At 47.3% G+C, this 57,603-nt stretch carries 53 protein-coding genes and 2 pseudogenes (1 of these 55 running past the window's edge); 27 read left to right on the forward strand and 28 right to left on the reverse strand.

Translation table 11 applies throughout. The annotated features are described in order from the left end of the window. On the forward strand, nt 1-1,104 hold the 3' portion of the coding sequence (locus N5P32_RS13845) for a carbohydrate-binding domain-containing protein (RefSeq protein WP_265729619.1). It extends 510 nt beyond the left edge of the window; only the last 1,104 of its 1,614 coding nucleotides appear in the window; the start codon falls outside the window, past its left edge; it ends in the stop codon at nt 1,102-1,104. A 180-nt stretch (nt 1,105-1,284) separates the two neighbouring features. Here the strand turns inward: N5P32_RS13845 and hmpA are convergent, their stop codons facing one another. Next, nucleotides 1,285-2,475 (reverse strand): NO-inducible flavohemoprotein, encoded by a 1,191-nt coding sequence (gene hmpA / locus N5P32_RS13850; protein ID WP_265729620.1) that lies wholly within the window; start codon nt 2,473-2,475, stop codon nt 1,285-1,287. Nucleotides 2,476-2,689: 214 nt separating this feature from the next. Between hmpA and norR the strand changes: the two genes are divergently transcribed. Continuing rightward, entirely contained in the window at nt 2,690-4,255 is a 1,566-nt protein-coding gene (gene norR, locus N5P32_RS13855; protein ID WP_265729621.1) for a nitric oxide reductase transcriptional regulator NorR, read from the forward strand. Between the two features lie 105 nt (nt 4,256-4,360). Here norR and N5P32_RS13860 read toward each other — a convergent pair whose 3' ends face one another. Continuing rightward, nucleotides 4,361-4,786, reverse strand: coding sequence for a group II truncated hemoglobin (locus N5P32_RS13860; RefSeq protein WP_265729622.1), 426 nt, complete (start codon nt 4,784-4,786; stop codon nt 4,361-4,363). 1 nt (nt 4,787) lies between these two features. After that, nucleotides 4,788-4,991, reverse strand: a complete 204-nt coding sequence (locus tag N5P32_RS13865) for a hypothetical protein (RefSeq protein ID WP_265729623.1) — start codon at nt 4,989-4,991, stop codon at nt 4,788-4,790. Nucleotides 4,992-5,428: 437 nt separating this feature from the next. On the opposite strand from N5P32_RS13865, the gene N5P32_RS13870 reads away from it, so the two are divergent. Both N5P32_RS13870 and aroE read left to right on the forward strand, forming a co-directional pair. Beyond that, entirely contained in the window at nt 5,429-6,718 is a 1,290-nt protein-coding gene (locus tag N5P32_RS13870; RefSeq protein WP_265729670.1) for an MATE family efflux transporter, read from the forward strand. A gap of 115 nt (nt 6,719-6,833) precedes the next feature. Next, the gene (gene aroE, locus N5P32_RS13875) at nt 6,834-7,724 is read left to right on the forward strand and encodes a shikimate dehydrogenase (protein ID WP_265729624.1); all 891 of its coding nucleotides are present in this window, start codon (nt 6,834-6,836) and stop codon (nt 7,722-7,724) included. Nucleotides 7,725-7,750: 26 nt separating this feature from the next. Here aroE and N5P32_RS13880 read toward each other — a convergent pair whose 3' ends face one another. Continuing rightward, on the reverse strand, nt 7,751-8,527 hold the full coding sequence (locus tag N5P32_RS13880; RefSeq protein WP_265729625.1) for an FCD domain-containing protein: 777 nt from the start codon (nt 8,525-8,527) through the stop codon (nt 7,751-7,753). A 247-nt stretch (nt 8,528-8,774) separates the two neighbouring features. On the opposite strand from N5P32_RS13880, the gene N5P32_RS13885 reads away from it, so the two are divergent. Then, on the forward strand, nt 8,775-11,666 hold the full coding sequence (locus N5P32_RS13885; RefSeq protein ID WP_265729626.1) for an FAD-binding and (Fe-S)-binding domain-containing protein: 2,892 nt from the start codon (nt 8,775-8,777) through the stop codon (nt 11,664-11,666). A 225-nt stretch (nt 11,667-11,891) separates the two neighbouring features. On the opposite strand, the gene N5P32_RS13890 is transcribed toward N5P32_RS13885, so the two are convergent. After that, nucleotides 11,892-12,698, reverse strand: coding sequence for a TSUP family transporter (locus N5P32_RS13890; RefSeq protein WP_265729627.1), 807 nt, complete (start codon nt 12,696-12,698; stop codon nt 11,892-11,894). Between the two features lie 236 nt (nt 12,699-12,934). Between N5P32_RS13890 and N5P32_RS13895 the strand changes: the two genes are divergently transcribed. Then, on the forward strand, nt 12,935-13,150 hold the full coding sequence (locus tag N5P32_RS13895; protein ID WP_265729628.1) for a DUF2798 domain-containing protein: 216 nt from the start codon (nt 12,935-12,937) through the stop codon (nt 13,148-13,150). A gap of 75 nt (nt 13,151-13,225) precedes the next feature. Here N5P32_RS13895 and N5P32_RS13900 read toward each other — a convergent pair whose 3' ends face one another. Next, nucleotides 13,226-14,632 (reverse strand): alanine/glycine:cation symporter family protein, encoded by a 1,407-nt coding sequence (locus N5P32_RS13900; RefSeq protein ID WP_265729629.1) that lies wholly within the window; start codon nt 14,630-14,632, stop codon nt 13,226-13,228. Nucleotides 14,633-14,902: 270 nt separating this feature from the next. Next, complete coding sequence (locus N5P32_RS13905) at nt 14,903-15,580, reverse strand: pyridoxamine 5'-phosphate oxidase family protein (RefSeq protein WP_265729630.1); 678 nt, start codon at nt 15,578-15,580, stop codon at nt 14,903-14,905. A gap of 105 nt (nt 15,581-15,685) precedes the next feature. On the opposite strand from N5P32_RS13905, the gene pdxR reads away from it, so the two are divergent. The 7 genes and pseudogenes from pdxR to N5P32_RS13940 all read left to right on the forward strand — a co-directional run bounded on the left by pdxR (nt 15,686) and on the right by N5P32_RS13940 (nt 24,689). Further along, complete coding sequence (pdxR, locus tag N5P32_RS13910) at nt 15,686-17,176, forward strand: MocR-like pyridoxine biosynthesis transcription factor PdxR (RefSeq protein ID WP_265729631.1); 1,491 nt, start codon at nt 15,686-15,688, stop codon at nt 17,174-17,176. An 807-nt stretch (nt 17,177-17,983) separates the two neighbouring features. Continuing rightward, a pseudogene (gene cyoA / locus N5P32_RS13915) lies at nt 17,984-18,634 on the forward strand (ubiquinol oxidase subunit II); the annotation flags it as partial. Nucleotides 18,635-18,964: 330 nt separating this feature from the next. Beyond that, a complete protein-coding gene (cyoB, locus tag N5P32_RS13920; RefSeq protein ID WP_265729671.1) occupies nt 18,965-20,944 on the forward strand; it encodes a cytochrome o ubiquinol oxidase subunit I in 1,980 nt (659 codons plus the stop codon). 2 nt (nt 20,945-20,946) lie between these two features. Then, complete coding sequence (gene cyoC, locus N5P32_RS13925) at nt 20,947-21,570, forward strand: cytochrome o ubiquinol oxidase subunit III (protein ID WP_265729632.1); 624 nt, start codon at nt 20,947-20,949, stop codon at nt 21,568-21,570. Next, nucleotides 21,570-21,890, forward strand: coding sequence for a cytochrome o ubiquinol oxidase subunit IV (cyoD, locus tag N5P32_RS13930; RefSeq protein ID WP_265729633.1), 321 nt, complete (start codon nt 21,570-21,572; stop codon nt 21,888-21,890). Before cyoC ends, cyoD begins: the two co-directional genes overlap by 1 nt. 71 nt (nt 21,891-21,961) lie before the next feature. Continuing rightward, nucleotides 21,962-22,852, forward strand: a complete 891-nt coding sequence (cyoE, locus tag N5P32_RS13935) for a heme o synthase (RefSeq protein ID WP_265729634.1) — start codon at nt 21,962-21,964, stop codon at nt 22,850-22,852. A 178-nt stretch (nt 22,853-23,030) separates the two neighbouring features. Continuing rightward, the gene (locus N5P32_RS13940) at nt 23,031-24,689 is read left to right on the forward strand and encodes a tannase/feruloyl esterase family alpha/beta hydrolase (protein WP_265729635.1); all 1,659 of its coding nucleotides are present in this window, start codon (nt 23,031-23,033) and stop codon (nt 24,687-24,689) included. A gap of 12 nt (nt 24,690-24,701) precedes the next feature. Here N5P32_RS13940 and N5P32_RS13945 read toward each other — a convergent pair whose 3' ends face one another. Next, on the reverse strand, nt 24,702-25,451 hold the full coding sequence (locus N5P32_RS13945; RefSeq protein WP_265729636.1) for an SDR family oxidoreductase: 750 nt from the start codon (nt 25,449-25,451) through the stop codon (nt 24,702-24,704). A 197-nt stretch (nt 25,452-25,648) separates the two neighbouring features. Here N5P32_RS13945 and N5P32_RS13950 point away from each other — a divergent pair, with 197 nt between their 5' ends. The 7 genes from N5P32_RS13950 (at nt 25,649) to N5P32_RS13980 (ending at nt 32,289) form a co-directional block, all read left to right on the forward strand. Then, nucleotides 25,649-26,074, forward strand: coding sequence for a MarR family winged helix-turn-helix transcriptional regulator (locus N5P32_RS13950; RefSeq protein ID WP_265729637.1), 426 nt, complete (start codon nt 25,649-25,651; stop codon nt 26,072-26,074). A 24-nt stretch (nt 26,075-26,098) separates the two neighbouring features. Then, nucleotides 26,099-27,163: an HlyD family secretion protein gene (locus tag N5P32_RS13955; protein ID WP_265729638.1), complete on the forward strand. Its 1,065-nt coding sequence runs from the start codon at nt 26,099-26,101 to the stop codon at nt 27,161-27,163. A 10-nt stretch (nt 27,164-27,173) separates the two neighbouring features. Then, a complete protein-coding gene (locus N5P32_RS13960; protein ID WP_265729639.1) occupies nt 27,174-28,697 on the forward strand; it encodes a DHA2 family efflux MFS transporter permease subunit in 1,524 nt (507 codons plus the stop codon). Between the two features lie 146 nt (nt 28,698-28,843). Then, nucleotides 28,844-29,452, forward strand: a complete 609-nt coding sequence (locus N5P32_RS13965; RefSeq protein WP_265729640.1) for a gamma-glutamylcyclotransferase family protein — start codon at nt 28,844-28,846, stop codon at nt 29,450-29,452. Continuing rightward, complete coding sequence (locus N5P32_RS13970) at nt 29,442-30,503, forward strand: class I SAM-dependent methyltransferase (RefSeq protein WP_265729641.1); 1,062 nt, start codon at nt 29,442-29,444, stop codon at nt 30,501-30,503. The genes N5P32_RS13965 and N5P32_RS13970 overlap by 11 nt, the downstream gene beginning before the upstream one ends. A gap of 31 nt (nt 30,504-30,534) precedes the next feature. Then, nucleotides 30,535-30,993 (forward strand): YehS family protein, encoded by a 459-nt coding sequence (locus N5P32_RS13975; RefSeq protein ID WP_265729642.1) that lies wholly within the window; start codon nt 30,535-30,537, stop codon nt 30,991-30,993. Between the two features lie 231 nt (nt 30,994-31,224). Then, on the forward strand, nt 31,225-32,289 hold the full coding sequence (locus N5P32_RS13980) for a hypothetical protein (RefSeq protein WP_265729643.1): 1,065 nt from the start codon (nt 31,225-31,227) through the stop codon (nt 32,287-32,289). Between the two features lie 64 nt (nt 32,290-32,353). Here the strand turns inward: N5P32_RS13980 and N5P32_RS13985 are convergent, their stop codons facing one another. The 10 genes from N5P32_RS13985 to N5P32_RS14030 form a co-directional block, all read right to left on the reverse strand. Beyond that, the gene (locus N5P32_RS13985; RefSeq protein ID WP_265729644.1) at nt 32,354-33,145 is read right to left on the reverse strand and encodes an AraC family transcriptional regulator; all 792 of its coding nucleotides are present in this window, start codon (nt 33,143-33,145) and stop codon (nt 32,354-32,356) included. Nucleotides 33,146-33,597: 452 nt separating this feature from the next. After that, on the reverse strand, nt 33,598-34,614 hold the full coding sequence (locus N5P32_RS13990) for a peptide ABC transporter ATP-binding protein (protein WP_265729672.1): 1,017 nt from the start codon (nt 34,612-34,614) through the stop codon (nt 33,598-33,600). Nucleotides 34,615-34,666: 52 nt separating this feature from the next. Continuing rightward, entirely contained in the window at nt 34,667-34,834 is a 168-nt protein-coding gene (locus N5P32_RS13995) for an ABC transporter ATP-binding protein (RefSeq protein WP_322783874.1), read from the reverse strand. Further along, entirely contained in the window at nt 34,792-35,580 is a 789-nt protein-coding gene (locus tag N5P32_RS14000) for an ATP-binding cassette domain-containing protein (RefSeq protein ID WP_265729646.1), read from the reverse strand. Before N5P32_RS14000 ends, N5P32_RS13995 begins: the two co-directional genes overlap by 43 nt. 10 nt (nt 35,581-35,590) lie before the next feature. Then, complete coding sequence (gene dppC / locus N5P32_RS14005; protein ID WP_265729647.1) at nt 35,591-36,505, reverse strand: dipeptide ABC transporter permease DppC; 915 nt, start codon at nt 36,503-36,505, stop codon at nt 35,591-35,593. A 9-nt stretch (nt 36,506-36,514) separates the two neighbouring features. After that, nucleotides 36,515-37,183, reverse strand: coding sequence for an ABC transporter permease subunit (locus N5P32_RS14010; protein ID WP_265729648.1), 669 nt, complete (start codon nt 37,181-37,183; stop codon nt 36,515-36,517). Further along, entirely contained in the window at nt 37,137-37,526 is a 390-nt protein-coding gene (locus N5P32_RS18365) for an ABC transporter permease (protein WP_265729649.1), read from the reverse strand. The genes N5P32_RS14010 and N5P32_RS18365 overlap by 47 nt, the downstream gene beginning before the upstream one ends. Nucleotides 37,527-37,659: 133 nt before the next feature. Continuing rightward, a complete protein-coding gene (locus N5P32_RS14020; RefSeq protein ID WP_265729650.1) occupies nt 37,660-39,252 on the reverse strand; it encodes an ABC transporter substrate-binding protein in 1,593 nt (530 codons plus the stop codon). A gap of 539 nt (nt 39,253-39,791) precedes the next feature. Continuing rightward, nucleotides 39,792-40,658: an NAD(P)-dependent oxidoreductase gene (locus tag N5P32_RS14025; RefSeq protein ID WP_265729651.1), complete on the reverse strand. Its 867-nt coding sequence runs from the start codon at nt 40,656-40,658 to the stop codon at nt 39,792-39,794. Between the two features lie 430 nt (nt 40,659-41,088). After that, complete coding sequence (locus N5P32_RS14030) at nt 41,089-41,709, reverse strand: SGNH/GDSL hydrolase family protein (protein WP_265729652.1); 621 nt, start codon at nt 41,707-41,709, stop codon at nt 41,089-41,091. A gap of 128 nt (nt 41,710-41,837) precedes the next feature. Between N5P32_RS14030 and N5P32_RS14035 the strand changes: the two genes are divergently transcribed. Beyond that, nucleotides 41,838-43,268, forward strand: a complete 1,431-nt coding sequence (locus N5P32_RS14035; RefSeq protein ID WP_265729653.1) for a coniferyl aldehyde dehydrogenase — start codon at nt 41,838-41,840, stop codon at nt 43,266-43,268. A gap of 88 nt (nt 43,269-43,356) precedes the next feature. Here N5P32_RS14035 and N5P32_RS14040 read toward each other — a convergent pair whose 3' ends face one another. After that, nucleotides 43,357-45,342, reverse strand: coding sequence for a methyl-accepting chemotaxis protein (locus tag N5P32_RS14040; RefSeq protein WP_265729654.1), 1,986 nt, complete (start codon nt 45,340-45,342; stop codon nt 43,357-43,359). 172 nt (nt 45,343-45,514) lie between these two features. On the opposite strand from N5P32_RS14040, the gene N5P32_RS14045 reads away from it, so the two are divergent. Continuing rightward, nucleotides 45,515-45,712 carry a hypothetical protein gene (locus N5P32_RS14045; RefSeq protein WP_265729655.1) on the forward strand — a complete coding sequence of 66 codons (198 nt, stop codon included), beginning with the start codon at nt 45,515-45,517 and terminating at the stop codon, nt 45,710-45,712. A gap of 74 nt (nt 45,713-45,786) precedes the next feature. Beyond that, nucleotides 45,787-46,962 (forward strand): aldose 1-epimerase family protein, encoded by a 1,176-nt coding sequence (locus tag N5P32_RS14050; RefSeq protein ID WP_265729656.1) that lies wholly within the window; start codon nt 45,787-45,789, stop codon nt 46,960-46,962. Here the strand turns inward: N5P32_RS14050 and N5P32_RS14055 are convergent. From N5P32_RS14055 to N5P32_RS14070, 3 genes are all read right to left on the reverse strand, one after another. Then, nucleotides 46,931-47,341 (reverse strand): gamma-glutamylcyclotransferase family protein, encoded by a 411-nt coding sequence (locus N5P32_RS14055; RefSeq protein WP_265729657.1) that lies wholly within the window; start codon nt 47,339-47,341, stop codon nt 46,931-46,933. The two genes, N5P32_RS14050 and N5P32_RS14055, sit on opposite strands and share 32 nt — an antisense overlap. Nucleotides 47,342-47,490: 149 nt before the next feature. Beyond that, on the reverse strand, nt 47,491-48,288 hold the full coding sequence (locus N5P32_RS18070; RefSeq protein ID WP_322783875.1) for a bifunctional transcriptional activator/DNA repair enzyme AdaA: 798 nt from the start codon (nt 48,286-48,288) through the stop codon (nt 47,491-47,493). After that, nucleotides 48,279-48,551 (reverse strand): Ada metal-binding domain-containing protein, encoded by a 273-nt coding sequence (locus tag N5P32_RS14070; protein ID WP_265729658.1) that lies wholly within the window; start codon nt 48,549-48,551, stop codon nt 48,279-48,281. The genes N5P32_RS18070 and N5P32_RS14070 overlap by 10 nt, the downstream gene beginning before the upstream one ends. 235 nt (nt 48,552-48,786) lie before the next feature. Here N5P32_RS14070 and ypfH point away from each other — a divergent pair, with 235 nt between their 5' ends. The 3 genes from ypfH to N5P32_RS14085 all read left to right on the forward strand — a co-directional run bounded on the left by ypfH (nt 48,787) and on the right by N5P32_RS14085 (nt 51,465). Continuing rightward, nucleotides 48,787-49,413, forward strand: coding sequence for an esterase (gene ypfH, locus N5P32_RS14075; RefSeq protein WP_265729659.1), 627 nt, complete (start codon nt 48,787-48,789; stop codon nt 49,411-49,413). 95 nt (nt 49,414-49,508) lie between these two features. Then, entirely contained in the window at nt 49,509-50,270 is a 762-nt protein-coding gene (locus tag N5P32_RS14080) for a sulfite exporter TauE/SafE family protein (RefSeq protein WP_265729660.1), read from the forward strand. 151 nt (nt 50,271-50,421) lie between these two features. Next, nucleotides 50,422-51,465, forward strand: coding sequence for a GGDEF domain-containing protein (locus N5P32_RS14085; RefSeq protein ID WP_265729661.1), 1,044 nt, complete (start codon nt 50,422-50,424; stop codon nt 51,463-51,465). Nucleotides 51,466-51,599: 134 nt separating this feature from the next. On the opposite strand, the gene N5P32_RS14090 is transcribed toward N5P32_RS14085, so the two are convergent. Beyond that, nucleotides 51,600-52,775: an MFS transporter gene (locus N5P32_RS14090; RefSeq protein WP_265729662.1), complete on the reverse strand. Its 1,176-nt coding sequence runs from the start codon at nt 52,773-52,775 to the stop codon at nt 51,600-51,602. A 100-nt stretch (nt 52,776-52,875) separates the two neighbouring features. On the opposite strand from N5P32_RS14090, the gene N5P32_RS14095 reads away from it, so the two are divergent. Further along, a complete protein-coding gene (locus N5P32_RS14095; RefSeq protein ID WP_265729663.1) occupies nt 52,876-53,781 on the forward strand; it encodes a LysR family transcriptional regulator in 906 nt (301 codons plus the stop codon). A 14-nt stretch (nt 53,782-53,795) separates the two neighbouring features. On the opposite strand, the gene N5P32_RS14100 is transcribed toward N5P32_RS14095, so the two are convergent. The 5 genes and pseudogenes from N5P32_RS14100 to N5P32_RS14120 all read right to left on the reverse strand — a co-directional run. Continuing rightward, nucleotides 53,796-54,914 (reverse strand): ABC transporter ATP-binding protein, encoded by a 1,119-nt coding sequence (locus N5P32_RS14100; protein WP_265729664.1) that lies wholly within the window; start codon nt 54,912-54,914, stop codon nt 53,796-53,798. A gap of 185 nt (nt 54,915-55,099) precedes the next feature. Beyond that, a complete protein-coding gene (locus N5P32_RS14105) occupies nt 55,100-56,062 on the reverse strand; it encodes a carbohydrate ABC transporter permease (RefSeq protein ID WP_265729665.1) in 963 nt (320 codons plus the stop codon). 9 nt (nt 56,063-56,071) lie between these two features. Next, nucleotides 56,072-56,455, reverse strand: coding sequence for a carbohydrate ABC transporter permease (locus N5P32_RS14110; RefSeq protein ID WP_265729666.1), 384 nt, complete (start codon nt 56,453-56,455; stop codon nt 56,072-56,074). Further along, entirely contained in the window at nt 56,449-56,940 is a 492-nt protein-coding gene (locus tag N5P32_RS14115; protein ID WP_265729667.1) for a carbohydrate ABC transporter permease, read from the reverse strand. The genes N5P32_RS14110 and N5P32_RS14115 overlap by 7 nt, the downstream gene beginning before the upstream one ends. Nucleotides 56,941-57,054: 114 nt before the next feature. Further along, nucleotides 57,055-57,603 (reverse strand): annotated as a pseudogene (locus N5P32_RS14120) (sugar ABC transporter substrate-binding protein); the annotation flags it as partial.

Raw genomic sequence — 57,603 nt, forward strand, 5'->3', positions numbered from 1 at the left:
ATTCGTCGCGCCAACATCAGCATCGAAACCGTAGACGATGGTTTATACGGACAGGACAGTGTCGATATCCGTGACTCTAAGATCCTAATCAAGGCGGGTGACGACGGCATTAAAGCCGACAATGAGGAGCGCGAAGACAAAGGTTTTGTTCACATCGAAGGCAGCGATATTCAGATTTTCGCAAAAGACGATGGCATCAAGGGCGTCCGCAAAGTCGACATTTACAGCGGCAATATTCGTGTCGAGGAATCCTATGAGGGCATTGAGAGTCGTAACATCACGATTCATGGTGGCAATATTTTTGTTAAGTCGGAAGACGATGCTCTGAATATTTCAGATGGCAGTGGCGCCAATGAACCAAGCTTTGGCGAACGCGTGAAAGGCTTTTTCAAAGGCGGTGAGCGTGGTGAACACCCTGAAGGCGAAATGGGCGAACGCCCTCCTCGCGGCGAGCGACCAGAAGGCCAACCTAGTGAACGCCCTCCTCGCGGCGAGCGACCAGAAGGCCAACCTAGTGAACGCCCTCCTCGCGGCGAGCGACCAGAAGGCCAACCTAGTGAACGCCCACCACATGGCGGCGGTAAAGCCAAAGTAGATGGCATCATGACCATCTTAGGCGGCCGCACGCACATTCAATCCAGTGGTGACGGCTTTGACTCGAATGGTGACGCTATGATGAGTGGCGGTGAACTGTTTATCGAAGGCCCAACCAGTGGTCGTGATGGCTATATTGATGTGGATGGTTTCTTCAAACTGACTGGTGGCCGTTTATTTGCCATGGGCAGTGCTGGCATGGCACAAGCCCCTTCTGACGACTCTACTCAGCCAGTTATTCAGATCAACTTAGAAAGCACTTATGCAAAAGGGGCCACCGTCACCATCACCCATGTCGAGAGCAATCAGGTGTTTGAACAAGTGATGCCAATGGACTTCCAATCGTTCACTGTTTCTGAGCCTGAATTCACGCTGGGGCAAACTTACCAAGTGCAAATTAATGGCGAAGACATTACCACTGTCACACTGGAGACCGTCATTACCCGCTTTGGTAATGCTGGACGCGGCGGCCCTAGAGGTGAGCGGGGTGAAAAGAAAGGTTGGTGGTAAGTAGATTGTAGATCTTCACTGTGTCAATCCAGTCTCGTCAAAGATAGGAGACACTATATTCCTATCTTTGACGCGTTTAAATGGAGCTGAAAAATATTCCGAGCCTCCTACTCACTATTGTTTGCCTCTTCTTGTAGAGGTTCAAGCGTAGTGGCACATATTGATGACTTTGATTGACTGCTAAACCTCTTGATGTGGGCCGAAGAGTTCGTAATGAATGCGGTCGGCTTCTACACCAAGGCTGAGTAGTTGCTGTTTCACAAACATCATGAAGCCCACTGGGCCACATAAGTAAAACTCACCATCCGTCAGCGGTAGGCTGTCTTTTACTGCGTCAATTTGCATCATACCGTTCAATACGCCTTGCGCTTCGTTGCCTGCTTGTTCGTACCAAGTGTAAACAGACAGGTTGAGCTGCTCTTTTAGGCTGTTTACGTGGGCGTCAAATGAATGCTGACCTTGATGCGTACAGGCGTGCAAGTAGCTGATGGGTTGGGCGTATTGTTGTTTTGCTAATGTGTCTAACATGGCTTGCATCGGGGTTAAGCCAACACCACCAGAAATCAGCACCACCGGTCTTTGTTTGTCTTGGAAAAAGAAGTCGCCTGCGGGTGGCATGGCTTCTATTTCATCGCCTACGGTGATGTGATCATGCAGGTAATTCGACATGACGCCGGCGATCTCTCCTGTGCCTTCGCGTTTCACGCTGATGCGATAGCTGCTGCCATTTGGCGCTGTAGACAGTGAATATTGACGAATTTCGTCGAACTCGTTGCCTTCTGGGTGCAATTTGATGCCAAGATATTGACCTGGTTGATAGTCGATCACCGCGCCGCCATCAACAGGTTCGAACACAAAGCTGGTAACCAGATCCGACTCAGGTGTTTTTGACGCCACTCGAAAACGACGGAAGTCTTTCCAGCCGCCTTGTTGCGCCGCGCGCTCCGCATATAGGTCGCCTTCTACCTTAATAAAAATACCCGCAAGTTGTGTGTAAGCCGCAACCCACGCCTCTTCTACTTCTTTGGTGAAGGCGTCTGGCGCCAGTTCACGTAGGGTTTCAATCAAGTGATGACCCACAATATCGTATTGGTTTGGTTGGATATTGAAACTGGTGTGCTTATGGGCGATACGCATCACGGCGCTGGTTAGCACTTCTAAGTTATCGATGTGCGTTGCGTAGGCTGCGATAGCATTAAACAGTGCAGCAGGTTGGCCACCCGTTCTTTGGTGTGTCATGTTAAACACATCTTTTAACTCTGGGTTGTGTGAAAACATACGCTTGTAAAAATGCTCAGTAATGGCCGTACCCGCAGACGCAAGAAGTGGGATGGTCGCTTTCACTGTATCTATGTGTTGTTGAGATAACATATTGTGTCCTTTGCTTTAGTAAGTCATAAAACGGGAATGAAATTGTTGAATTGTCTTTACTATTGCGAAGGACGTGCCAAATAAAAAAATTAAAATAAAATCAACATCTTGGGTTTTTATGTCGTGATTTAGAGTCATAATGACACAAAAATAGTAAAGTCTTTATGATCTGATTGAGTCATAATGACCTAACAATAATGAATTGCGAGCGTCCATGAATCAGGTATCCAATAATGCTCTACTGAGCTTTGCACTGGATTTGGCCAGTGCTGTGAATCACCCCAACCGATTTGAACAATTGGTTTATGCCGTGCGAGCCACCATAAACTGCGATGCCGTTGTCTTATTGGCGCATCATCATGGCGTGCTAACCCCGCTTGCACAGCGCGGTTTGTCGGACGATGTGATGGGACGACGTTTCGTGATTGAAGAACACCCACGACTACGCGAAATCTGCGCGGGGCATTATCCAGTACGTTTTCCCGCACATTCGACCTTGCCAGATCCCTATGACGGCATGGTACTAGGCCACGACGAACAGTTGCCCGTGCATTCTTGCATGGGGGTTCCGCTTTACTTAGAAGGAAAATTGATTGGCGTGGTGACGCTGGACAGTATTTTGCCTGGTGTATTTGATGACATTGATGCGCGCGCTTTAGAAATTATTGGCGCCATGGCGGCCATGACATTGAACACGGCGATGTTAATGGAACAACTGGAAAATCAATCTCAACATGCTCAAAACGTATTGAAAGTAATGGGCGAACAAAGCCGTGAGATGATAGGTCAAAGCAAGGCGATGCAAGACCTCAAGCAGTCAATTAATTTGGTTGCCTCATCGGATTTTTCTATCTTAATCGAAGGCGAAACGGGCGTCGGCAAAGAGCTTGTTGCACGTGCGCTTCATGAGCGCTCTAACCGATCTGACGCGCCCATGGTGTATGTGAACTGCGCCGCCATTCCGCATCATCTTATTGAAAGTGAGCTGTTTGGCCATGTCAAAGGCGCGTTTACTGGTGCGGATCGAGACCGAGACGGTAAGTTCTTGTTAGCTGACGGTGGCACCTTATTATTGGATGAGATTGGCGAACTGCCGTTAGAAGTACAAGGTACCTTGCTCAGAGCGATTCAAAATCAAGAAATCCAAGCCGTCGGTAAAGATCAGATTCGCAAGGTAAACGTGCGCATCATTGCCGCAACCAACCGACACTTGGAAACCGAAGTGGTCGAGCATCGTTTTCGTGCCGATTTATTCCATCGCCTTAGCGTCTTTCCTATTCAAGTTCCTGCCTTGCGCGATAGACAAGGCGACATTGCTTTATTGGCTGGCTTCTTCGCCGAACGCTTTCGCCGAAAACTGGGATTGCAGCAACTGACGCTATCGCCCGCCGCGATTCAGTTATTAGAAGCGTATCACTGGCCAGGTAATGTTCGAGAACTAGAGCACGTCATCTCTCGCGCCGCGCTTTTCGCCAAAGCGGACAATGCAACAGGTATTACAGTTATTTCATCAGCGCATTTAACTGGGTTACAAATCGATGATAGTTTCCAAGAAAAGATACAGAAAAATGAACTGGAGCCGCTGCGCTTAGAAAAACACAAACCAATCGATTTGCGTTTAGAAACAGAAACTTATCAACGAAATCTAATCCGTAAAGCGCTAGAAGAAAATCAAGGAAATTGGACCAAAGCCGCTCAGCAGCTGTCTATGGACCGCGCCAACCTAGCGCGCTTAGCGAAACGCTTGGGGATCGTCGTTGCCAAAGAAGTGCGTATTTAGACCCCCTCCTAGCCTCCCCCTTCAAGACACAAGGGGGGAGGAGCTAAGATTTTTTGTTCCCTCCCCTTATCTTCAAGGGGAGGGTTAGGGAGGGGTTGCAAGTTCTTAGTTATGCCTCGCCGCACTCACTTGACGAATGCGCTCGGCCGGAAAAGCGAGCTGAGGCAGCAAATATGCCTTCAAATCTTCTGGATAATCCAATTCATCGAGCGCAGCGGCCATGCAGTTTAACCACATGGCTTTTTCTTTTTCGGTGACGATTAAGTGTGCGTGTGCTTGAGGTAAGCTAATTGGCCCATATTTTTTCGAGAATAACTTTTCGCCGCCCATCCAACCGGACAAAAAAGACACCAGCTTGTCGATGGTCAGTTCGATATTGCTAGGATGCATATCAAACAGTGGCCGAAACTCAGGTGTGTTTTCCATAATGCGATAGAAGGTTTCAACCAAGGTTTGTAGCCCCGTCAGCCCTCCAACGGCTTGTAACGTGGCGTCGCCTTCTCCGTAAACGGGTGTACTGGAAGGCGTCATCTTATTCGCTGTCTTTGGGTTGGTTTTGTTCTTTCTTGGCGGTTTTTTCTTTGTCCATCTTGATCGAGTTACGATAGCCGCCTAACGCGGCCAATGCGCCAATAATGAAGCTCATATACAGAGGAATTTGGAATAACATTGTGATGCTGATGAAAACGCACCCGACGGCTAAGCCTTCAATAAAGGGCTTTAATTGTTTTGGCATAAGGTTGCTCCAGCGGCAAAAAATAAACGCGAGTTTAGCAAATTTCTGCGATGATGTGAGCCAGATTGTGGAAAAAAGCACCACTTATCCAACATTAGCCGTGTTGAATATTTCCAACGATTATGGGCGATCGCTTTGTGGGTAAGTTGATCAATAGTGCAAAAAACAGTCAAGAGTTGACTTTTATCGGTGGAAAACCCTGAAATCTTGGAAAAAATGCCGCTCAATGTGAATAACTGCTATGATTTTCCACAAAAATTTTGTGTCGATAATTTGTGTTTGATTGAACTTTACCCACAGAAAATAAAGTATCCACAAAATAGAGCCAATAACTAAAAAGCATAACGACAAGCGAGACATGAATGTCGAAATTATCCTTACAGGCCATTTCCGGCTCATATCGTGCGAATATCGTACTGAATCGTAAAATTTGGCGTATGGCGTGGCCTCCTATGGTGTCGAATATCACAACGCCGCTCTTGGGCTTAGTCGATACGGCGGTGGTTGGGCATTTAGGCACGGCAACGCATCTTGCGGCGGTGGCGATTGGCGCGAGCATTTTTAGTTTCTTGTTTTGGGCGTTTGGCTTTTTGCGCATGGGCTCGACGGGGTTGACTGCACAAGCTCTCGGTCAGGGCGATGAACGACGCGTGCGAGAGCTGCTTCTGCAATCGATTTTGATGGGCGTTTTTATCGGGCTCATGCTGATTCTATTCCGAGCGCCCTTGATTGATTTGGCGATTACCTTGATGGAGCCCAGCGAGGAAGTCGAACCTTGGGCACGTTTGTATTGTGAAGCGCGGATTTTCAGTGCGCCAGCGGTGCTCGCCGGCTATGCCTTAATGGGTTGGTTCTTTGGCGTGCAGTATTCCAAAGGGCCGCTGTGGATGCTGCTGGTGATCAATGTCGCTAACATGATTCTCGATTACGTCGCCGTTTATGGATTGGGCATGGCGAGTGACGGCGTGGCGTGGGCAACGGTGTTTGCGCATTATATTGGCGTCACGGTCGCTGGCGTATTGGCGTGGCATAAGTTAAAAGGCTTTTCCGGTCATGTGCCATTACGCGTTTTAGTTAAATGGCGTGAATACATGGCGTTGGTGAAAGTGAATCGCTATTTGTTTGTACGCACGATTCTCTTGTTATTAGTGATGTTATTTTTTACCGCACAAGGTGCTCGACAAGGGGATTCTATTCTTGCCGCCAACGCGGTTTTACTGACATTTTTGATGATTATTTCTAACGCCTTGGATGGCTTTGCTTTCTCGGTGGAAGCTTTGTGTGGTGAATATTATGGTCGCAAAGACAAAGCCAATTTTAAGAAGGTTATTCAGCTTTCTACCTATTGGGCGCTGTTTGCCGCAGTTATTTTAATGCTGATATTTTGGCTTTTTGGTAATCAAATCATTGCCTTACTAACCAATGTACAAACCGTGCGAGACGATGCGGCTCTGTACCTACCTTGGTTGATCTTCTTTCCTCTGTTGGGTATTTGGTCCTTTATGTTGGATGGCATTTTCATTGGCACAACCAGCGTAAAGCAAATGCAAAACACCATGATCATTTGTGTCGTCGGCGTGTTTTTCCCTGTGTGGTTTATTAGTCAAGATCTTGGTAATCATGGCTTATGGCTTAGCCAAGCCATGTTGTTTTTCGCCAGAGCCATCACCTTGTATTGGTGTTATCTGCAGAATATGAAGAAAAACGTTTGGTTCGCGGATGCTTAAAGTTTCTTACTGGCTATAAAAGGCGCTGTTAACAATTGAAATTTTTCTGGCGACTGGGTTTGTTACCATGCGGTGATGTGTTTTTTACAGCCACCAAACATGGAGGAAATTCAGTATGTCGAAGCATTTCTTAAGCGAGTTAACGGGGTCTTTTGCCACGCCAGCCTTAGAAAACCCCACGGGCGTGATGATGGAAGCCGCGTATCGAAATTTGGGTTTGGATTGGCGTTATATTAATTGTGACATTCAGCCTGAGGACCTTAAAAACGCCGTATTAGGTGCGAAAGCCATGAATTGGCGCGGTTTTAATTGTTCAATTCCTCATAAAGTGTCGGTTATTGATCACCTTGATGAGTTAGGCGAGTCAGCTCGTATCATTGGTGCGGTTAATACTGTGGTGAACCGTGATGGCAAGCTAGTTGGTGAAAATACGGACGGTCGTGGTTTTGTTGAATCCGTTAAATCTAGCTTAGAGTTGACCAATATACGTGTGGTTTTGTTCGGCGCTGGTGGTGCGGCACGAGCGGTTGCGGTTGAACTGGCCTTGGCTGGCGTGGCACACATAACCATTGTGAATCGCAACCAAGAGCGCGGCGAAGAGCTTGCCAAACTGGTTGCCGATAACACGTCGGCTGGCGCGGAATATCATGCTTGGATAAAGCAATATCTGATTCCTGCCGAGACGGATTTGGTGATCAATGTGACGTCGATTGGCTTATATCCCAATGTGGATGCAGAACTAGATATAGACACAGATTCAATTAAATCTAGCATGGTAGTTGCAGATGGAATTTTCAATCCACCTGAAACGCGATTGATTCAAACCGCGAAAACTAAAGGCTGCACGACGGTCAATGGCTTGGGGATGCTTGTCCAACAAGGCGCAATTGCTTTTGAATATTGGACGGGAAAAGTCCCTTCAATTGACGTTATGAAAGCCGCATTGAGTGATGCTTTGGACATTACAGATCTGGACAGCAATGATCTGGAAAGGACAGAAACATAATAGTCACTGGAATCCCCAAAGATTGTTTACAACGGGTTCTGGTGCTCGTTTCTGCGTAACGAGCGCTGGATCCGCGTTTCTTCTTGGCGCATTTTCAATAAGTTATCTTCCACGAAAACCAAATGCGTATGCGCCGCCGTGCGAGCGGCTTCGGCGTCGCCATCCATGATGGCTTGATAAAGGTTGGTGTGTTGTTCCATTACGCGCTGTCGAGCGGCTTGCTTCTCAAATAGATTCCTTAAGTTACTCGAAATGCTTTTCGCCAACATGGCGTGCAAGCTGCGAAGTGTGTGAAGCAACACCACATTGTGCGCCGCTTCCGCGATGGTCATGTGAAACTCCACATCGAGCTTGGCTTCCAAAGCGAAAGCTTTGTTTTGGTTGGCTTCTATCAGCTGATTAAAACAATGCGTCAGCTTAGTTTTGTCTGCATCGGTACTGCGCAGCGCCGCGTAGTAAGCGGCGAGACTTTCTAGCGCATCGCGAAATTCCAATTGGTCGTATAAAAACTCATCGTGGGAACTGATCAAATCTTGCAGCGGATCGGCAAAGGAAGTTCCTAGCTGCTCGGAAACGTACGTTCCGCCGCCATGACGACTGAATAATACACCGCGAGCGATCAGTTTTTGAATGGCTTCCCGCAACGAAGGACGAGACACCTCAAAGCGCGCTGCCAATTCTCTTTCCGGTGGCAGTTTTTGCCCCGCCGTAAAACTGCCTTCTAAAATCATGCTTTCGAGCTCTTTCATGATGATGTCGGAAATTTTAGGCTGCTTAACGCGACCAAAGTGATTGGATTCCATGACTTTTCCTAAAAATGTATTCTATAAAGTTGGCTTTAGCACTTGCTGTGCATAAGTTTAAAAGTGGTAAAACCAATTGATCTTGCTGCTAAAATTCACGAAATATCGACTAAACTATCAGTTGACAAAGTTTATCTGACTTCTTACTGTGCCTTATATTTAAAAGGTAAATTGGTATTACCAATTTGTCTAGCGTTAATTTTTAGTATGAAGAATAAAAAACAGGCGACTCGCCGTGGGACTTCTGATGAACACAGCCACCACTGATAAAGACTCAATTGCTCATAAAACGGCTCAATATCGCGATGTGTATTTTGCTTTGAAAGACGCAAAAAGCGGCGCGATTGAGGAATCTCGATTGATTCGTGATCCACTGCGTACCTTGGCGTATGGCACGGATGCGAGTTTTTATCGGTTGATTCCGCAGCTGGTAGTGCGAGTCGATAACGAAGCGGAAGTGCAGTTGGTGCTGAAAGAAGCCAGAAAGCGCAATTTGCCAGTGACATTTCGAGCGGCAGGAACGAGTTTGTCTGGGCAAGCGGTCACCGACTCCATTTTGATGCAATTGTCTGATAACTGGAAAGGCCATCGGATCCACGAACACGGCCATCATATTTCACTTCAACCAGGTATTATCGGTGCGCGCGCGAATCAACTATTGTCGCCCTTTCAGCGTAAAATCGGCCCAGACCCCGCCTCTATCAATGCTTGTATGATTGGTGGTATCGCTGCCAACAACGCCAGCGGCATGTGTTGTGGCACAGCGCAGAACAGCTATCACACTATCCAAAGTGCGCGTCTGATTTTTGCCGATGGCTCTTTGTTAGATACCGCGGACGAGGCCAGCCGTTTGGCGTTTGGCAATCGCAACGCTGACTTGCTCGATACGCTCAATCGTTTGTCTAAAAGCGTGCGGGCTAATAGCGAATTAACTGAAAGAATTAGACACAAATACCGTTTAAAAAACACCACAGGATACAGCTTAAACAGCCTAACCGATTACCATGATCCGTTTGATATCTTGCTGCATCTGATGATCGGTTCCGAAGGGACTTTGGGCTTTATCAGCGAAGTTACCTATGAAACCGTGGTCGATCACCCTATTAAAGCCGCGGCGATGATCTTCTTTGAGGATATGGAAGTCACCTGCCGAGCGGTGACGGCGTTAAAAAGCTCACCGGTTTCTGCGGTAGAATTGATTGACCGTGCTGGTTTACGTGCCGTGGAAGGCAAACCTGGGATGCCCGAACTGTTGTCGTCTCTTGGCTCACAAGCGGCGGGTTTATTGGTCGACGTACGCGCTGCAAATGCCGAAGAATTAGAAGCCAATTTGGCCTTGGTGAAACAAGCGTTAAGCGGCCAAGCAACACTGAACCCGATTGAATTTACCCAAGACAAAGTCATCTACGATTCCTATTGGAAGATTCGCAAAGGCTTGTTCCCTGCCGTTGGTGCGGTGCGTCCTGTTGGCACCACGGTGATCATCGAAGACGTGGCCTTCCCTGTCGAAAAACTTGCCGAAGGCGTTTTGGAGCTACAAGGCGTGTTTCAAAAACACGGTTATCGTGAAGCGATTTTGTTTGGTCATGCGTTAGAAGGCAATTTGCACTTTGTCTTTACCCAAGGTTTTGATGATCCGAAGGAAGTAAAGCGCTATGAACAACTGATGGACGAAGTCGCGCAATTGGTCGCGGTGAAATACAAGGGCTCGTTGAAAGCGGAACACGGCACAGGCCGTAACATGGCGCCTTATGTGGAACTGGAATGGGGCAAAGCAGCCTACGACATCATGTGGGAAATCAAGCGTGCGTTTGATCCGCAAGGCTTGCTGAACCCCGATGTAATTTTGTCGCACAATGCCAACTTGCATGTCCAGAATCTCAAACCCTTGCCAAAGGCCAGTGACAAAGTCGATACCTGCATCGAATGTGGCTTTTGTGAATCCTCTTGTCCATCCAAATCCATTACCTTAACGCCTCGTCAGCGCATTGTGATGTGGCGCGAGATTCAGCGATTGACCGCAATGGGTACAGATCCGAAGCGTCTTACTGAACTGAAAAAAGACTATGATTATCAAGGCGTTGATACCTGCGCTGGCTGTGGCTTATGCTCGATGCAGTGTCCCGTTGGCATCAATACCGGCGATTTAACCCGTGAACTTCGCCATGATCGCCATCCTGAAAGCAAAGTCGGTTACTGGATTGCCGATCATTTTGAAGGCGTCACCAAAACAGCAAAAGTTGGCCTCAACCTTGCCAGCGGCACGCGTCGCATTATTGGCGATTCAGGCATGACAACCATTAGTTCAGCGATGAATAAAATTTCCAATGGTGCTGTGCCGAAGTGGCATAAACAGATGCCCAACGCCGCGTCATCTTTGAAGTCTATTCCTGTCTTGCAATGTGATGATATGCAAAGCAATGACCTACAAAAAGAAGTCATTTACTTCCCTAGCTGTGCGACTCGTGTCATGGGCGCGGGGCCGAATGCCGACGATAAACGCTCCGTCATGGAGGTGATGTTCTCTGTATTTCAAAAAGCAGGCTATAAAGTCACTGTACCTAATAATATCGACAGTCAATGCTGCGGTATGGCGTTTCAGTCCAAAGGGCAATTCGACGCAGCCAATCAAAAAGCCAACGATCTCAACACGTTACTGCTAGCGGCGAGCGATAATGGCCGAATCCCAATCGTCTGCGATGTCAGCCCTTGCTTGCTACGAATGCAGGAAAGCCTTGATCCTTGTTTAGAACTTCATGAGCAAGTTGGCTTTGTATCGGCTCATGTCATGCAAAATCTCACGGTGAAGGAAAAGCTCGGTAAAATTGCGCTGCATGTAACGTGCAGCACAACCCGTATGGGACTCGCCGACAGCTTCGTGCAACTGGCTCACCAACTTGCCGATGACGTGGTGATTCCGCCAGACATTACCTGTTGTGGATTTGCTGGCGACAAAGGCTTTTCCACACCCGAACTCAACGCCAGCGCCTTGAAAACCCTAGCCAAAGCCGTAGAAGGCTGTGAAGCAGGCTACTCCAACAGCCGTACTTGCGAGATCGGCTTATCGGAACACAGCGGCATCGAATATCAATCCATCGTCTATCTGGTGGATCAATTGTCTGAGTCCTCACCCGCCTAGTTAGCCGCTCAGTCACGCTTATCAAGAGGACGTTTTGCTTGCGTCACTGACGTCGTCAGCGCAAAACGTCCTCTTGAAACGCTTGAGCAGTTCGAAACTATCACTTATTTAGCGAATGTCACCAGATCAACATCTCGCGGATGTTTGCGCTTTAGCGCCGGAGCGAGAGTTGATCTGGTGACCGAGCTAACTACAAGCGGCTCCATTAAAGGCGAGTGAAAAACCTTAAAGCATAAACGTCGAGTACAAGCCAAATCCGCAGACGATGAGTAGCGCCCAGCCGACGAATTGGAAGAAGACGGGTGTTTCGGCTTTTTGAATGCGGTTATGGAGTTTTTGCCCAAAGACGTGGCCAAGCAAGGCGCAAGGCAGTAACCAAAGTTGATGGATCAGTTGTAGGTCGATGTCTGCGATGAGGAATGACACCATTTTGATCATCACGAGGATAAACCAAAGTACAAATAAGGTATCGCGCAGTTGGTGGCGTGGGACTTTGGTGGCGAAGACGGAGACGATGAGCGGTGCGCCGATTAAGGAGGTGCCGCTGACGTAACCGCCAAGCATAAGGAAAATGGTGTCGAGGAATTTGTTGTTGGTATAAAACGGTTTATTCAATATGTAAGACACAGCAAAAACGGCGACGATGACAAAAATCACGCCGGTGACTATGTTGCCAGGTAAGGTTAATAAGCCAAATACGCCGATCAGTTTCGGCACTATCATGATGCCGAGGGCTTTTTTTAAATAACCCCATGCAATGTTGCCCTGTGCTTCTTGTGGTGCTTCGCCCCGCTCTGCTGCGAGCTTGGCTTGTTGTTTTGTCACTCTTGATCCTTGCCACGCAATCCAGCTAGAAAACACCAGAAGGTGGATGGAAATAATCGGTAAAAATAACAGAGGATCGTTTTTTACCAACAATAGGAAAGGCAAAGCGAGTACGGCGCCGCCAAATCCTAAGCCACTGCGGACAAAGCCGCTCCATATAAAAATGGCGCCGATTAAGGCGTATTGCCACCAGAGTAAGTGTTCCATGAGCACCCTTTGTCGTTAGAAGAATAAATGATAAGGGTTAGTGTAACCAAAGTTGCTGTTGAAGAAATTGCTGTGTGAGGTTTCGTGCGAAGTTTATTTTGAGAAATCAGTATATTTACGCATATTGTTGTTTTCTAATATTGAGGTGACCTTGAGTCGGTTAACTGCTTTTTGTCGGGGCACTTTATTGATCGGTACGAACGATAGAGAGATGAAAAGCGCATTAGGAGAGAAAAATGAAGCACAGAATTATATTTGCGATGTTAATGTCGTTTACGTTATCGCTGGTGATGTCGGCATGGATTACCTATGTGAACATTGGAGTAAGATCCGACTTTGTGTCTATTTGGATGCATGCATGGGTCTTGGCGTGGCCGGCTGCAGGGATAATTTCGTTTATTGCGGGACCGTTTCTGCACGGTTTGGCGCATAAAATAGCGGCCAAGCTGTAAGCACAAAAAAACGCGACGAGCTTTGGGTTGCCTGTCGCGTTTTTTGCATCAGAAACAAATGACTATCTAACCGCCCTATTTGCTTGGTTTTTCGTCCCAAACACTTAGGTCAATATCGTCACGAATTTCTGGGTAATCGTCTGAATTAAACACCGGTGTATGGGTCTTTAATTGAGCGAAATAGTCTTTGGTCAGTTTTACGACCAAGCCAGATAGCATCATGATGGCGATTAAGTTGATGGTTGCCATTAGACCCATTGCCGCATCCGCGGCGTTAAATACCATTGCCACGCTTTCATAAGCGCCCCATGGGATCATGGCAAGCGCCAATACACGCAAAACAAAGATACCTGGTTTATTGGCCCATTTTAGGTAAGTCAGTGCATTTTCTGCGTAGCTGTAGTTACCAATGATGGACGTGAAGGCAAAGAAGAAGATCGCGATCGCTACGAAGTAATGACCTGCGCTGCCGATGTGAGTTGTCAATGCCGTTTGCGTTAAGGCAATGCCCGTTTGACCATTACCCAAAGCGCCAGATAAAAGAATCATCAAAGCCGTTGCGGTACAAATCAGCAAGGTATCAATGAACACACCAAGAGACTGAACCATGCCCTGAGAGGCAGGGTGATGCGGGTTCGGAGTTGCCACCGCGGCAATGTTTGGCGCAGAACCCATGCCCGCTTCGTTCGAGAATAAACCGCGTTTAACACCGTTTAGCATGGCGCCTAAAACGCCACCTGCGGCTTGTTCGATACCGAAAGCGCTTTTAAAGATTAACGCGAACGCCGCTGGCACGTCAGAGATATTAGTAAAGATGACATACAGAGCGAGCAGCAAGTACAACACCGCCATGAATGGCACAACGATTTCAGCAAAACGCGCGATTTTCTTGATGCCACCAAAGATAACAACCGCCGCCAACAGCATGATCACAATGCCAGTGACATTGGTGTCGATGCCAAATGCGCCTTCCATTGCGCCTGCAATAGAGTTGGCTTGAACCGCGTTGAAAACCAGACCAAACGCTAAGATAAGCGCAAGTGAAAACACCGCACCCGCCCAAGGGGCTTTTAAACCTTTGCTGATGTAAAACGCTGGACCGCCGCGCAATTGACCATTTTGATCACGCATTTTGTAGAGCTGAGCCAAGGTGCTTTCTGCGTAGGCGGTTGCCATGCCGATGATAGCCACTACCCACATCCAAAAAATGGCCCCTGGGCCACCTAAATAGAGAGCAACCGCGACGCCGGTCATGTTGCCTGTGCCAACGCGAGACGCGAGGCTGGTGCATAAGGCTTGGAAAGGAGAGATACCGCCACGATCCGATTGTGGGGCTTTCATTACGGTGCGAATGAATTCTGGAAAACGTCGAATCTGAATGAATCCTAAGCGTAAGGTGAAATACACACCGACCGCCAACAGTCCGTAAATTAGGATATAGCCCCAGAAAATAGTGTTCAGAAAGTCTATGATTGCTGCCATGTAGGGCACTCCCGTTACTCGATAATATCGATGGTTTTATTGTTCGTGGGTTGAATTTAGAGTGCCCTTTTGGATAAAAAAGACACACTAAGAAACGCGCAGACGCTTAAAAAGGGTGCAAGAGTAGCGATTTAATGGGAAACCGCAAGAGGAAAAACTTTTTTGCGCACCTAAAAAGTGCATAAAAAGTGAATTGTGTGTCATGAAAGGGTCTTTTGGCGAACTTTTGCGATGGCGTTTTGTCGCCATCGCAAAAGCTTTTCGTTTAATTTAAGACGCGTTTGGATTAGTGGGTAAATCAAACTGGCTTGTTTGTATTGGATCCTGTTCTGCTTCTCCCCATGATTTTTCTAATGGGATAACGCCCGCCCAAACTGGCCAGTCTTTGTCTTCTGGGTCATCGATCGGTGGCTCTGCTCGGAATTTGACTGAGGCCTCTTCTATTTTTATTCGGACTAAGCCTGTCGCTTTGATTTCGGTGTCATTGACCGGTCTTAATTGCGTCCATCGACCCGGGCTGACTTTTTCTAGGAAAATCTCAAATTGGCGACGTTTCTCTTCATGGTCTTCAATCCATTCTGGTACGCCAAACAAGGTTACTGAACGATAGTTGACGGAGTGATGGAAAGCAGAACGCGCCATGACTAAACCATCGAGTTGTGAAATGTTAATGCAGACCTTTTCTGGTGCATCAATAGGCCCTTTTACATTTCGAGCTTTGGAATGGCCATGCCAATACAAGTAGTCACCATCACGCCAATGGCAAGTGGGTGTCACAAAAACTTGCCCTTCTCTGGTTTGCCCGACATGGCACATAAGCGAAGAGTCGATAATATTCAGCGCCGTTTGTTTGTCGTAGGTTGCGCGGTTGGGTCCGCGCTTTACCTGACTTAAATCGGTTTTGTTTAACCTTGTTCCATCTAATGTGGACTGTGTTGCTTCGCTCATGGTGGCTTTCCTTGTGTCTTTGTCTATGACGGTTTATAAGGTGAATGTAGAGTAGCCTGGCTTTTATAAAAAGAGCCAGAATAGAGATAAAGTAAAAGGCCAGATATGAACTATGCCGTTGCCAGTTTGCGCTTGTCTTTGGACGAGCAAGGCGCACCGTATTATCAGCAGCTCACAGAGCAAATTCAGCACGGCATTCGGTCGGGCGCGTTGTTAATTGGCGATAAGCTGCCTTCGTCGCGTTTTTTAGCCAGCGCATTAGGGGTTTCTCGTACGACGACATCGCGGGCTTATGATCAGTTAATCGCGGAAGGCATTTTAACCAGCGAAGAAAAGCGTGGTGTGTTTGTGGCCGCTTTGCCTATGCTTGGTGATCGGGCGGCGGCGCTTAAACCAACGATGCCGTCCAGTGATCAGAAAGCAATGTCAACAAGGTGGGCGTTTGATGCGGGCGTGGATGTGTCGGCTTTTCCCACTAAAGAGTGGGCAACGAGTATGCGCCGTAGTTGGTTGTCGCCGGATCTGACGGTGTTAGAAGGCGGTTATCCTACGGGTTACCCTGACTTAAAAAACGCGATTGTCGATTATTTATATCGCGTGCGTGGTTTGGAGTGCTCTGCGGAACAAATCATTGTGACGGCAGGCAGTCGCGATTCGTTGTTACTTTTGCAGCGCGCGTTTGCCATGTTGGCTGGTGAGTCTTTGGCGTGGTGGATTGAGAATCCCACCTACCCACCCATTCGTGAAGCGCTTCATAAGGGCATCGCGGGCACGTTGAACATAGATGAAGAAGGCCCTTGTCTGGTGGACAGTGAGTTGGCATCGAATGTGGCGGTTATCACGCCCAACCGACAATACCCACTGGGTGTAAGCATCAGTGCTGCGCGTCGTCAGCAATGGTTGCAAAGGTTACAGAATGCGTCGCCAAGCTGGTGGATTATAGAAGACGATTACGACAATGAGTTTGTGTATCAAGGGCGCAGCAATGTGCCTTTTATGCAGACGGCGAGCGTGCATGATGCCGCGCGGGAACGCGTTTTTTTCGTGGGAAGTTTTTCGAAGGTATTGTTCCGCGGTTTGCGACTTGGTTTTATTGTCGCACCGAACAAGCATGTTGCGGTAATAGAGAAAAGCCAGCGCGTGTTAGGGGCGTCGGCGTCTTTGCCAATACAACCTGCGGTCGCGGATTTCATGCTCCAAGGACATTTTGATCGTCATGTGAATCGAATGCGTCGTCATTATCGACTGAAACGAGATGCGTTGCTTGTTTTACTCGACCGGCATTTATCTCCTTGGTTTGAATGGAAAAAGCCTCGCGGTGGCATGCATATTTTGTTGATGATAAAAGCCGATGTGTTGTCCGCCATATCGACGGAGCAAGCCATTGATCAACACATCGCTGAGGATTTGGTAAATCGACAAATAGTGCTGTCGCCCTTATCGCTGCATTTTTCGGCCCTGTCGCAAGACGAGCGCGGTTTTGGTTTTTTGTTGGGGTTCAGTGGGCCAACTGAAACGACAATGGCGCAAATTGTTGTCGCATTAGAGCAGTGGTGTAAGGAAAACATGAGTTACAATAAGACGTACAAATTGTAAGGAATTTGTATTGTAAGAGTGCTAGTCTTGCGGTCTCCGGCACAAATTAGTCAAATTTCCATAAGACAAGAATGTGAATTTTTCTAAAAAGACGGTGAAGCAAATAGGAACAAAGGCTAAACTACGCTTTGTATGGCTGTATAAATTTTGCTATATTTCGCACACGTAAATTCGTGTGAAGCGAGTAACAGCGGCAACTTCACTTTGGTTTTTTGTAACTTGGATGGATAAATTGAACGCATTTCAACGTATTCTACTTGTATCATTGCATGATATATCCAACGTTTTGGCGGCTTCTTTACGCCCATTGTCTGTTGTTTTTGCTGTGTTTCTGTTTGCCCTTACGGCGTTCTCTCTTTTAGTTATGGGTGGCTTCGAAGCCATCGTAACCGACCCTATTTTTAATGCGGGGCTTGTTGCTAGCCTTGTATTTATGCCCCTGTTATTGGTTAGTTATTGGTCCGTTATGGCCAATAACAACCCTGCTCGCCAGATATTGGCCTTCTCTTTAATTCGTGTGATTGCGCCTAACGAGCAATCACGTTGTGTCGAGGCACGACGCACGATGAGATGTGGAGCTCCCTTTTTCAGATTTAGGTGATCCAAGAAAATTATTACTGCGTTAATACTCTTAACTCGGTAATGGTTTTTGTGCTGTTTACAGTGTGGTGATCTTTACTGAAATACCCGGCATTGGCCGGATTTTCGTTCTGTTGCTTGATTTTCAGGTGGCAGTTTTGTGAACCTCGGGGTTAGAGGATGATTCTCTTGTTAACTCGTATCCTTAGTAAAGTCGCTTTGGCGCTAATGGTGGGCTTGCTCGCCGGTTGTCAGGGTGGTGTGCTCGATCCTAAAGGGCAAGTTGGTATTGAAGAGAAGCAACTAATTATTGTTGCGACTTTGTTGATGCTTCTTGTGGTAATTCCTGTCATCTTCATGACACTGTATTTCGCTTGGAAATACCGTGAAGGTCGTGACGAGATTTACGAACCAAAATGGTCCCACTCCACAAAAATTGAAACTATTGTTTGGGCAATCCCTGTTGTCATCGTCATCGTTCTTGGCGTGATCACTTGGAAGTCGACTCATGCACTGGATCCATATAAGCCGTTAGAGTCGGATAAAGAACATATCAATGTTCAGGTCATTTCGATGAACTGGAAGTGGTTGTTTGTCTATCCTGATCTAGGTATTGCTACGGTGAACGAGCTGAGATTCCCTGCAAACGTTCCTGTTGCTTTCCAAATTTCATCTGAAGGCACGATGAACTCGTTCTTCATTCCTCAATTGGGTAGCCAGATTTACTCAATGGCAGGCATGGTGACTAAGCTTCATTTGATTGCAAATGAGCCTGGCTCATTTGACGGTATGTCCGCAAACTACAGCGGCGCCGGCTTCTCTGGGATGAAGTTCAAAGCTATCGCAACACCGACAGAAGCAGACTTTGATGCTTGGGTTGAAGGTGTTAAGGCTGGAACTCATAACGTCATCAACAATGGCGTATTGGATCAAGCATCCTATGAGAAACTTGCTGAGCATGATATAGACGCGCATCACGTTGAGCCAACACCAGTTCAATATTACAACTCAATTGCATCAAGTATTTTTATGGACAACGTTATGAAGTTCATGAAAGACCACGGCAAAGTTGAGTTGCTAAAAGGCACAGCATTTGATTCTGAAATGATTCACGATAATTCAGCTCATGGCGAAATGAATCATGGTGAAATGAATCATGGCGAGTCTCAACACTCATCGCATGATATGCATACGGAGGCTGAAAAAATAATGTCTGCACTCTTAGGCAAACTATCGTGGGACGCTCTTCCGTACGACCCAATCGTTATCGGCACATTATGTGTCGTTGCGGTTGGTGCGTTGGTGCTTGCTTTCCTACTTATTAAGCACAAATTGCTTGGCGTACTCTGGAATGATTGGTTGACATCAGTTGACCATAAAAAACTGGGTATTATGTACATAGTTCTAGCATTCGTGATGCTTATCCGTGGTTTCGCGGATGCCATTATGATGCGTTTGCAGCTTGCGCTTGCTACGAACGGTGATCCAGGCTATTTACCTCCAAGTCACTATGACCAAATCTTTACGGCTCACGGTGTGATCATGATCATCTTTATGGCGATGCCATTTATGATTGGTCTAATGAACATTGTTGTGCCGTTACAGATTGGTGCGCGTGACGTTGCGTTCCCATTCTTAAACAACCTTAGCTTCTGGCTGGCAGTTTCTGGTGCGGTATTGGTTAATATCTCATTGGGTCTTGGGGAATTCGCTAAGACTGGTTGGGTAGCTTATCCACCTCTTGCTGGCTTGGAATACAGTCCAGGAGTTGGGGTCGACTATTACATATGGGCTCTGCAGATATCTGGTATTGGTACGACGTTAACCGCTGTTAACTTCTTAGCAACTGTTTTCAAAATGCGTACACCTGGCATGAAATTGATGGATATGCCGATCTTCACTTGGACCTGTACTTGGGCCAATATCTTGATCGCAGCATCCTTCCCAATTTTGACTGCTGTACTCGCAATGTTGACACTTGACCGTTACTTAGACTTCCACTTCTTCACGAATGATGGCGGCGGTAACTCAATGATGTATATCAACTTGTTCTGGGCATGGGGTCACCCTGAGGTGTACATCCTTGTACTTCCAGCATTTGGTATCTTCTCTGAGATCGTTTCTACCTTTACAGGTAAGCGTTTGTTCGGCTACAAGTCAATGGTTTGGGCGACAGCATCGATTTCCATTCTTGGTTTCATCGTATGGCTTCACCATTTCTTTACCATGGGTTCCAGTGCCAACGTTAATGCCTTCTTTGGTATCATGACGATGATCATTGCCGTACCGACAGGTGTGAAACTATTTAACTGGTTGTTCACTATGTACCGTGGTCGCCTTCGTGTGACTGTGCCAGTACTATGGACGCTTGGTTTCATGGTGACGTTTACTGTTGGTGGTATGACAGGTGTACTACTTGCTGTACCTGGTGCTGACTATGTATTGCATAACAGCTTGTTCTTGATCGCTCACTTCCATAACACCATCATTGGTGGTGCGGTATTTGGCTATCTAGCAGGTTTTGCTTTCTGGTTCCCTAAAGCAATGGGCTTCCACCTAAATGTTAAATTGGGTAAAGCGGCTTTCTGGTGCTGGTTGGTCGGCTTCTTCTTAGCCTTTATGCCTCTTTACGTATTGGGCTTCTTGGGTATGACTCGTCGTCTTAACCACACGGATAACCCAGACTGGAATATCTGGCTATACATAGCGGTTGTTGGTGCTTTTGTTATCCTTGCAGGTATCATCTGTCAGTTCCTACAATTGTACGTCAGCTTCCGCGATCGTAAGCAAAACATGGATACGACTGGTGATCCATGGAATGGTCATACGCTTGAATGGTCTACGGCTTCTCCACCGCAGTATTACAACTTCGCTGAGCTGCCTGTTGTTTCTGATATCGATGCGTTTACCGATATGAAAGAAAAAGGTACAGCTTATGTTCGTAAAGAAAGCTATGCACCTATTCATATGCCTAAGAATACTAAGGCAGGGATAATCATCGGCGGACTTATTACGGCATTTGGTTTTGCTATGATATGGCATATTTGGTGGTTGGCAATTGTCGGCTTAGCAGGTGCTATCGTGACCTTTATCGCTCGCGCTTATACTTCAGATGTTGATTACTATGTTCAGCCTGATGAAGTCGCTCGCATAGAGAACGAGCATCTAGATAACGTGGCTAAGGGGTAATCATGAGCACTACACATATGAATACGCACGACGCTCACGAAGCTGGTGCACACCACGACGAGCACCATGATACTGGTGGAAATACCGTATTTGGGTTCTGGATTTACCTAATGACGGACTGTTTGTTATTTGCATCCGTTTTCGCTACCTACGCTGTGCTCTTTATGAACACAGCGGGTGGTGTGTCTGGTAAAGATATTTTTGAGTTAGACTTTGTGTTGGCTGAAACCGCAGCGTTACTTGTTTCAAGTATCACTTATGGTTTTGCAATGATTTGCGCGCACAGTAAAAACAAAAAAGGCACCCTATCTTGGTTGGCTGTAACGTTTTTATTGGGTGCTATATTCATTGCGATGGAAATCTATGAATTCCATCACCTAATTGTCAATGGTCACGGTCCACAAGCTAGTGCGTTCTTGTCTGCCTTCTTTACCCTTGTTGGTACTCACGGCTTACACGTAACAGCGGGTCTTATCTGGATGTTTATCATGATTGTTGAAGTCATGAAAACAGGCCTGACTGGACGAGCAGTAACTCGCTTGAGCTGCTTAAGCTTGTTCTGGCACTTCTTGGATGTTGTTTGGATTTGTGTATTCACCGTTGTTTATCTGATGGGGGCGATCTAATGAGCGATCATTCTTCTGAAGCGCATTCACACGGTAGCGTGAAGTCATACCTAACAGGGTTTATCTGGTCTGTTATTCTGACTGGTATTCCATTTTGGATGGTCATGACGGAAGCGTTCGATAAAGGTCCAACTTACATCACAATCGTTGTATTGGCTGTTATTCAGATCTTTGTTCACTTGAAGTACTTCCTTCATTTGGACTTCTCTGAACAAGGTAAGTTGGACACATATTCATTCATCTTTTCTGCTGTGATTATTGTGATGGTTGTCGCGTTGTCCGTATGGATTATCTACGCTTCCAACGCAATGATGATGTAAGCAGAGTTATTTGATGATTATGCGGACTTCTTTCATTATAAATAATGAGTGTCCGATGGGAGCCTATAGCGATGTTTAAGCGTTATCTTCAGGTAACAAAGCCTGGCATCATTATGGGCAACCTCATCTCTGTTGCGGGGGGCTTCTTTTTAGCCTCCCGTGGCGAGATTGACTGGATTCTTATGCTGGCGACAGTCGTTGGCTTGTCGTTGGTGGTTGCTTCTGGCTGTGCCATTAACAACTATGTTGATAGAGATATTGATGCAAAAATGCAGCGCACACGTAACCGCGTGACGGTTAATGGAGAAATGTCCGGCAAAGCCGCTTTCTTTCATGGTGTTGTATTAGGCGTAATTGGTTTTGCTCTACTGTCGTATTTCACGAACTGGGTTGCTGTGGCTTTTGCCGCCTTCGGTTATGTGGTCTACGTTGGTTTGTATACATTACACTTCAAGCGCAAATCGGTTTACGGCACGTTTGTAGGCAGCTTGTCGGGTGCGGTTCCTCCTGTTGTGGGGTATTGTGCTGCTGCAGGCCAGTTTGATGCTGGTGCTGCAATCTTGCTGACAATGTTTTGTATTTGGCAAATGCCACATTCGTACGCGATTGCCATCTTTCGCTACAAAGATTACGAAGCGGCAGGGATTCCTGTTTTGCCAGTGTCACAAGGTATCGCAAAAGCAAAACGCCATATTATTCTTCACATCGCCGCTTTTGCAGTGGTGGCAGCGCTTTTACCGCTGACCGGATATGTGGGAATTGGTTTTATGGTGGTTGCATTAGCTACCAGCCTTTGGTGGTTAGCAATGGCATTGCGCGGTTACCGTCCGGGTATTGATCTGAATGGATGGGCACGACAAGTGTTCTTCTTTTCTATTATCACTGTTACGGCATTAAGTGTGACCATGGCGTTGGATTTTAATGATGTCTCACCAAATTTAGTGGTGTTTAGCGCACATTAATTCATGCTTTACAAAACGGGCTTTTAGCCCGTTTTTTATTTCCTTCCTCTGTAACTTTCTATTTTCCTCATTATTGGTTATTTTGAAGCCTACTCATTGAGACTGATATTTAAAATATTCCCTGCATTGTGAGGAATACGTTTTGGATCTGCTTCTACAATCAAAAAGGACGATGTGAATGAAAGCGCTTTTCACCTACATAGCACCCACGTTGGCACTGTTATTATTAGGCAGCAACTCGGTTTATGCTGTTAATTGCCAAACGTTAGTCACAAAAGCGCCTCAGAACGTAGAAATTAAAACCACCATGATGGGCAGAGACAAGGATGTAAGAAGTCCATATTGTTTGGTGTCGGGCGTTATGTCACAGCGAATGGGAGTGGGGAGCAAGTTCTATTCGATCCAGTTTGAACTGCGTCTGCCCAACTTTTGGCAAGGCCGTTTTGCTTATCAATTTAATGGCGGCAACGATGGCGAAGTCAAACCCGCATTGGGCGCGGTAACTGGGCTAACGGGTCCTCAATATGCCATTAACCAAGGTTTTGCCGTGGTGTCTAGCAATGGTGGTCATGATGCGTTAGCTAACTCAGAAGCAGGGCTTGCGAGTCCTGTGATGTTTGGCCATGATCCAGAAGCCCGCCGTGATTATGGCTACAGTGCTGTGGAAAAGTTAAATCCGGTCGCTCGTATGTTGGTTGAAAGCTACTACGAATCCCCAATCAAACATTCCTACGGTCTTGGTCAGTCGAATGGTGGCCGCATGGCCATGGTTGCCGCGACTCGTTTCCCTACCATGTTTGACGGTTTGCTGGTTGGTTACCCAGGCTTCAATTTACCGAAAGCCGCGTTGCAACATGCGTGGGACGTTCAAGCCTTACATCGCGTCAATGACGACATTAGCCAAGCGTTGAGTCAACGAGACTTAGACTTCTTTTCGAATAAAATGCTTGAGCAATGCGACACCTTAGATGGTATCAGTGATGACATGATCTTTGCGGCCGATGCGTGCCAAAAAGTATTCGAGCCTAAGGCATTGGTGTGCAAAAGTGACTTCGACCGCGACTGTTTACCGCTGAATAAAATTGGGGCGCTCATGCGAATGCACATGGGACCTCATAACTCGAAGAACCAAGCCTTGTACACCAGTTGGCCTTATGACGCTGGCATTCGATCTCAGAACTGGCGCATGTGGAAAATAGAAAGCCCTATTTCAGCATGGAGCAATAAGCCGGTCAGCGTGGTGATGGGCGGCGCTTCGCTGGCGCACATTTTTACCACACCCTATACCAATGTGTCTGGTGATGTTTACGCATTAGAGAATTACTTACTCAAGTTTGACTTCAATAAAGACGCCCCGAAAATTTACGCCACGAATAGCCAATTCAAAGAGTCTGCCATGTCGATAATGACGCCGCCAGACGCCGCTAAGCCGAGGTTAACTCAGTTCAAACAACATGGCGGGAAAATGATCATTTTTCACGGTAACAGCGATCCCGTGTTCTCAGTGCAAGACACCATGCGCTGGTATGATTTTTTAGACTTTATGCTGGAAGGGCGTGCGCCTGAATTTGTGAGATTGTATCGTGTGCCAGGTATGCCACATGGTCAAGGCGGCCCATCTGCGGATCAGTTTGACACCTTGCAGCCATTAATAGCATGGGTAGAGCATCGTACCGCTCCTCAGAGTATTGTGGCGGCGACACGCACTGAGAATCCAGACATAACGGCACGAATGGCCGGTTTAACTCGTCCGCTTTGTCCTTATCCTTCCTATGCGAAATATCGTCAGGGGAGTTTGCAAAAGGCGAGTTCATTTCAATGCGTGATCAGCAAATAATTGGACTACGTCTCAGCGCCCGCCACCCACGTCGATAAAGCCACCCGTGGTGTAGCTGGATTTATCGCTGAGTAACCAGAGTATTGCCTCGGCCACTTCTTCGGGTTTGCCGCCGCGCTGTAACGGCAGATTCGGGCCTATGCGATCAACGCGTCTCGCTTCGCCACCGTCAGCGTGCATATCGGTATAAATTAAACCGGGTCGGACAACATTAACGCGAATGCCGTCACCGGCCACCTCTAGTGCAAACCCCTTGGAAAAAGAGTCTATGGCGCCTTTGGTGGCGGCGTAATCCACATATTCATTGGGAGAGCCGTATACAGAAGCAAGAGAAGACACATTCACGATGGCGCCGCCTTGACCGCCACAACGGATCGCCATGTCTTGAAAGGCTTCCTGACAGCATTGCATGGTACCAAAAACATTGGTTTGAAAGAGTCGTTGCCAGCGTTCTGGCTTGGTGTCCACAAAACGTGTTTGCAGGTCGAGCACGCCAGCGCTGTTGACTAATGCCGCAATGGGCCCCCAGTTGCGCCGAATCGTGGCAAACAATTCCGCCACTTGCTTCGTGTCGCTTATGTCCGCTTGGATACAGTGGGCAGAACCGCCAGAAGCAATAATGTCATTGACCACACCCTCCGCCGACGTTGTGTCTCGTCGATAATTGACGACCACCGTATAGCCCTGCTTCGCCGCCAATTTTGCGGTTGCTGCCCCGATGCCTCTGCTAGCGCCTGTGATTAATAAAATGGGTTGTTTCATGCTGCTTTCCACTCTTTTTTCTTTAACGATACCCCGCCATCAATGGAAAGGCTATGGGGAATTCATGGTCACAGATTATGGAGATATTGGTTTTTTATTACGCTGATTAAGGATGTATATGTCACATTGCGTGACCTGGATTGAATATGATAAGCAAAGTATATAATAATTATAGGGTATTAATTTTGGTGATATGCATGAAAGCACAAAACATAAGTTTTCTTCTGACAGACATTAAGCGACTGATGCGTCGGGAATTTTTGAAGAGTGATTTGACGATGACGCCCATGCAAGCGCGAGCGTTGGTTTGCGTTTCTCGCGGTGAAGGTATTCGTCAGGTTGCGTTGGCAGAAATGCTCGAAATTCAACCGATTACATTGGCGCGTTTGATTGATCAACTGGCAGCGGATGGTTTGGTGGAGCGTCGTGCAGACCCTCAAGACCGTCGTGCTTATGGTTTGTATTTAACAGAAGAAGCGGGTCCGTGCTTGAAGGAAATTGACACTGAAATAGAGCGTGTTCGCGAAAAAGCCTTTCAGGGCTTAACAGAAGCGCAAATAAAAGCGGCGGTCGACGCATTAACGATTATGCACACTAATTTATCAACTGATTCGTCAATATAGAATGTATCCGGAGAGTCTCCAGTTATGAGTGAACAAGAAACAGCCCCATCATTACCAAAGCATGTGGAAAAACGCACAACGCGTCGTGTTTTGCTGGTGGCATTGCCATTGGCGGTGTTAGTCGCATCAGCCTATGTGTACATGAAAGGTGGACGTTATGTAGAAACCGATAATGCCTACATTCAGTCAGACATGACAACCATCAACGCAGAAGTATCGGGTTCTATTTCGTCTATAGCGGTGAAAGAAAACCAAAAAGTGGAAAAAGGGCAGCTATTGTTTAGTATCGATTCCACTTCCTTCAAAGTAGCGGAAGCCAAGGCAAAAGCACAGCTTCAACAAGTTCGACTGGATCTTTTAGAGCAAAAAGCCGCGTACGAAGAGAAAAAAGCAGAAATTCAATTGGCTGAAAAACAATACGCATTTAATCAGCGCGAAGAAAAGCGTCAAGCAAATTTGTTAAAGCAAAAATTCATTTCTGATACGCAATTCGACCAAGCCCAACAAGCGTCTGAAGTGAGTGGGTTAAATGTGGCCACGTTGAAGAAAGACTTGTTTCGTCTAAAAGAGGCCTTGGGCGGTGATCCGAGTGCACCATTAGAAGATCACCCAAGTTATCAATCCGCACAAGCCGCATTGGATCAGGCACGAATCAACTTGTCCCACATTGATGTCAGAGCGCCAGCTTCTGGCGTGGTCGCAAAAGTGCCTAATAATGGTGAGTATGTGACAACAGGGTCAACCAGCATGGTGTTGGTTTCGGATGAAAAACATTGGATAGAAGCCAACTTCACCGAAAAAGACTTAGCAAACGTAAAAGCAGGACAAGAGGTGGATGTGGAAGTGGATGCTTACCCAGGTGTGATGTTATCTGGGAAAGTAGAAAGCATCAGCCCTGCAACGGGTGCGACGTTCTCGGTGATTCCTGCGGAAAATGCGACCGGAAATTGGGTGAAAATCGCGCAACGACTCACTGTGAAAATTGCGGTCGATGAGAGCCAAACAACGCCTATCTTGCGTACAGGTTTCAGCACGAATGTCACAATAGACACAGAACACCATAGACGTCTATTTGGCGTGGCTTTGTGAGGCGATAGTTATGGCGGTGACGCAAAGCGTACAACCGAAGAGCGCGAGTACCAATCGCATTATGATCACGATATCAGTGATGCTAGCGACCATCATGCAAGCACTCGACACGACCATTGCAAACGTAGCATTGCCTCACATGAGAGGGGCGATGGGTACCACTCAGGATCAAATCTCTTGGGTACTGACGTCTTACATTGTGGCGGCTGCGATTTGTATGCCATTGACTGGGATATTGTCTGCAAAGGTCGGCCGTAAACGTGTATTTATGTGGTCGGTGGTGGGCTTTACTGTGTCGTCTATTTTGTGTGGTGCAGCGCAATCTTTGGATCAAATTGTTTTCTTCCGATTGCTGCAAGGGGTATTTGGCGCGAGCTTGGTGCCGTTGTCTCAATCAGTATTACTTGATACTTATCCTAAAGAAAAACACGGCTCTGCCATGGCAATGTGGGGTGTTGGTGTGATGGTTGGGCCAATTTTAGGGCCTTATCTCGGCGGTTTGTTGACAGAATATTATAGCTGGCGCTGGGTGTTCTATATCAACGTGCCGTTCGGCATCATTGCGTGGTTAGGTCTAGCGGGCTTTTTAGAAGAGTCGAAACTAGATAAGAAGCGCAGCTTTGATTTATACGGCTTTGTGTTGTTGGGCATTGCCATTGGCAGTTTGCAAATGATGTTGGATCGAGGGGAATCTCAAAGCTGGTTTGAAAGTTTAGAAGTGATCATCGAAGGCATGTTGGCTTTTGTCTGTGGTTACATGTTTTTGGTGCATATTTTTACCCATGATCATCCCTTTATTGATCCTAATATGTTCCGCGATCGCAACTTCAGTGTCGGCATGGTGTTCATTTTTATCGTCGGGATTATTCTGTTGTCCTCCATGGCGTTATTGCCGCCCTTCATGAGTTCGTTAATGGGGTATCCGGTGGTCGACATTGGCGCCATTCTCGCACCTAGGGGCTTTGGTACCATGGGAGCAATGATCATTGTTGGCCGCTTGGCAAATAAAGTCGATGCGCGTTACTTCATCACATTGGGTTTGGTGCTTATTACGGTCTCTATGTGGGAAATGACGTTATTTACGACCGAGGTGACCGCGTGGGACATTATTCGTACCGGTATGGTTCAAGGTGTGGGGTTGGGCTTTATTTTCGTACCATTGTCGACAATCAGCTTCGCAACGCTGGATCCGAAATACCGCAACGAAGGCACGTCTATGTTTAGCCTTTTAAGAAACATCGGCAGCAGTATTGGGATTTCGGTGGTGACCACGTATTTGGCGCAGCGTGCTCAAATCAATCATGCGGCGTTTGCTGACTACATCAACCCATTTAACTTGGGCTTACAACTCTCCCAAGAACACGGTGTGTACAACACGACAACCACGGCGGGGTTGGCGGCGTTGAATCAAGTGGTAACAGGCCAAGCGACGACCTTGGCGTATCTGCAAGATTTTCGCTTGATGATGTGGGTGACGATTGTGGCCATACCCTTGGTCTTTTTGTTGAAAAGCCCTGCGAAAAAAGCGCGCTGATTTTTCAGCGCGCTTTTGTGTTTTAGAAGCGTGTTTATCGATCAATTCCTTCATTCGCTAGTACTGTCTAGAGCCACACGTTATCATGCGTGACATCCTTATCGATTTCTTTGTTTTCGGTGTTATGGGTTTTCTTTGGAGGCGGCATGAGTGTATTAGATCGACATTTCATATTAGGTTATGGCAGCTTAATCAACGGCGAAAGCCGCGCGAAAACGGGTGAAACAGGCCATGTTTGGCCAGTTAAATTACACGGTTTTGAACGTCATTGGTCAGTGATGTCAGTGGATTATGGAATGAGTTCTGTGGCCGTGGTTCATGCTCCAGATAAAGCCTGCAATGGCGTGTTAGTCGAAGTTCCTTTTGATCAGTTTGCGTTGTTTGATGAGCGAGAAAAAGGTTATCAGCGTGCCAAAATCAACGCTGAACAGCTGACCGCTTACCAAGATGACCCCTTACCGACAGGCACGTATTGGGTGTACCACACGGACGATGTGGTTGAACCGCACCACGATTGCCCGATTGCACTGAGTTACTTGGATGTTATCTTGTCTGGTTGCTTGGAACATGGCGATGCGTTTGCACAAGACTTTCTGGTCTTGACCAAGGGGTGGTCATCGCCTTTACTCAATGATCGACAAGCGCCCCGATACCCAAGGGTTCAACCCGATCTTTCGACGGCGCGTTTGAATACATTACTCGCGCCTGTCACCACACTTTCTATTAAAGAGCTATCTGTAACTTATGAATCTTAACTCGACGAGCCAACTACTGGCACGCAACGAAGAGGAACTGGTTGGCAATATCTTATTTGCGAACCCTGAAGACACCTACCCACTTGACCTCAGCAGAAAAGCGACAGTGTCGGCATGGTGCCAATCTAAAACGAATTATGACGCCTTGTTGCGAGTCGGTTTTGCCGATGACAAACTTTTCTTGTCTGAACAATGGTCGTTGGAGAATGGACAAGAGTTTGATCATGTGGTGATTTATCAGCCCAAAGCCAAAGAGCTGTTGGATTACCTGCTTGCTGCCGTTTTGCCTGTGCTTAAAGATGGTGGTCAAGTCTGGCTGGTGGGCGACAACAAAAGCGGCGTGAAATCGTCGATGAAACGCCTAGAATCTGGATTAGACGAAGTGGGTAAGGTCGATGGTGCTAAACACTGCTTGCTTTACACTGGCTACAAGCGCCGCCCAGCCAAGCCGTTTGTGTTTGAAGACTGGATCGTCACATGGAAACAAGACGTGGCAGGACAAAGCCTGACATTGTGTAGTCTTCCTGGTGTATTTGGTCACGGTAAACTCGACAAAGGCACTGATATTCTGCTCAATCAATTGAATCAACACCGTTTTATGAGCGATGTGGCCAGCGCCCGACTGCTCGACTTTGGGTGTGGTGACGGCATTATCGCCCTTTGGTTACACAATAAAACCGGTGCCAAGATCACCGCATTGGACGACAGCGTGTTAGCGCTGAAAGCCACAGAACTGACCTTCGCAGCGAACCAAGTGAGCGACGCCGTTACGGTGTTAGCGTCCAACGGTTTGTCCGAAGTAAAAGGTCGCTTTAACTATGTTGTTACCAACCCGCCGTTTCATACCGGTGTGAACACGGACTACAGCATAGCGGAAAGCTTCTTTATGACCGTGAAGCAGCACCTTACCTTGAACGGTGAATTGTTTGTGGTGGCCAACGATTTTTTGCGTTATCCACCAATATTAGACGCGGCATTGGGCACACACACCCGTTTGTACCGTGACAAAGGCTTTGCGATTTATCACGGTCGCCAACCAAAGAAAAAATAACCGCGTCACTCTCCAATACTAGGAATTTACTTTGAACAACAACGATATTTTACGCCGCCTTCGATACACGTTTGATCTAAAGGAGTTAGAGATAGTCGATATCTTTGCTGCGGCGGAGGGCGTTGCGTCACAAGAACAAATCACTGCGTGGCTAAAGAAAGAAGACGATGCCGGTTATGTTGAGATGATTGACGTGGAAATGGCGACATTTTTAAACGGTTTCATCAATACCAAGCGCGGCAAACGCGAAGGCCCGCAGCCTGTGCCGGAAAAGCGTTTAACCAACAACGCTGTTTTTATGAAGTTGCGCATCGCCTTAAATCTGCAAGCGGAAGAAATCCTCGACATCATGTCGCTAGCGGAATTCAATCTTAGCAAGCACGAACTTAGTTCTTTCTTTCGCAAACCAGACAACCGTCATTACTGCGAATGCAAAGACCAAATCTTGCGCAACTTCTTGATGGGGTTGCAAAAGCAGTTCAGAGCGTAAGCAACTGCTTTTCTCTTTCTCTGTTTTTTCTTAAAACCGCGGCCAATTTTGTCCGCGGTTTTTTTGTTTTTATTGGTTCTTGCCGTCATTGATTTCTGTCATTTTGTCTTGGTATTTCCCTCTCCACTCAGTGTACAAAGATTGCACTATATGGCTATTTCACCCTGCTGCACTTTGCGATATTAGCCGCTCATAATAAATATAAATGACAAACACAGAGTGGTATCCAACATGCTAATGAAAAATAAAGTCGCACAAGCGGTGATTATTGCAGGCCTATCTTCTCAAGGTTTTGCACTGGAATTAGGTGAATTTAATGGCACTCAATTCAGCGTAGGTGGCTATATTAAGGCAGAAGGTGTTTTTAATAACCCCGATGAAAGCGACAACTCGTTTGAAGGCAGCGCTAGCCAGTCTCGTTTGAATGTTACGACCAGCCGCAAAGAAGGCGACCACAGTTTGAAAGGCTTTATTGAAGGGGACTTCCGTGGCTCCTCTTCCGTGTTTCGCTTACGTCATGCGACTTTGACGGTGGATAATTTAACCGTGGGTCAAACTTGGACGGGACAGTTTTTTGCCAATGCGCCTTTTGACACCGAAATGATTAACTTCTACGGAACAGGCATCGGTACCGTATCGGGCAACGGCGCGGTTGTGCGACCAGACCTTGTTGCGCATTATGTAAAAGACGGCATGCGTTTTACCGCACAAGACCCACTTTACAGCAACGCCAGTCTTCCTGATTTGATTGCCGGATACACAGTACGCTCGGCAGAAGGTCATGCGTTTAACGTGACAGTGACAGGTCGTGATGTCGACACAACGCCTTCCGTGACGACGGACAGTGAGTCGAAATTTGGTACCGCTTTGTCGTTAGCGGCCAAATTAAAATTTGGCGATACCAGTGTGTCACTGAGTGGTTTCTCGGGAACGGGCGCCGCCATTTATGCGGGCTGGGGATACAACGGTGCAGCGGGAACAGCGGCGTCAGCTGAAATAGACAGTGATGGCGATCTATTGACGGTCAGTGGTTTCTCGGCAGGTATTGGCCACAAAGTAAATGATAAGTTACGTGTGAACCTACGTTACGGGCAAGTCAGCGCAGACGATTCTAGCTTGGACGATGATACACTGACCATTACGACGGCAAACCTGATTTATGCTTATCTTCCAGGTTTGGAAGTGGGTGTTGAGTTGCGTGATCAAAGCGCAGCGAGCAATGGCGCAGCAAGCGGTAGCATCGCAACGCGCCCTGCTGGACAGCAGGTGGAAGTGATGGCCATGTACAAGTTTTAAGAAAAGAGCACGAGCAAGAACAAACTGGGCTTTACCCTTTTGCCCAGTTTGTTTTTTTATGGTGTTAATGCGCAAAGTCTCGCAATGTTTGTGAAGGCAACTCCCCAATTTGTTCACGGTATTGAGCCGAGAATCTTCCTAAGTTTGTAAACCCATATTTCAATGCGACTTGCGTCACGTTTCGAACGCGTTCGTTATTTTTTAATTCAGCGTAAGCGCTTTCTAGTTTGAGTCGGCGCACATACGCTGATGGTGTTAGGCCAGCTTCTCTTTCAAAAAGGTTATACAGAGATTTACGGCTTATTTTGCAAACATCGGCTAATTCATCGATCGTGATATCGGCGGTAATATGATCCAGCACATAATTGCGCACGCGCTCCACATGACGATGCAACGATAAGGAGGTGAGCGGAGATTGGTTAAAGTTGCTGTTGAACATAGTCAAAATCGCGCTATTAAATAATCTGCAGTAATAGATCAAGGCGCGATCATACAGAGTACTTTTGTCTTGTTGTAACATGTCATTAAGCAAATTGAACAAAGGTCCCGTCATGGGAAAAACGTTTGCTTTATGCTCGAATTGAATGGGATCTTTTGTCGACATATAGCCGAATTTTCGTGCCGTCTGGTGCAAAAAGTCCGTTGGTATTTTGACGATGAGTTTCCGGCAATCTTTGGTGTTATGGGATTCAAATCGAGTGCCGGGCATGACCAAAATGGAGTCACCTGTGTTTAAGATACGCTCTTGGTTATTGGATTTACCGATGCTTTGACCGGCAAGAATGATGTGCAAAAAGTAGGCGTTCGTGTCTTTAGACGCACGAATAGTGGTGATTTCGCCTGCTTCGTATTCCAAAAAGACAGCGGTCCAAACTCTTTGAACCTTAACTTTGCGTACTTCTTCAGAGGCGTACTCTGAATAAAGCGATACTCTCCAAATCCTTTGTCCAGTAACACTTTCGTGAGCGTTTGCGAAGACGCGTCTGCGACCTCAAGGTCGTAGATAGAAAAATCAAACGTCATACTGACACCAATGCATTCATTATTTTTATAAGTTAGCAATCTGAGCAAGGCTTTGAATGGCTTTCCTCAGAGTCTAAAGTGTAATGCTTGAGGTGTGGACTTGGTCATCCAATTTAGTGCTGTGTATATAAATTATTGGTATAGTAAACAATATGATTTTATGTCTGCTAGACTGTTTCGATAAGGCATACAAAAGATCTGGCCATAAAAAAACGCCCTTCCGGGCGCTTTAGAAACAGACAAATATCGAATGGATTCGTTTACGCTGCGCCCACTGCGATGGCGTCAATGCGGTTTTCCTTCCACAGCATGACACGCAATCAAATGGCCTTGCTCTTCGCTTTCTTCGCTGTCCAATCTCAATATTGGCGTTTCGGTTTTACAGCGGTCGTTGGCGTAGCTGCAACGTCCGTGAAAAGCACAGCCAGATGGCGGATTCAGCGGCGAAGGCAGTTCGCCTTGCAGCTTGATACGCACACGGCGCTTATCCGGTGACAGCTGCGGCGTACTAGACAGCAATGCTAATGTATAAGGGTGTTTTGGGTTCTCGAACAGCTGTTCGCGAGAGCCTTGTTCCACCACTTTACCCAAGTACATCACCATCACGTCATCGGCGATGTGTTCGACCACAGACAAATCGTGGGAGATAAACACATAGCTCAAACCAAACTCTTCCTGCAAATCCATCATCAAGTTCAATACTTGTGCCTGAACGGACACATCCAGTGCCGACACGGGTTCGTCCGCGACAATGACATTTGGGTCGAGCATCAAACCGCGAGCGATGGCAATACGCTGACGTTGACCGCCAGAAAACATGTGCGGGTAACGGTCGTAATGTTCGGTTTTGAGGCCGACTTTCGCCATGATGGAAAGCGCTTTTGCTTTGCGTTCGGCTTTGGACAGTTTGGTGTTAATCACCAAAGGTTCTTCCAAAATAGCGCCGATTTTCTTACGTGGATTCAGCGAACCATATGGGTTTTGGAAAATAATCTGGATCTTCTGACGCAATTTGGCTTGAGCGTCCGCGCTTAATGCCAACAAGTCTTCACCAAGATGGGCCAACTTACCCTTGGTTGGTGTTTCGATCATCGTCAGCATGCGGCCAAGAGTGGATTTACCACAACCAGATTCGCCGACCACCGCAAGGGTTTTGCCTTTTTCAAGATTGAAGCTAATACCATCAACGGCTTTCACTACGGCGTCTGGCTTAAACAAACCTTGTTTGACGTGATAATGCTGCTTTAAATCTTCGGCTTTCAAAATTAAGCGGCTATCGTATGAATGGTCAGACTGATTCATGCGGCTGGTCTCCCCTTCGCGGTCCAATGGCGTGTGGCATTTCACTTGGCGATCAAGGTCGCCTTGGTTCGCAGGTTCTACCTTTGCGGCAATGATCGGTCGCATAAGGACAGCGCGGGCTGAGCAAGCAACCCAACGGGCGATCGTATTGACCTGGAACCACGCCAGGCAAGGCTTCTAGACGAGCTTTACCCGCAGCGGACTCAGGCAAAGAAGCCAACAGAGCTTGCGTGTAAGGATGTCTTGGTGTGCTGAAACCTCTGACGCTGGGCCGGATTCAACAATCTGACCCGCGTACATAACGATCACGCGATGCGCGACTTCGGCGACTAAGGCTAAATCGTGCGTAATCAACACCAAGCCCATTTGCTTCTTGCGTTGTAGCTCGATCAATAGATCAATGATCTGTGCTTGAATGGTCACATCCAGAGCGGTAGTTGGCTCATCGGCAATCAATAAACGTGGATCGCAGGCAATCGACATGGCGATCATCACTCGTTGGCTCATACCGCCAGAAAGCTGATGCGGATAATTGTCCAAACGCGATTCCGGTGCTGGTATGCCCACTTGCGTTAACAACTCAATAGCGCGCGCTTTCAGCTCTTTCTTGCTACCGCCTTGGTGGGTTTTTAACGCTTCCATGATCTGATAGCCCACGGTGAAACATGGGTTTAAGCTGGTCATTGGATCTTGGAAGATCATCGCAATGTCGGAGCCGGTTAGCTTACGACGTTGCTTTTCTGGCATCGCCAACAGATCTTGGTTATCAAATGTCAGTTGATCTGCGCTGACTTTTCCTGGGAAATCGATCAAGCCCATGATGGACAATGAACTGACACTCTTGCCTGAGCCAGATTCCCCAACGATGCCGAGAACTTCCCCTTCTTCGACCTTGTAACTGATGTTATCCACGGCGCGAAAATTGCCGAAGGTAACGCTTAAATTTTCCAACTGTAACAGTGACATAACAACCTCTCTACTGTTTCAACTTGGGATCAAGGGCATCACGCAAGCCATCACCCATGAGGTTAAACGCCAATACTGTGATCAAAATCATCAAACCGGGGAAGGTCACCACCCACCACGCGCGCTGAACAAACTGCAACGCATCGGCCAACATAGAGCCCCACTCAGGGGTCGGTGGTTGTGCGCCAAGGCCAAGGAAGCCCAACGCCGCCATATCTAGGATGGCGCTGGAGAAACCTAATGTTGCTTGCACGATCAATGGCGCTAAGCAGTTTGGCAATATACAAATAAACATCAAACGCAGCGGGCTAGCGCCAATTACGCGAGACGATGTCACATAATCTCGTGACATTTCGGCCATGGTCGCCGCGCGAGTCAAACGGACATAATGCGGTAATGAGACAATGGAAATCGCCAAGGCGGCATTCACAATGCTTGGCCCTAAGATCGCCACGATCGCAATGGCAAGCAACAAGCTTGGCATCGCTAACATGATGTCGACGATGCGCATGATGGCGGTGTCGATCACGCCGCGGAAATAACCTGCGACAAGACCCAATAAAATCCCCATTATCAAAGAAGCCGTAACCGCGACGATACCCACGGCAATCGAAAGGCGTGAACCGTAAATCAAACGAGATAAAATATCGCGACCAACGTCGTCTGTGCCTAAAACGTAAGACCAGTTACCGCCTTCTAGCCACGCTGGAGGCAGCAGTAAAGCATCCCGGTATTGGTCAGAAGGTGAGTGCGGCGCAACAACATTGGCGAAGACCGCCATGAAGCAAATCAGCACAATAAAGGCCAAGCCAGCCACCGCGCCCTTGTTGCTGCTGAAGTAGTGCCAGAACTCTTGTAATGGCGTCATAGGTACTGGTGCAGTGTGTACGCCGTTGTTTGTCGACGTTTCTGTAGAAGTTGTCATAACGTCTCCTTATCGGCTGTGTCGAATGCGTGGGTTAACAATGCCGTAAGTGATATCCACTAAGAGATTCACGACAATGATGATACAAGCGACGATCAAAATACCGCCTTGTACTACAGGATAATCACGGCGTCCGATGGACTCGATTAGCCATTTACCAATGCCCGGCCAAGCGAACACGGTTTCGGTCAGAATCGCACCGGATAACAAAATACCCACTTGCAAACCAATTACGGTAATCACTGGGATCAAGGCGTTACGTAACGCATGAATCACGATGACTCGCCAAGGTGCGATGCCTTTTGCTCGGGCGGTGCGAATATAATCTTCGCTTAATACTTCCAACATAGAAGAGCGCGTCATACGGGCGATAACCGCCATCGGAATGGTGCCGAGCACGATACTTGGTAAAATCAGATGAGACACCGCGGACGAAAACGCGCCTTCTTCACCAGACAATAAAGAGTCAATTAACATGAAGCCGGTAACATCGTCTATCCAATAGACCACGTCGATCCGCCCCGAAACGGGCGTCCAGCCTAAAGTGACGGAAAACACCAACATCAACAGCAATGCCCACCAAAAAATAGGCATCGAATAACCGGTAAGAGAAAACGTCATCACCGAGTGATCAATCACGGTTCCGCGTTTTACCGCCGCAAAAATACCCGCGGGCAAACCAATCAAAATCGCGAAAATAGCGGCACAGAAGGCTAATTCTATGGTCGCAGGAAATAGGGTTAGGAATTCTTTTCATCACGGGCTCACGAGTGATCAAAGAGTTGCCCAAGTCGCCTTGCAATACGCCAGACACATAGCGGAAGTACTGGACGTACAACGGCTGGTCAAAACCAAGTTGTGCACTTAGCTCGGCATGGCGTTCATCGCTCACACCACGTTCGCCGGCCATCACCTCGATAGGATCTCCGGGAATTAAGCGAATTAGGGTAAAGGTCAGCAAGGTAATCCCGATAAAGGTCGGAATGACGAGGCTTAGACGACGGAAAATAAATTGGAACATAAAGGACTGGCTCTCTTGAGATTATGTGATCGAGCAAACCGCTCGGTCAGCAAAACACTTACTCGCGTCCCAGCGAGTAAGTGTTTTGGTTCGTCCGAAGACTTTTTTATCAAAAGTACGACTTCAACATCGATTATTTGCTGACGTTGTAGAAGTAGTGACCACCAAGTGGGTCGATTTTGTAACCTTTCACTTCTTTACGAATTGGCTCGTACACAACAGAGTGAGCAACAGTGATCCAAGGGGCTTCACGTTTGAAGACAACTTGAGACTCTTCGTACAACTTAGTACGCTCCGCTTTGTCAGACGTTTGCTTCGCTTTTAGCAACAGGTCGTTGAACTCTTCGTTACACCACTGGGCACGGTTAGAGCCGCCAACGCCGTCACAACCTAGCAAAACGTAGAGGAAGTTATCTGGGTCACCATTATCACCAGTCCAACCTAGCAACACGGTATCGTGCTCGCCTTTTTTAGAACGGTTTAGGTATTCACCCCATTCGTAAGACACGATCTCTGCTTTTACACCGATTTTAGACCAGTCTTCTTGCATGATTTCAGCCATACGACGCGCATTTGGGTTGTATGGACGTTGTACTGGCATCGCCCAGATGTTGGTTGAGAAGCCATCTGGATAACCCGCTTCAGCAAGCAATTTCTTCGCTTTTACTGGATCGTATGGGTAATCCACAACGTTTTTGTTGTAAGACCACATAGTCGGTGGAATTGGGTTTTTCGCGACTTTACCTGCACCTTGGAACACCGCATCGATGATCGCACTCTTGTCTGTTGCTAAGCTCAGGGCTTGGCGAACACGAGGATCAGTGAAGGGTTTTTTCTGAGTATTAAAGGCCAAATAACCCACGTTCAAGCCTTCTTGGCTCATTAGGTTGATGTTTGGATCTTTTTCCATCTGCTTAAGGTCAGCTGGATTTGGGTAAGGCATCACATCACATTCGCCCGCTTTCAATTTTGCGTAACGAACAGACGCGTCTGGTGTGATAGAGAAGACAAGACGATCGATTTTTGCTTTGCCTTTCCAGTAGTCTTTAAACGCGGTGTAACGGATTAAAGAGTCCTTTTGGTACTGAACTTTTTGGAAAGGACCTGTGCCCACTGGATCGATGTCCAATTTCTCAGGTGTGCCTTTCTTCATGTAAAAATCCGCTTGCTCTTTAGAGAAAATAGACGCGAAGTCCATAGCAAGGTTGGCAATAAAAGGCGCTTCTGGTTGGTTTAGAACAAATTTGACGGTGTAATCGTCAACTTTGACCATTTCTTTGATCAAAGAATCCATACCCATGCCAGTGAAGTACTCATAAGAGCCGCCAGACACAGTGTGGTATGGGTTGTTTTTGTTGCCTTGGCGGTCGAAAGTGAAAATCACATCGTCGGCGTTAAAGTCACGTGTTGGTGTGAAGTCTTTAGAAGAATGGAACTTCACGCCTTTACGCAAATGGAAAGTGTATTCAAGGCCATCGCTAGACACATCGTAGCTGGTTGCTAAGCCTGGCTCTGTTTCAGTCGTACCCAATTTGAATTCGACTAAACGGTTGAACATGTTTTTAGACGTGGCATCAAAAGTGGTACCCGCAGTATAGAACGCTGGGTTGAAGCCTTCAGGGCTTCCTTCTGAACAATAAACCAAAGTGGAGGCAGCGTGAGCGGATGTGCCGATTGCTCCAGCAGCCATAAGTGCAAGCGTCAGTTTTGCTAACCCTTTTTTCATTGTAACTCTCCATTAGCATAATTATATTCGTGTCGAACACGTGGGAAGTCGAATCAAGGTATTCGTTACTTTTGTGATTGTCTCGGGTAGGTAAAGAGTCTTCTTTGCAGTGCGTTTCTTTACAGTTTAAAAAAACAAACCCCATTCAAACTCCTAGTTCGAATGGGGTTGTCCTGCCTCGTCCTTGAGCCCCCTTTAGCTATAAACGATGGAACTGAATGAACAGAACCATCAAAAACAGCGTCTCTGAAGAGTACTGAAGCCAATTTAAATAACCAATCGAAATAACGATATGGCCTATGCGTGTAACGAATACAGAATTTGCATAACAGCGGGGAAGCCTTGAAAACAATGGTTTTGCAGGAAAATTGACGCGTAAGGAATAGGGAAAAAAAGGATTATTTATTTTAGAAAACAGAAAAAAATGAAAAACGAGAGATTGAAAGAAGGTTTTTAGCGAGTTTTTGTATGGCTAAAAAGAGAACAACCCCTCCTTAATCCTCCCCTTGAAGATAAGGGGAGGAAACAAGCAACACCAGTTACTTTTTATCGAGTGCCTTTATTAGGACAGACGTGTCTTGGCGACCTCGGCCTTCTGCGATCAATGCCTGATAATCTTGATCAACGGCTTGTGTTAATGGAATCTTGAGTCCCATTTTCTCTGCTTGCGCAAGACACAGACCTAAATCCTTATGCATCCATTCGATGGCGAAGCCAAAATCAAACTCTTCTTTTGCCATGGTTTCGCCACGGTTTTCTAATTGCCAAGAGCCTGCGGCCCCGTATTTTAGCGTATCGACTAAGGTCGCAATGTCCAAGCCTGCTTTCTGAGCAAAGCGAATCCCTTCGGACAAACCGGATAAGACGCCGCCAATTAAAATCTGATTGACCATTTTGGCGATCTGACCATTTCCTACCGGCCCCATTAAGCGAGTGGCTTTGGCGTAACAATCAAGCACGGGCTGTGCTCGTTCGAGGTCGCTGTCTGTACCACCAATCATCACCGTTAACACGCCGTTGACGGCGCCCGCTTGGCCGCCTGAAACCGGCGCGTCCATGAAGAAGAAACCGCGCTCTTGAGCGGCTTGATGCAACTCTTTTGCTACTTCAGCAGACGCGGTGGTGTGGTCTATAAACAGCGTGCCTGCTTTTGCTTGCTGGAAGGCGCCATCAGCGCCCAAATAGACGGCACGCAGATCATCGTCGTTACCTACGCAGGTTAATACAATGTCGGCGTCTTTTGCCGCTAGTGCGGGCGTGGTAGCAAAGGTTCCTGTGTATTCCTCACGCCAGTTTTGTGCCTTTTGAGTCGAGCGGTTAAACACCACAACATCATGGCCTGCGTTGCTGACGTGTCCAGCCATTGGGTAACCCATGGTGCCAAGTCCGATGAAGCTCACTTTCATTGCTTTTCTCCTTACTGCATTGATTCAAGTTGTATTAAATCATACGGATTTATAGGTTGATTACGAGGTACAAAAAATGCTGAAACACAGCATACAGACGCAAAAAAGAGCGTTTTTTGGGCAAATGAAGCGAGGGACAGAAAAATAGAGCTTGCGCACTTACCCTGTGGATAACTTTGTGCAAGAAAAAAATGGCGAGCGATTATTTCGTAAAAATGCCGGAGTTTGTAAATAATCGTGCATATTTTGTACGATTTGTGTGCGTTCCTTCGGCTCAGTTTGGCATTGAGCAGATTGTCAATAGGGAATCTCAACAAAAAATCAGATTTTGATCCCGTCAATTTTTTGTGTTGAGATCGGTTCTCTTTTGAAACGCCGGCATTTCATTTTTAAAATTCAAATAAAAACGATAAAAAACAGTGAGTTGAGATCAAACTTTAGTCTTTATTAAATCGTGCAACGCGTGTGCTAAGGCCTCATTGGCCTGAGCGTCCAAGTGCACACCATCTACCTCGCTGGGCTGTAAAATGCCCGCTGCATTGAGGAAAATACATTTGTTGTGAACCGCCATATCTTGGTAGTGCTGGTGAAAATGTTGTGATTTTTCAATGGCACCCGCGAAACTTTCGGCCATAGCCCCTGTTGGGGATAAAATATTTGGCGGCGCGATGACCACCAAGGTCGGGTTAGGGAAATCGTGCGAATTCGGCATTCTTGACTTTTCAATCAGCTTTTCTACGCCTTTTGCCGCTTCATAGGCGCCCACATTGAAATGTCGCTTAAGATCGTTGGTGCCCAACATCAAGATTACAATATCGACTGGTCCAAAGGTTTCCAAAGCGGCTTGTAAATACGACAGACCGTTTCGGCCTTCTAAAAAGGGGTCATTCCAGATAGTGGTTCGACCCGGCAAACCAAAGTTAATAACCTGATGATGTTTGCCCAGCAGCTCATTTAAAATAGTGGGCCAACGTAGATGTTTGGGATACCGTCCGCCATTCGGAATGCTGCCCCAAGTAAGGGAATCGCCGTAACACAGAATCGTTGCCATGATCCTCTCCTTGCTTTTTTATTTGTCATTCGTTAGTGTAGTTAAAACAGAGCGTCTTCGAGCGAATATCACGCGCATTTTACGTTCGTGTTTACTGACAAATAACAATGAGAGCCAACGAGGCCCCAATGACAACGACTGACCCCCAATATTCGTCGCATGACGCGATCCATTCTGCGTTTGCGCGATTAAAACGCACGGCGCAGCAAACACCCTATCCTTTAGCGGAGAATCGCCTGCATTGTCTGCAGCAGCTGCAAGAGGCAATACAAGACCATGAAATAGCCTTGTTGGATGCGTTGCGAGCAGATTTTGGTCATCGTGCTCACGAGGAATCTCGATTGTTGGAGTTGGTGCCATTATTGGGAGAAATCAAACACGCTAAACGGCATCTTAACGCTTGGATGAAACCGTCCAAGCGTCGCGTCCACATGAGTGCCTTGCCTGCCAACGCTCAGGTGTTCTATCAGCCGAAAGGCGTGGTGGGTGTGATCTCACCTTGGAATTATCCGGTATTGCTGTCTCTAGGGCCTTTGGTGGGCGCATTAGCCGCGGGCAATCGAGTGATGCTGAAACTGTCGGAGTTTTGTCCTGCGACCAATCGAGTGATACGCGATATCGTGATGCGTGCCTTAGGGGAAGACTGGGTTGACGTAATAGAAGGCGAAGCTGACATCGCAAATGCGTTTAGCTTGCTGCCGTTTGATCATCTTTTGTTTACGGGTTCGACATCGGTTGGCCACATTATTATGCGCAATGCAGCGGAGCGTTTAACACCGGTGACATTGGAACTGGGCGGCAAGTCGCCTGTGCTGGTAGCGCCATCGGCGGATTTGAGAGACACCGCTAAAAAGTTGGTGTTTGGAAAACTCCTTAACGCAGGGCAAACCTGTGTCGCTCCAGACTATGTGTTGTGCCATCGCGATCAAAAGTCGTCATTGATTGACTATATAGAAGAGGAACTCGCGGCGTATTACCCGAAAGGCGTGCTGAGCCCTGATTATACCAGCGTGATCAATGAACGTCAGTTAGGGCGTTTACAGGGCTATTTAGACGAAGCCAAAGCCGCTGGCGTGCAGTGCGATAATCTCATGCCAAAAGGGCCAGAGACCCGTGACGGTAAACTGGCGTTTCATGTTCTGCACGAACCAGATGACGCGTTAAAAATAATGCAAGACGAGATCTTTGGACCGCTGTTGCCAGTGCTTATCTACGACGACATGGCCGATGCACTCGCGTACATTCAGCAACGGCCTAGGCCGTTGGCTTTGTATCTTTTTACTCAGCAAGCGACAGATCGCACTCAGTGTGAAGCGCACACAATCAGCGGCAGCTTGGTCATCAATCATACCCTAATCCAAGTGGCGCAAGCCGACCTGCCTTTTGGCGGCATTGGTGCGTCTGGCATGGGGTCGTATCACGCAGAAGAGGGTTTTCGCACCTTTTCCCACAACAAGTCGGTATTACACAAGCGTGGTATTAACCTGCTGGCGTTGTTTCGCCCACCTTATGGGCGTGTTATTCATCGCTTGGTGGCGAGGTTTTGGCCGCTTCTGTGATGGAAAAGGGTGGGCAACCGGCTTGGTTTCACCCATAAAAAATCCCACGATGATGCCTCGTCGTGGGATTTTTTGTTCTGTTGCTGGTTTATTTCAACGCATTGAGTCGGTTGGCAATGGCGTCGATTTCTTGGCTCATGCGGCTAAGATGGCTGGAGTCGCTGGCGTTGCTGCCAGTCAATTCCTGCAATCGGGACACAAACATGCTCAAATCTTGCGACACTTTTTGTTGTTCGCCAGCGGCCACAGAAATTTGCGTTGCTTGGTCGGTGATCTGAGAGAACGCGTTCACGACCTGCTGCAAATGCGCAGCGGTCGATTCGGCCGTGGCCACGGCACGCTCGGTTTCACTTTGTCCCAGTTCCATTGAGCTGACCGATTCTTTCGATGCGATCTGTAAGCGCCCAAGGACTTGCTCAATTTCCATCGCGGAGCTTTCACTCTTCGCCGCAAGGTTACGGACTTCGTCAGCAACCACGGCAAAGCCGCGACCTGTTTCACCCGCACGAGCGGCTTCTATTGCGGCGTTCAGTGCCAATAAGTTGGTTTGCTCGGCGATGTCACGAATCACGCTTAACATACCATTGGCGCGGCGGCTGTCTTCGTCGAGTTTCAGGATGTTGGTTTGTGCTTGTGTCATGGCGCTGGTGAGCGAGCGCATGGTTTCGATCACGGTGCTCATCTCTTTGCCGCTGTTGCGCACATCAGTATGAATGCGCTCCACAGTGTCTTTGGTCTCGTTGGCGTACATGGCCACATCGTGCGATGTGGCACCCAGTTCTTCTGTCGCTGCGGCTAACGTGGTGTTCTCATCGCTCAAGCTGTTGGCTTTGCTCAAGAAGTCATTGCTGAATGTGCTCAAGCGTCCTGCGTCTTTCACCAGGTTGGCAGATTCGATGTGAATTTGTTCTAGCAACTTTTTCAATTTATCGCCGTAAGCATTGACGGCTTGGCGCAAATCGCCCAATTCATTCAAGGTGCCTACGTCCAGTTCTTGCGTGCTGCCACCGTCGGCCAGCTCTTGTATTTGCTGAGTGGTTTGGTTGATTTTACTCAGCAAACTGCGGAAGTAAGAAATCGCAATGATGCTCACAATAATCAACAAAGCACCAATCACCAGCATGAGGAATAATCCCATGCTTTGGGCAATTTCTGTCATGCGGGCTTTTGGAACCACCAAGCCAACTGTCCAGCCGGTTTGAGGGTGTTTAAATAAGTCAACGTAAGCGGCGCCTTCTAAAATGTCATCGTGATCGATGGAAACTATTTGGTTTTTTCCTGCCAGTTTGCTCAATGCTGGTTTTAACCAAGGGGATTGCTCGCCAAGTTCTGTGGCGGTGAGCATGCTGCCATCGCTTTTAACTAGATTGGCTTTGCCTTTTGGAAAGCTAAGGACTTGCCCTGTTTGGTCAATGGCAAACACATAGCCTTGGTTTTCTGCGCCATATTGTTCTAGTGTGTCGGTAATGCCATCCAGCATCATGTCGACGGTAGCGACACCGGTAAACTTGCTGTCTTCTTTCATTGGAATGGTACAGGTCACCATAGGGATGTTGGTAACTGGATCAATGTAGGCTTCTGACCAAGCGCAGCGATTGACAGGGGAGGTTTTCCCAACGCTGTACCAGCCTTCATTATGGTAGCCCGATCCGGCAGGGTCGTTGTAATCATCTAGGTAGCTCATTTTGCTGCCATCGCGCCCCCAGAAAAAACTGCGGCGCTCAGTACCTTGAGTAAAGGCCGAAGGCTCTGGCCAGATGCCGCCACCCGCGATGCTTTTGTCATCGTGATTATTGATGATGTTAGGGAAAACTTTTTTGAACAAGGCTTCGTCTTTTGGGAGCTGAGTGCTGGCCAAAGCGAGTGTGCTGGTTAAAAGTTGGATTTTTTCGAGTTTGGCGCTGAGAAGTTCGCTCAGGCCTTTTTGGTTGACGGAGATTTGCTGTTGGCGTTCGGCCGTTAGGTCGGGTTTTACTTTCGTTTCAATAACAAGATAAATACTGGCAAGCGCGAGCAAAAGAATGATCACTAAGCCAATGTTTATTTGTTGTCGGATTCTGATCGGTGATTTCATAGCAACCTCAATCTTCGCAACATGGGGGATAACTAAAACAATAGTCTGATACAAAGACCAAGGGCAAGCGCATTTTTTACACAAATTGTAATAATAATAAAAAAGAAGACGTCCGAATGGTCGGGGTCTCATCGTTTACATCGGCGTATTCGCATTAATATAGGAGTATTGGATGAAGTCATTTTTTCTGTTCTTTACGTTCACACTAATCCTCGGCTGCAGCAATAAAGATGTGTACAGCAATTTGCAGCGCAGTCATGCGTTTTCGTGCCAGTCGTTAAAGGCGACACAACACGAGGAATGTATGAGTCAATACAGCGATTCATACGAAGATTACACCGCAAAACGCAATGGGACGTTGCGCCCATAAATTATTCTTTATTGCGGCTGGTTTTGTGCGGGTGCTCGCGCTAGCATGAGGAAATTTTCTGCGGAGCCTTGTCCATGTTTCAACTTGTTCTTCTTAGTAATCAACAACATATTGATGTGGGCAATGTATCGCTGTCTGCTGAATTAATGGGTTTGCCGAAAGACATTCCGATCAGCGTACAGCAGACGTGTTTAATGGGCGGTAAACAAGCGGGCTCCCGCTTGATCACATTAACCGTCGGCGATTCTGTGGTGCGCGTGGTGCCGACTCGCGGCATGGCGGTGTTGGATGTGCTCAGAAAGAATAAAACCGGAAAAGACGTGCGCTTTGGTTGGGATTCACCAGTCAAAGAAGTCGTTCACCCAAGCTTTATTAATCAAGAAGCCTCTGGCGGCATTGGCTGGTTGGATGGTTTTAATGAGATGGTCGTGCGTTGTGGGTATCAATGGGCAGGTCACCCAGGTCAAGATGGCGATGAGTTTTTGACCTTGCATGGTCGTATTCAAAATACGCCTGCCGACGAGGTGGTTCTAGAGGTAGAGCAAGTGCCGCCGTATCGAGTGAGTTTGCGTGGGCGCGTCGATGAAAAGCGTTTTAAGTTTACGAATTTCGAGCTACACACTGTCTTGTCACTGGCGCCGGACGAGCCATATTTGCTGGTTGAAGACACCTTGGTCAACAAAGGCAGCTATCCCCGAGAGTACCAAGCCATTTACCACAATAATTTTGCTCAGCCTATTCTGGAAAATGGGGCGCAACTGCATGTTCCCGTGGCGGAGTTATCGCCGTTTAACGACTACGCTGCAGGCGGATTGAATGATTGGAATAAGATGCCTGCGCCAACCCAAGACTTTGATGAAATGGTGTTTAATATTCGCCCGTTGAGTGACGAGAAGGGCTTTTCTCATGCCTTGTTACACAGCGCTAACGCGAGCCATGGTATTGAGGTGAGTTATCAGACCGACACCTTGCCAGTGCTGACCGTGTGGAAAAATACGGACACACTGGAGCAAGGTTACGTGGTGGGCATCGAGCCGGGCACCAGCTTCGCGTATAACCGTTTTTATCAGCGCGGATTGGGCTTGGTGCCGACGATTGCGGCTGGTGAGTCAAAACACTTTGTGGTGCGTTTTGGTTTGTTAACCAATGAAGATCAAGTCCAAGCAAGTATGGCGAATATCGCGCAATTACAAGGTACGCAAACGGCTCAAATATTGCCTACGCCGATTGTGCGCGTTGGTGAGTCATAGCGGTTCGAAAATAGCGCTCCCAATCGCCTGCTTCCATGTACGGTGCGTGGTCTAGGGATTGGTTGTAAACATAAATCCAGCCTCGACCGTAAGGGGAGAAAACGCGCTTTCTAATGTACAAAGAGCTATCGGGCGTGTTTGGGTCATAGCCTTCAAGCTGGTCCAAAGACGCCAGTATTTCGTCTGATACGTCGTACCATTCCACACGGATGCGTCCGCTTTCATCGTGAGTCGATACGATACCGGGAAAGTCGCCAAGGTTGTGCATACGAAACCCAGTCAACCAGCCTAATCCGATGCGTTTGCATTCTGACAATACGGTGTGATTATTCAGCCCCTCGCGAAGCGTTCCATATACGGCAACAATGTTTGTAGGCATGTTGAATTCCATCTAATACGAGTCAAAGTGTACACCATGAACGTGCCGAGGCGTCATTTCAAGAGCGACTGACCGAAATTACATTGTGATGACATAACCTTGATGTATTCATGAAGTTCGCCGCATTTTCCTGTCTTTTCTTATACGTTTTACGCCTTAGGTGCATGGCTTTTTTCATGATCGAGCAACCAACGTTTGCGCTCTAGACCGCCAGCGTAACCCGTCAAACTGCCGTCTTTACCGATGACACGATGACAGGGGATGACAATGGCGACGCGGTTCATGCCGTTGGCGCGGGCGACCGCTCGCACGGCTTTGGGGTTATTTAATCGAGTGGCTTGCTCTTGGTAACTGGCGGTCTCGCCATAGGGAATGGTGCCGAGCATTTGCCAAACGCCATTTTGGAAGTCGGTTCCTGGTGTGTGCAGCGGCACGCTGAACTCGGTTCTGCTGCCCAAAAAATACTCTTCTAACTCTTGCTTTAGTTGCGTGATGTGCGCATTTTCGCCTGCCATGATGGGGGCTTTCAAGCGACGTTGTAGGTCTTCAAATTCGGTTTCTAGCATGCGTCGGTCGACGAATTCTAGTAAGCAAATGCCTTCGTCTGTGGCGCAAACGAACATGGGACCAATTGGGGTGGTTAATCTGTCGATTAATATCACAGCGTTCTCCAAATGCAGAGTCGGCGAATGGCCGAGTAATTTTTTAAAAGTGTAACCGAAACCGCTTAATGAATCGTAACCCGAATCCAGTGCCGTATGCGTGGCGGTTTTGCCCGTTTTTAACTCCTGAAACGCGTGGTTTATTCGAAACATACGTTGGAAAGTTTGAAACGTCATACCGTAATGTTGGTTGAACCAGCGGCGTACGAAAATAGGGCGAATGCCCGCTTCTCTTAATTGTTGATCGGTGATTTTAGTCTTGGTGCTGTCTCGCACTAGGTGCATGGCGGCTTGCACTTCAGGGGGGCTTCGAACGCATTTTCAGTGGGGCGACAAACTTTGCAAGGCCGAAATCCTGCGTCCATGGCGTCTTTGAACTGGGTGTAAAACTCGACGTTTTCGCGTTTCGGTTTGCGTGCTCGACAGGTCGCAATACAAAAAATAGAGGTGGTTTTGACCCCCACAAAAAACGTCCCGACAAAGCTGGGTTCTCGGTTTAATAGGGCTTCATAGTATCGGTCGGCTTGTTTTTGGTCGGTAATGCGCATGGGGTGATCCGCTTGGCTGAATATCGTGAGAGAGCGTGCCTGATAGACCTAGGTTAGCGTGCTTTAATCTGCAGCAACAACCGAAAACTGGACGAGTATTTTATTACGTCGACGACTAAGTGTACGAATGTGTCATGAATATTGAATTTACTGCACCAATCAAGCGTAAATGTGTATTTGTTTGATGATATGGCCTATTTTGGTTTTATTTAATGATGCTTTATAAGGACGTTATATGCTTGGTACGATAGTGCTTCAATCCCCAAAGAAGTCGACGCATTTATTTTTATTGTTTCATGGTGTGAATGCCACCCCTGAAAGTTTACACCCGATCGCAACGATGTTGGCTCGATCCTATTTACACGCCGCGATTGTCTTGGTACAGGCGCCCTATGCATCTGATTTTGGTCAAGGTTATCAATGGTTTTCTGTCCAAGGTGTGACCGAGCAGAATCGCACACAGCGAGTTGAAATGGCGATGCCTGCTTTTGTTGAAACGGTACGTAATTGGCAGAAGAAAACGGGAGTGAATGCCGAGCAAACGACCTTAATTGGCTTTTCGCAAGGGGCGATTATGGCCTTGTCTTCGACACAAATGGTCGAGGACGTGTTAGCGGCAAGAATTGTGGCTTTGTCAGGGAGGTTTGCTACATTGCCCAAAAAAGGGGTCGATCAAACCCAAATTCATTTTATTCACGGCGATCAAGATAACGTGATCGATCATCGAATATCCCGAATCGCTCACGAAGCACTGTTGGCGCGCGGCGTGATGACCACGTATGACCTTATTCCCCATCTTGCGCACAGTGTGGACCAAACCGCTATTATGAGCTTATTCCAACGTTTGTCTGACGGTAAGTAACAGAAAGAATCTTTTGTCAGTCCACGCAATTCTCCTTATTATTCGTCCCTCTTTTTTACTCCAGCTTCTAATAAGAACAATGTAAGGACAATGTTATGGATTACAGTGTATTCACGGTTTCGCTTTTAATTGGTACTGGCTTTCTTGCTGGCATCATTAACACCTTGGCTGGTGGTGGCTCCAATCTGACGTTACCCGCTTTGATGGTAATGGGAATGCCCGCTGACATTGCGAACGCGACGAATCGTGTTGGGGTGTTTTTGCAGAATGTGGCGGCGACGTTTGGCTTTCGTAAAGCGAAGAAGCTGGATAATGCAGACATTCTTCCTGTGATGATTCCGTCGCTACTTGGCGGTGTTGTCGGTGCCTTTGCGGCCAGTTATGCGCCAGAAGCGTGGCTGAAACCCTTGTTATTAAGCGCCATGATTGGCATGACGGTCATCATGATTGTGCGACCCACCATGATTGCGCCGCCAGAAGGCACAGTGCCGTTCAAAGTGTCAGAAAAGCCAAGTGCTTGGATCGCTTTGTTTATCGCCGGTGTCTACGGTGGTTTTGTGCAGGCGGGGGTGGGTTTTATTTTGATTGCTGCGTTGGCTGGTACATTGCGTTATGACCTTGTTCGTACCAATGCGTTGAAAATGGTCTGTACGCTTGGCTTTACCGCCTTGGCGCTAGGCGTGTTTATTTGGAATGACCAGATCCTTTGGATTCCGGGGCTGATCCTAGCCTCCGGCACTATGCTGGGGTCTTATCTTGCGGTAAAAATGGCGATCAAGGCCAATCCTAAGCACTTAAAATGGTTTCTGTTTATCATGACAGTTTGTGGTAGTGCCGCGGCATTGTTGAGCGATTAGTTTGGCATAAAGACTGATTTCTTCTTCTATTGATTGTATAAAGTAAAAACATACCCCATTTAGGGGGGATGTTCAAAAATTGTATAAATAACGATCTGTTTTTCGATGGAAAAGAAAGTACCAAATATTATTTGGTCTGCTTGGAGTAAGCGTGGTTATTCGATATTTAGAGCAAGCGTTTGGGGTGGCGTCTTCGCATCCTGATTTTCGCTTCAGAGGCTTTTTGTTTTCAGCCCTTATATTAATTTCGTCGGGTTTTGGCTTCTTTAGTTTCTATAACGCCGTGATTGATTTTTATCCTCCGATGCTGATCGCCGATTTAATCGGTTTTTTCTCTTGTTTCATCGGCGGCTACTATTTGCTGGTGAAAAAACAGCCCAAAGTGGCCGCAGCCATTTTGCAGTTGATCGTTACGCTCATTACCTTTTTGTTTATCTTGGTGGATGGAAACGAAGAGTTTGCCCTTGCGTTTGCTTTTTTCACTCCAGTAATGGGAGCCTTTCTTTTAGGCTATAAATTTGGGTCAATATTGAGTGTTATTAACTTTGTTGGTATTTTTTATTTTTGTTTTACGCAAATGGATACTTGGCAGCCAGCGCCTTTTCTCCCTATCAATCTAATACATTTCTCTTTTGTTTATATCATTCTTTTGATTGTGTCCTTCTACTATGACTCTAGCCGTAGTAAAGCCTACCAAATGTTGGCAGAAGCTAATGTAAAACTACAAGAGCTTGCGACAACTGACGCTTTAACGAAATTACGCAATCGTCGTTATATTGACGATGCGCTACTAAATGCTACCAGTGATCGCTACATTGCGATGATCGATGTTGATGACTTTAAAAAAGTGAATGATCAGTTTGGTCATGATCAGGGTGATAAAGTATTGATCGAGCTTGCTAATGTTTTAAAAAGTAATGTCGACCCGCAGGATGTCGTAGGCCGTTGGGGCGGTGAAGAATTCATTATTATTTTTGCAGAGCAAAACCTCGCTCGATTAGAAGAAACGCTAAAGCAGATGAATCAAAGTGTTGCGAATACGAATTTTGCCATTGAGCAGCCGGTTACTATCAGCATTGGATTAGCTAGCCATAATGCCAGTAAGCATCGTGAGTGCGTACGCGCCATGGATCAAGCACTGTATAACGCCAAAGCTTGCGGAAAAAATACGTATAGTATTAGCTTTGCCGTTTAGCGCAAACGCGTCTGATTTTTCCAGTATCCATGTCTATTGTTTTGGCGGTTTTAGCACCGAAGGTATTTGGGTACGAGCAATGGTTAGTGCGGGGATGGTTTGATTCGCCACTCAAATGTTCCCCGCTTGTTAGCTTAGGAAGAGGCCACTTGTTCATTACCTTGGTTTGATGGACTACGTTTTAACACCAGTACCATTAATAGTCCAAGCAAAGCTGTTCCTGCACCCGCTAAGGCGACCGAAGGTAATCCAAGTCCTGCACTTATTACACCGCCGCCCAATACTGCCCCAACGGCATTGCCTAAGTTAAACGCGCCAATGTTCATGGCGGAAGCAAGGTTCGGCGCTTCGCTGGCTTCATGAACCACCAAAGACTGCAGCGGTGGAACCACGGCAAAACTGGCAATTCCCCAGAGGAAAACCAGAGGCACAACGATAATTGAAGAAGACATGGTTGCGGCAAAAATAATCAACAGTAGAATCACCGCGATTAACGACACAATCAAGGTGCCAAACAGTGAACGATCCGCATAGCGCCCACCAAGAATATTGCCCACCGCAAGGCCTACGCCGTAAAGCACCAGCATGGCCGTCACGAAGGTTGTCGAGGCATGGGTTTCTTGCTGCAAGATTGGCACAATGTAGGTAAATACCGTAAACATCGAACTAGCCCCCACCACAGTTAATAGCAACGCTGCCAAGACTGGGCCTCTACTTAACACGGTCAATTCATTACGAATGTTCGCTTTCTCTTGATTGACCAACGGAGGCAAACTGACTCGTAGCGCCACCATTGCTACTAAACCAATAGCCGCAATGCCAAAAAAAGCATTTCGCCAACCAAATGTCGTTCCGACAAAGCTCGCTAATGGCACGCCACCAATGGTGGCTATGGTGAGGCCCGAAAACATCGCCGCGACTGCCCCAGCACGTTGATTCGGCGGCACCAATTGGGTCGCTACTACAGCACCCACGCCAAAAAACACGCCGTGATTGAACGACGTAATGATGCGTCCAATCATCAACGCACTGTAACTGTCGGCCAACGCACTGATTAAATTGCCGATGGTAAAAATCCCCATGGACAAAACCAGCAGACGACGGCGAGGCATGTTTGCAAACAGCAAGGTCATGACTGGCGCACCAATTAATACACCAAAGGCGTAAGCGCTGATAAGCATGCCAGCCGTTGGAATAGAGACGCCTAAGTCGTTTGCAATCACTGGCAACATTCCCATGGGGGAAAATTCTGTGACACCAATTCCAAAAGCACCAATGGCTAGAGCCATCAATGGAAAGTTAATCTTCATATTACTCTCTCGTTTATTTATGATATGAGGGAATATAACGAGATAACAAATACCCGAATAGTGGGCAAAAAAGCGATTCTGTTTTGCATTGGATTCACAAATGAAGCAAATAAAAGTAGATAAGACCACAGAGATGGAAACCTTCCTAACCGTCGCAACGACAGGCAGTTTGAGCGGCGCCGCAAGAGCACTCGGTTTCACGCCGTCGGCGGTAAGCCGAATGATGACAAGAATAGAAAAGCGTTTAGGTGTAAGACTGCTCGTCCGTTCTACTCGTAAACTTTATTTAACCAGCGAAGGGGAATCCTATGCGCTTGCGGCACGGCGTATTCTGAAAGATCTAGATGAGACCGAACGCGCCATTGCCGATCGTGCGAATCCCAGTGGATTGATCAAAGTCAGTACCGCGACGGCGTATAGTCGTTTGACCATGATTCCCTTATACAAAGAGTTTTTAGAGCGTTATCCCAAGATCAAAATCGAAGTCGAAGTGAGCGATAAGATTAGCAATGTGGCGGATGGTCACATTGATGTCGCGATACGTTTTGGTCCTTTACCTGATAGTAACTTAACCGCAAGGCGCCTAGGTGAAACAGGCAGAACCGTTGTCGCATCGCCGAGCTATTTGGCGCAAGCTGGCGTCCCAAAAACACCAGCCGATTTGCAGCACTTTAACTGTTTGGATTTCAGCTTTCAGCGGCTAGAGCCTGGCTGGCCATTCCGTGAGAACGGAGAAGATTACATCCTACCGATACAGGGCAACATGACCTCCAACAATGGTGAAACGCTGGTGGAACTGGTGATGGCGGACATTGGTATCACTCGAGTTGGCAATTTTCATATTCAACAAGCTCTCGCATCGGGTCAACTCGTTCCCTTGTTAGAAGACTTCAACCCGCAGGACAAAGAAGTCATCCACGCCGTATTTATCGGTGGACAACACATGCCAGCCAGAGTGCGAGTCTTTGTCGATTATTTGGTTGAGAAAATGGCTTCAAATTCCTAGAGAGTCTTGATTCCTCAAACCTCTCCCGCATTCAGCAGCATGCCTTGCGGGCTGGTGTCGAATAACAAGACGCGATTTAGATCCACCGATAACGAAATATTCTCTTGGCGTTTAACGTGGGAGCGTAGGTCGAGTCGGGCTTTGGTGTCTTCGCCGCCGAGCTTAAACATGATTTCTTTGTCGAAGCCGAGGTTTTCTACCAGTTCTACTTGTATGTCGTTGAATTCAAATAGGTTGTCACTTGGCGATCTCTTTAAAGACAAAGCGCTGTCTTCAAAGAAGTCAGGGCGAATGCCCACTAATACCGTGTCGTGGGATTTTAGGTCGTGTAAGTCCACATTGGCGATTTTCGCCGCTGGCAGTCGGTAGTTGTCGAATACCAGATCGTCGCCTTCTATCTTGGCTTCGATCAAGTTCATCGCTGGAGAACCAATAAAGGTTGCGACAAAGGTGTTGGTCGGCTGTAGGTAAATTTCCATTGGCGTACCGACTTGTTCGACAATGCCATCTCGCATCACCACGACTCTATCGCCTAAGGTCATAGCCTCGATCTGATCGTGGGTAACGTAGATCGCCGTCATGTTGTATTGATGCTGAATGCGAGCGATTTCCGTACGCATGTGATGGCGCAGTTTGGCGTCTAGGTTAGATAAGGGTTCATCAAACAAATACACATCCGCATCGCGAGCCAATGCTCGTCCCATAGCAACTCGTTGACGCTGACCGCCGGACAAATCCGCCGGTTTGCGATCCAAATAATCGTCGAGCTTGAGCATTTCCGATACATCGGCGAGTTTCTCTTTAATGGTTTCCGCGTCTGCACCAGACTTTTTCAAGCCAAAGACGATGTTCTCTCGCACTGACATATGCGGATACAAGGCGTAGTTTTGAAACACCATGGCGATGTTGCGCTTGTGTGGTGGCAAATCATTAATGGCACGTTGGCCAATTTGTATTTCCCCTTGGGTGATGTCTTCCAAGCCAGCTACCATGCGTAGAGTGGTACTTTTACCACAGCCACTTGGGCCAACCAGCACTACAAATTCACCGTCTTTTACTTCTAAATTGAGGTTCTTCACTATCGGCAAGTTGCCATAAGATTTATTTACGTTACGTAAAACAACTGAGCTCATAATTCTTCTCCTGCAAAACTACTGCACTCGATGATACTCGCGTCAAAAGATCGCTCAAAATGCTCATTTATAACTATAAACTCCGCTTTTTCGCTCACTTTTTCCTTGTCTGATCTTCGCTCGTGACGTTTTGTCATTTTGTTATTCGTTAACCTTTCAAAAAATATCCATCGCAATAGTCATATTTAGCCTTTCACGCCGCCGTCTGTGAGGCCGCCCGACAAATGTTTATTTGCCAACATGAAACAAATCACCACGGGCAATAGCGTCAACATGGACGCGGCCATGATGCGATCCCAAATGGCGTTTTTCGAGGTGAACAGAGTTTGCAATGCCAGCGGCAAGGTTTGAAAATCTTGGTATTGTTTGAGGAACACGGAAGCAAACAAATACTCGTTCCAAGCGATGACAAAACAATAGATAAACACGGTAAACAGCATGGGTTTTGATAAGGGCATGATGATGCGCCAGAAGGCTTCTACCCTTGAGCAACCGTCCATCATCGCCGCTTCTTCTAGTGAGAAGGGAATGGTACGGAAGTAATTGCCTAGCATGTACATTGCAACGGGCAGAGTCTGAATCAGATAGATCAAAAACAGACTGAAAATCGTCCCCGCGGCACTGGAGGCCAAGCCGACGTTAACGCTCATTTGATAAAGCGGAACCATCAGCAACACGCCGCCAACCATGTAGACAAACAAGACGCCGTTTGCCATCAAGGATTGCGCTGGGAAACGTAAGCGGGCAATGGCGTACGCCGCGAGAGAGGCCAAGAAAGTCGAGCAAATCCCTGTCACGAAGGAAATCACAAAGGTATTGAGCATGTAGCGCCCGAACGGAAACACATCACCGCCGGAGCTAAACTTCGCCAAGAGCTTTTGCTTCTGTTCCTCTGACAGCGCCGGATTATTCAGCAAGCGCTGCACACTGGCTGGTACGTCGACTTCTTTGGGTGGCATTAAACCGAGTAATTCTTTGTAGGCATCCAAGTGTAAGACACGAGGAATGAGCGATGGATTCCCCCAATCTATCGGGTGTTTTAACGAGGTCGAAAGAATCTGCAAGAATGGAAACACGCAGAAAACCACTAAAGCAAGCACCAAGGTATACAAGATCACCGATTGGGTGGTTGAGCGTTTGTTCATCATATTCTTCCCCTACCACTTAAGGACTTTACGAACGTACAGCCAAATTAAACCGACCAGCACGAGTAATTGAATCACCGAAATCGCCGCTGCTACGCCTTGATCGACGATGCCTGCGAACGCTTGGTAATAGGTGAAAATCGGTAAAGTTTCCACATTCGGAGCGAGCAAATAAACGTCCTCGAAGCGGTTTAAATTCCAAATGACACGCAGCAATACCACAGTCGCAATGACGAATCTCAGCTCTGGCAAAGTCACGTGCCAAAAACGCCCCCAGGCGTTTTGCCCGTCTATTGCGGCCGCTTCGTATAAGTCTTTTGGCACGCTTTGCAATTTAGCGAGAAACAGCAAATAGGCGATAGGAAAATGCTTCCAAATATCGAATATGATCACCACAAACAAAGCAGAATCTGGATTACCGATGAGATTTTTCCCCGAGTGTCGGTCAGGTGCAAAACATCGACCACCACATGGTTATAAATGCCGTTTACTGGATCGAAAATAAATTGCCAACCGAACACCACACTGATCACTGGCGCGAAGTAGGGCAAAAGAATCAAGCCGCGGGCAAGATTGCGAAAACGGAACTCTTGATTCATTAAAATAGCTGCCGCCAAGCCTAAAATAGTGGTGCCAGCAACCGTGCCGATCAGATAAATAACCGAGACACCAATGGAATGATAATAACGCGGGTTGCCGAGCAAGTCCGTGTAGTTTTCCATGCCAACAAAGGTTTTCGTGCCGTTGAGCTGAACATCAAAAAAACTCAGATAGATGTTGAACAGAATCGGGCAAATCACCAGCAGGCCAATGATACCGACTGCTGGTGCAACCAGCTTTAAACCCAGTCGAGATTCATTTTTTATTAAGACAGAAGACATATTTGCTTCCCTTTTTACGTTTAACCCCACCCTAACCCTCCCCTTAATAAGAGGAGGGAATTGATTACGGCTCCTCCCCCTTTACAAGGGGGAGGCTGGGAGGGGGTCTATTGTCTATTCGCCCATGATGGCTTTCATTTCCGTTTCGGCATCATCTAACGCGGCTTGCGGGTCTTTTCCTTCAATGGTGACGCTGTAGATCATTCGAGGGATAACCGATTTAGCAAAGATGGCGCCAGAGGCAGGGAAGGTTTTGCCTTCAACGACAGAAAAGGAGCGAAGGTTGTCAAAACCAGACACGATCTGTTTCATCTTGTCTGCGCCATAAAGTTTGAATACGCCGTTTGGATCCTCTAAATACGCTGGATCTTCTGCAATGCCTTTCAGCATTGGGTTCATGCCACCCGGTGCCATATGTAGGAAAGTGATGTAACTGGCAGGGTCGTACATGAATTCAATAAAGTCTTTGGTGGCTTTGGTGCCCTCTGCGCTTTTCGCTTTCAAGGCGACAAGGCCAGACAAAGTGCCGTAAGACGCGGCGCTTTTATGGGTGATAATTGGCGCGAACTCGGTGTTTTTCACCAATTTAGGGTCGAAGGTGCCACCGCCAAGTTCTTTGAAGTTCTCAGAAGACAAAGAGCCTTTGGCGACTTCTGCCAAAGC

The organism is Marinomonas pontica (assembly GCF_026191375.1).
In the GTDB taxonomy this organism is placed as follows: Bacteria; Pseudomonadota; Gammaproteobacteria; order Pseudomonadales; family Marinomonadaceae; genus Marinomonas; species Marinomonas pontica.

What these genes read in the sequence shown, in the direction of transcription:
- N5P32_RS13880 (WP_265729625.1), bottom strand. Translation starts at nt 8,527, where the DNA reads ATGGAATCCAATCACTTTGGTCGCGTTAAGCAGCCTAAAATTTCCGAC.
- N5P32_RS13990 (WP_265729672.1), bottom strand. Translation starts at nt 34,614, where the DNA reads ATGAATCAGTCTGACCATTCATACGATAGCCGCTTAATTTTGAAAGCC.
- pdxR (WP_265729631.1), top strand. Translation starts at nt 15,686, where the DNA reads ATGAACTATGCCGTTGCCAGTTTGCGCTTGTCTTTGGACGAGCAAGGC.
- N5P32_RS13860 (WP_265729622.1), bottom strand. Translation starts at nt 4,786, where the DNA reads ATGACGCCTTCCAGTACACCCGTTTACGGAGAAGGCGACGCCACGTTA.
- N5P32_RS13980 (WP_265729643.1), top strand. Translation starts at nt 31,225, where the DNA reads ATGCTAATGAAAAATAAAGTCGCACAAGCGGTGATTATTGCAGGCCTA.
- N5P32_RS14105 (WP_265729665.1), bottom strand. Translation starts at nt 56,062, where the DNA reads ATGATGAACAAACGCTCAACCACCCAATCGGTGATCTTGTATACCTTG.
- hmpA (WP_265729620.1), bottom strand. Translation starts at nt 2,475, where the DNA reads ATGTTATCTCAACAACACATAGATACAGTGAAAGCGACCATCCCACTT.
- N5P32_RS14115 (WP_265729667.1), bottom strand. Translation starts at nt 56,940, where the DNA reads ATGTCTTCTGTCTTAATAAAAAATGAATCTCGACTGGGTTTAAAGCTG.
- cyoB (WP_265729671.1), top strand. Translation starts at nt 18,965, where the DNA reads ATGTCTGCACTCTTAGGCAAACTATCGTGGGACGCTCTTCCGTACGAC.
- N5P32_RS13950 (WP_265729637.1), top strand. Translation starts at nt 25,649, where the DNA reads ATGAAAGCACAAAACATAAGTTTTCTTCTGACAGACATTAAGCGACTG.
- N5P32_RS13895 (WP_265729628.1), top strand. Translation starts at nt 12,935, where the DNA reads ATGAAGCACAGAATTATATTTGCGATGTTAATGTCGTTTACGTTATCG.
- N5P32_RS18365 (WP_265729649.1), bottom strand. Translation starts at nt 37,526, where the DNA reads ATGTTCCAATTTATTTTCCGTCGTCTAAGCCTCGTCATTCCGACCTTT.
- cyoD (WP_265729633.1), top strand. Translation starts at nt 21,570, where the DNA reads ATGAGCGATCATTCTTCTGAAGCGCATTCACACGGTAGCGTGAAGTCA.
- N5P32_RS14095 (WP_265729663.1), top strand. Translation starts at nt 52,876, where the DNA reads ATGAAGCAAATAAAAGTAGATAAGACCACAGAGATGGAAACCTTCCTA.
- N5P32_RS13955 (WP_265729638.1), top strand. Translation starts at nt 26,099, where the DNA reads ATGAGTGAACAAGAAACAGCCCCATCATTACCAAAGCATGTGGAAAAA.
- N5P32_RS13885 (WP_265729626.1), top strand. Translation starts at nt 8,775, where the DNA reads ATGAACACAGCCACCACTGATAAAGACTCAATTGCTCATAAAACGGCT.
- N5P32_RS13940 (WP_265729635.1), top strand. Translation starts at nt 23,031, where the DNA reads ATGAAAGCGCTTTTCACCTACATAGCACCCACGTTGGCACTGTTATTA.
- N5P32_RS14050 (WP_265729656.1), top strand. Translation starts at nt 45,787, where the DNA reads ATGTTTCAACTTGTTCTTCTTAGTAATCAACAACATATTGATGTGGGC.
- N5P32_RS13890 (WP_265729627.1), bottom strand. Translation starts at nt 12,698, where the DNA reads ATGGAACACTTACTCTGGTGGCAATACGCCTTAATCGGCGCCATTTTT.
- cyoE (WP_265729634.1), top strand. Translation starts at nt 21,962, where the DNA reads ATGTTTAAGCGTTATCTTCAGGTAACAAAGCCTGGCATCATTATGGGC.
- N5P32_RS14025 (WP_265729651.1), bottom strand. Translation starts at nt 40,658, where the DNA reads ATGAAAGTGAGCTTCATCGGACTTGGCACCATGGGTTACCCAATGGCT.
- N5P32_RS13865 (WP_265729623.1), bottom strand. Translation starts at nt 4,991, where the DNA reads ATGCCAAAACAATTAAAGCCCTTTATTGAAGGCTTAGCCGTCGGGTGC.
- N5P32_RS14020 (WP_265729650.1), bottom strand. Translation starts at nt 39,252, where the DNA reads ATGAAAAAAGGGTTAGCAAAACTGACGCTTGCACTTATGGCTGCTGGA.
- cyoC (WP_265729632.1), top strand. Translation starts at nt 20,947, where the DNA reads ATGAGCACTACACATATGAATACGCACGACGCTCACGAAGCTGGTGCA.
- N5P32_RS14030 (WP_265729652.1), bottom strand. Translation starts at nt 41,709, where the DNA reads ATGGCAACGATTCTGTGTTACGGCGATTCCCTTACTTGGGGCAGCATT.
- N5P32_RS14045 (WP_265729655.1), top strand. Translation starts at nt 45,515, where the DNA reads ATGAAGTCATTTTTTCTGTTCTTTACGTTCACACTAATCCTCGGCTGC.
- ypfH (WP_265729659.1), top strand. Translation starts at nt 48,787, where the DNA reads ATGCTTGGTACGATAGTGCTTCAATCCCCAAAGAAGTCGACGCATTTA.
- N5P32_RS13905 (WP_265729630.1), bottom strand. Translation starts at nt 15,580, where the DNA reads ATGAGCGAAGCAACACAGTCCACATTAGATGGAACAAGGTTAAACAAA.
- N5P32_RS13965 (WP_265729640.1), top strand. Translation starts at nt 28,844, where the DNA reads ATGAGTGTATTAGATCGACATTTCATATTAGGTTATGGCAGCTTAATC.
- aroE (WP_265729624.1), top strand. Translation starts at nt 6,834, where the DNA reads ATGTCGAAGCATTTCTTAAGCGAGTTAACGGGGTCTTTTGCCACGCCA.
- N5P32_RS13945 (WP_265729636.1), bottom strand. Translation starts at nt 25,451, where the DNA reads ATGAAACAACCCATTTTATTAATCACAGGCGCTAGCAGAGGCATCGGG.
- N5P32_RS13870 (WP_265729670.1), top strand. Translation starts at nt 5,429, where the DNA reads ATGGCGTGGCCTCCTATGGTGTCGAATATCACAACGCCGCTCTTGGGC.
- N5P32_RS13900 (WP_265729629.1), bottom strand. Translation starts at nt 14,632, where the DNA reads ATGGCAGCAATCATAGACTTTCTGAACACTATTTTCTGGGGCTATATC.
- N5P32_RS14040 (WP_265729654.1), bottom strand. Translation starts at nt 45,342, where the DNA reads ATGAAATCACCGATCAGAATCCGACAACAAATAAACATTGGCTTAGTG.
- dppC (WP_265729647.1), bottom strand. Translation starts at nt 36,505, where the DNA reads ATGACAACTTCTACAGAAACGTCGACAAACAACGGCGTACACACTGCA.
- N5P32_RS14055 (WP_265729657.1), bottom strand. Translation starts at nt 47,341, where the DNA reads ATGCCTACAAACATTGTTGCCGTATATGGAACGCTTCGCGAGGGGCTG.
- N5P32_RS14070 (WP_265729658.1), bottom strand. Translation starts at nt 48,551, where the DNA reads ATGCGCATTACCGACCAAAAACAAGCCGACCGATACTATGAAGCCCTA.
- N5P32_RS18070 (WP_322783875.1), bottom strand. Translation starts at nt 48,288, where the DNA reads ATGCACCTAGTGCGAGACAGCACCAAGACTAAAATCACCGATCAACAA.
- norR (WP_265729621.1), top strand. Translation starts at nt 2,690, where the DNA reads ATGAATCAGGTATCCAATAATGCTCTACTGAGCTTTGCACTGGATTTG.
- N5P32_RS14080 (WP_265729660.1), top strand. Translation starts at nt 49,509, where the DNA reads ATGGATTACAGTGTATTCACGGTTTCGCTTTTAATTGGTACTGGCTTT.
- N5P32_RS14100 (WP_265729664.1), bottom strand. Translation starts at nt 54,914, where the DNA reads ATGAGCTCAGTTGTTTTACGTAACGTAAATAAATCTTATGGCAACTTG.
- N5P32_RS14000 (WP_265729646.1), bottom strand. Translation starts at nt 35,580, where the DNA reads ATGTCACTGTTACAGTTGGAAAATTTAAGCGTTACCTTCGGCAATTTT.
- N5P32_RS13970 (WP_265729641.1), top strand. Translation starts at nt 29,442, where the DNA reads ATGAATCTTAACTCGACGAGCCAACTACTGGCACGCAACGAAGAGGAA.
- N5P32_RS13960 (WP_265729639.1), top strand. Translation starts at nt 27,174, where the DNA reads ATGGCGGTGACGCAAAGCGTACAACCGAAGAGCGCGAGTACCAATCGC.
- N5P32_RS14035 (WP_265729653.1), top strand. Translation starts at nt 41,838, where the DNA reads ATGACAACGACTGACCCCCAATATTCGTCGCATGACGCGATCCATTCT.
- N5P32_RS14090 (WP_265729662.1), bottom strand. Translation starts at nt 52,775, where the DNA reads ATGAAGATTAACTTTCCATTGATGGCTCTAGCCATTGGTGCTTTTGGA.